Annotated in this window: 43 protein-coding genes, 3 tRNA genes and 1 other RNA gene; 20 read left to right on the forward strand and 27 right to left on the reverse strand. The window is 59.6% G+C overall.

What is annotated here, in order from left to right; all coding sequences use genetic code 11:
* Positions 1-208 precede the first annotated feature (208 nt).
* Entirely contained in the window at positions 209-724 is a 516-nt protein-coding gene (locus HMPREF3098_RS04405; RefSeq protein WP_035113319.1) for a hypothetical protein, read from the forward strand.
* Positions 725-1,304: 580 nt separating this feature from the next.
* Here the strand turns inward: HMPREF3098_RS04405 and HMPREF3098_RS11265 are convergent.
* Positions 1,305-1,694 (reverse strand): DDE-type integrase/transposase/recombinase, encoded by a 390-nt coding sequence (locus HMPREF3098_RS11265; RefSeq protein WP_141739664.1) that lies wholly within the window; start codon positions 1,692-1,694, stop codon positions 1,305-1,307.
* A gap of 42 nt (positions 1,695-1,736) precedes the next feature.
* Positions 1,737-2,063: an IS3 family transposase gene (locus tag HMPREF3098_RS12060; RefSeq protein WP_141739665.1), complete on the reverse strand. Its 327-nt coding sequence runs from the start codon at positions 2,061-2,063 to the stop codon at positions 1,737-1,739.
* 397 nt (positions 2,064-2,460) lie between these two features.
* Between HMPREF3098_RS12060 and HMPREF3098_RS11970 the strand changes: the two genes are divergently transcribed.
* On the forward strand, positions 2,461-2,592 hold the full coding sequence (locus HMPREF3098_RS11970; RefSeq protein WP_256364844.1) for a hypothetical protein: 132 nt from the start codon (positions 2,461-2,463) through the stop codon (positions 2,590-2,592).
* Positions 2,593-2,770: 178 nt separating this feature from the next.
* Here HMPREF3098_RS11970 and HMPREF3098_RS04420 read toward each other — a convergent pair.
* Positions 2,771-2,843: transfer RNA gene (locus HMPREF3098_RS04420), tRNA-Asn, on the reverse strand.
* A gap of 240 nt (positions 2,844-3,083) precedes the next feature.
* Here HMPREF3098_RS04420 and HMPREF3098_RS04425 point away from each other — a divergent pair.
* Both HMPREF3098_RS04425 and HMPREF3098_RS04430 read left to right on the forward strand, forming a co-directional pair.
* Positions 3,084-3,157 (forward strand) — tRNA-Ile (locus HMPREF3098_RS04425).
* Between the two features lie 194 nt (positions 3,158-3,351).
* On the forward strand, positions 3,352-4,611 hold the full coding sequence (locus HMPREF3098_RS04430) for a magnesium and cobalt transport protein CorA (protein ID WP_141739666.1): 1,260 nt from the start codon (positions 3,352-3,354) through the stop codon (positions 4,609-4,611).
* Here the strand turns inward: HMPREF3098_RS04430 and HMPREF3098_RS04435 are convergent.
* Positions 4,589-5,458 (reverse strand): serine hydrolase domain-containing protein, encoded by an 870-nt coding sequence (locus tag HMPREF3098_RS04435; protein WP_070434153.1) that lies wholly within the window; start codon positions 5,456-5,458, stop codon positions 4,589-4,591. The two genes, HMPREF3098_RS04430 and HMPREF3098_RS04435, sit on opposite strands and share 23 nt — an antisense overlap.
* On the reverse strand, positions 5,451-5,840 hold the full coding sequence (locus HMPREF3098_RS04440) for an acyl carrier protein (RefSeq protein WP_070434154.1): 390 nt from the start codon (positions 5,838-5,840) through the stop codon (positions 5,451-5,453). The genes HMPREF3098_RS04435 and HMPREF3098_RS04440 overlap by 8 nt, the downstream gene beginning before the upstream one ends.
* 80 nt (positions 5,841-5,920) lie before the next feature.
* Between HMPREF3098_RS04440 and HMPREF3098_RS04445 the strand changes: the two genes are divergently transcribed.
* The gene (locus tag HMPREF3098_RS04445) at positions 5,921-6,949 is read left to right on the forward strand and encodes an alpha/beta fold hydrolase (RefSeq protein ID WP_141739667.1); all 1,029 of its coding nucleotides are present in this window, start codon (positions 5,921-5,923) and stop codon (positions 6,947-6,949) included.
* On the opposite strand, the gene aceE is transcribed toward HMPREF3098_RS04445, so the two are convergent.
* Positions 6,946-9,699 carry a pyruvate dehydrogenase (acetyl-transferring), homodimeric type gene (gene aceE / locus HMPREF3098_RS04450; RefSeq protein ID WP_070434156.1) on the reverse strand — a complete coding sequence of 918 codons (2,754 nt, stop codon included), beginning with the start codon at positions 9,697-9,699 and terminating at the stop codon, positions 6,946-6,948. The two genes, HMPREF3098_RS04445 and aceE, sit on opposite strands and share 4 nt — an antisense overlap.
* A 347-nt stretch (positions 9,700-10,046) precedes the next feature.
* Between aceE and HMPREF3098_RS04455 the strand changes: the two genes are divergently transcribed.
* The 3 genes from HMPREF3098_RS04455 to HMPREF3098_RS04465 all read left to right on the forward strand — a co-directional run bounded on the left by HMPREF3098_RS04455 (position 10,047) and on the right by HMPREF3098_RS04465 (position 11,675).
* The gene (locus HMPREF3098_RS04455) at positions 10,047-10,463 is read left to right on the forward strand and encodes a DUF3052 domain-containing protein (RefSeq protein ID WP_070434179.1); all 417 of its coding nucleotides are present in this window, start codon (positions 10,047-10,049) and stop codon (positions 10,461-10,463) included.
* A gap of 83 nt (positions 10,464-10,546) precedes the next feature.
* A tRNA-Val gene (locus HMPREF3098_RS04460) sits at positions 10,547-10,619 on the forward strand.
* Between the two features lie 93 nt (positions 10,620-10,712).
* A complete protein-coding gene (locus HMPREF3098_RS04465; protein ID WP_168155990.1) occupies positions 10,713-11,675 on the forward strand; it encodes an SURF1 family cytochrome oxidase biogenesis protein in 963 nt (320 codons plus the stop codon).
* Here the strand turns inward: HMPREF3098_RS04465 and HMPREF3098_RS04470 are convergent.
* Positions 11,672-12,166, reverse strand: coding sequence for a low molecular weight protein-tyrosine-phosphatase (locus HMPREF3098_RS04470; RefSeq protein WP_070434157.1), 495 nt, complete (start codon positions 12,164-12,166; stop codon positions 11,672-11,674). The two genes, HMPREF3098_RS04465 and HMPREF3098_RS04470, sit on opposite strands and share 4 nt — an antisense overlap.
* A 14-nt stretch (positions 12,167-12,180) precedes the next feature.
* Positions 12,181-12,849: an HAD hydrolase-like protein gene (locus tag HMPREF3098_RS04475; RefSeq protein ID WP_070434158.1), complete on the reverse strand. Its 669-nt coding sequence runs from the start codon at positions 12,847-12,849 to the stop codon at positions 12,181-12,183.
* A gap of 91 nt (positions 12,850-12,940) precedes the next feature.
* Between HMPREF3098_RS04475 and HMPREF3098_RS04480 the strand changes: the two genes are divergently transcribed.
* The 6 genes from HMPREF3098_RS04480 to HMPREF3098_RS11275 all read left to right on the forward strand — a co-directional run bounded on the left by HMPREF3098_RS04480 (position 12,941) and on the right by HMPREF3098_RS11275 (position 18,249).
* Entirely contained in the window at positions 12,941-14,107 is a 1,167-nt protein-coding gene (locus tag HMPREF3098_RS04480; RefSeq protein WP_070434159.1) for a Nif3-like dinuclear metal center hexameric protein, read from the forward strand.
* Positions 14,104-14,820: a zinc ribbon domain-containing protein gene (locus HMPREF3098_RS04485; RefSeq protein ID WP_070434160.1), complete on the forward strand. Its 717-nt coding sequence runs from the start codon at positions 14,104-14,106 to the stop codon at positions 14,818-14,820. Before HMPREF3098_RS04480 ends, HMPREF3098_RS04485 begins: the two co-directional genes overlap by 4 nt.
* Positions 14,821-14,877: 57 nt before the next feature.
* The gene (locus HMPREF3098_RS04490) at positions 14,878-16,038 is read left to right on the forward strand and encodes a bifunctional RNase H/acid phosphatase (protein ID WP_070434161.1); all 1,161 of its coding nucleotides are present in this window, start codon (positions 14,878-14,880) and stop codon (positions 16,036-16,038) included.
* Positions 16,039-16,051: 13 nt separating this feature from the next.
* Positions 16,052-16,494: RNase P RNA component class A (rnpB, locus tag HMPREF3098_RS04495), an RNA gene on the forward strand.
* A gap of 69 nt (positions 16,495-16,563) precedes the next feature.
* A complete protein-coding gene (locus HMPREF3098_RS04500) occupies positions 16,564-18,027 on the forward strand; it encodes an RNB domain-containing ribonuclease (RefSeq protein WP_070434162.1) in 1,464 nt (487 codons plus the stop codon).
* Between the two features lie 48 nt (positions 18,028-18,075).
* On the forward strand, positions 18,076-18,249 hold the full coding sequence (locus HMPREF3098_RS11275) for an SPOR domain-containing protein (protein WP_141739669.1): 174 nt from the start codon (positions 18,076-18,078) through the stop codon (positions 18,247-18,249).
* A gap of 9 nt (positions 18,250-18,258) precedes the next feature.
* Here HMPREF3098_RS11275 and panB read toward each other — a convergent pair whose 3' ends face one another.
* Positions 18,259-19,095, reverse strand: coding sequence for a 3-methyl-2-oxobutanoate hydroxymethyltransferase (gene panB / locus HMPREF3098_RS04505; protein ID WP_070434181.1), 837 nt, complete (start codon positions 19,093-19,095; stop codon positions 18,259-18,261).
* A 59-nt stretch (positions 19,096-19,154) separates the two neighbouring features.
* Here panB and HMPREF3098_RS04510 point away from each other — a divergent pair, with 59 nt between their 5' ends.
* The 3 genes from HMPREF3098_RS04510 to HMPREF3098_RS04520 are packed head-to-tail and all read left to right on the forward strand — an operon-like array spanning position 19,155 to position 24,375.
* Complete coding sequence (locus HMPREF3098_RS04510; protein WP_070434163.1) at positions 19,155-20,492, forward strand: glutamine synthetase family protein; 1,338 nt, start codon at positions 19,155-19,157, stop codon at positions 20,490-20,492.
* Between the two features lie 42 nt (positions 20,493-20,534).
* Complete coding sequence (locus HMPREF3098_RS04515; RefSeq protein WP_070434164.1) at positions 20,535-23,705, forward strand: bifunctional [glutamine synthetase] adenylyltransferase/[glutamine synthetase]-adenylyl-L-tyrosine phosphorylase; 3,171 nt, start codon at positions 20,535-20,537, stop codon at positions 23,703-23,705.
* A 34-nt stretch (positions 23,706-23,739) separates the two neighbouring features.
* Complete coding sequence (locus HMPREF3098_RS04520) at positions 23,740-24,375, forward strand: hypothetical protein (protein ID WP_083284093.1); 636 nt, start codon at positions 23,740-23,742, stop codon at positions 24,373-24,375.
* Between the two features lie 15 nt (positions 24,376-24,390).
* Here HMPREF3098_RS04520 and HMPREF3098_RS04525 read toward each other — a convergent pair whose 3' ends face one another.
* The 6 genes from HMPREF3098_RS04525 to HMPREF3098_RS04550 all read right to left on the reverse strand — a co-directional run bounded on the left by HMPREF3098_RS04525 (position 24,391) and on the right by HMPREF3098_RS04550 (position 32,068).
* Positions 24,391-25,206: a sortase family protein gene (locus HMPREF3098_RS04525; protein ID WP_070434166.1), complete on the reverse strand. Its 816-nt coding sequence runs from the start codon at positions 25,204-25,206 to the stop codon at positions 24,391-24,393.
* Positions 25,207-25,257: 51 nt separating this feature from the next.
* Positions 25,258-26,493, reverse strand: a complete 1,236-nt coding sequence (locus tag HMPREF3098_RS04530; protein WP_070434167.1) for a glycosyltransferase 87 family protein — start codon at positions 26,491-26,493, stop codon at positions 25,258-25,260.
* A complete protein-coding gene (locus HMPREF3098_RS04535) occupies positions 26,483-27,679 on the reverse strand; it encodes an aminotransferase class I/II-fold pyridoxal phosphate-dependent enzyme (protein WP_070434182.1) in 1,197 nt (398 codons plus the stop codon). Before HMPREF3098_RS04535 ends, HMPREF3098_RS04530 begins: the two co-directional genes overlap by 11 nt.
* Positions 27,680-28,054: 375 nt before the next feature.
* On the reverse strand, positions 28,055-29,059 hold the full coding sequence (gene bioB / locus HMPREF3098_RS04540; RefSeq protein WP_070434183.1) for a biotin synthase BioB: 1,005 nt from the start codon (positions 29,057-29,059) through the stop codon (positions 28,055-28,057).
* A 96-nt stretch (positions 29,060-29,155) separates the two neighbouring features.
* Positions 29,156-31,288 (reverse strand): YhgE/Pip family protein, encoded by a 2,133-nt coding sequence (locus HMPREF3098_RS04545; RefSeq protein ID WP_070434168.1) that lies wholly within the window; start codon positions 31,286-31,288, stop codon positions 29,156-29,158.
* Between the two features lie 3 nt (positions 31,289-31,291).
* Entirely contained in the window at positions 31,292-32,068 is a 777-nt protein-coding gene (locus HMPREF3098_RS04550) for an ATP-binding cassette domain-containing protein (RefSeq protein WP_070434169.1), read from the reverse strand.
* Positions 32,069-32,321: 253 nt separating this feature from the next.
* On the opposite strand from HMPREF3098_RS04550, the gene thrC reads away from it, so the two are divergent.
* Positions 32,322-33,791, forward strand: coding sequence for a threonine synthase (gene thrC / locus HMPREF3098_RS04555; protein ID WP_070434170.1), 1,470 nt, complete (start codon positions 32,322-32,324; stop codon positions 33,789-33,791).
* A gap of 89 nt (positions 33,792-33,880) precedes the next feature.
* Here the strand turns inward: thrC and HMPREF3098_RS04560 are convergent, their stop codons facing one another.
* Together HMPREF3098_RS04560 and HMPREF3098_RS04565 are read right to left on the reverse strand one after the other, a co-directional pair.
* The gene (locus tag HMPREF3098_RS04560) at positions 33,881-36,205 is read right to left on the reverse strand and encodes a choice-of-anchor M domain-containing protein (protein ID WP_070434171.1); all 2,325 of its coding nucleotides are present in this window, start codon (positions 36,203-36,205) and stop codon (positions 33,881-33,883) included.
* Positions 36,206-36,301: 96 nt separating this feature from the next.
* Positions 36,302-37,777, reverse strand: a complete 1,476-nt coding sequence (locus tag HMPREF3098_RS04565; protein ID WP_235700672.1) for an MFS transporter — start codon at positions 37,775-37,777, stop codon at positions 36,302-36,304.
* A 178-nt stretch (positions 37,778-37,955) separates the two neighbouring features.
* On the opposite strand from HMPREF3098_RS04565, the gene HMPREF3098_RS04570 reads away from it, so the two are divergent.
* The gene (locus HMPREF3098_RS04570) at positions 37,956-39,242 is read left to right on the forward strand and encodes an NRAMP family divalent metal transporter (RefSeq protein WP_035113334.1); all 1,287 of its coding nucleotides are present in this window, start codon (positions 37,956-37,958) and stop codon (positions 39,240-39,242) included.
* A gap of 173 nt (positions 39,243-39,415) precedes the next feature.
* Here HMPREF3098_RS04570 and HMPREF3098_RS04575 read toward each other — a convergent pair whose 3' ends face one another.
* The 5 genes from HMPREF3098_RS04575 to glnA form a co-directional block, all read right to left on the reverse strand.
* On the reverse strand, positions 39,416-41,215 hold the full coding sequence (locus HMPREF3098_RS04575) for an acetyl/propionyl/methylcrotonyl-CoA carboxylase subunit alpha (protein WP_070434172.1): 1,800 nt from the start codon (positions 41,213-41,215) through the stop codon (positions 39,416-39,418).
* 16 nt (positions 41,216-41,231) lie between these two features.
* Positions 41,232-42,854 (reverse strand): 5-oxoprolinase subunit B/C family protein, encoded by a 1,623-nt coding sequence (locus HMPREF3098_RS04580; RefSeq protein WP_246815846.1) that lies wholly within the window; start codon positions 42,852-42,854, stop codon positions 41,232-41,234.
* Complete coding sequence (locus HMPREF3098_RS04585) at positions 42,851-43,609, reverse strand: LamB/YcsF family protein (protein WP_070434173.1); 759 nt, start codon at positions 43,607-43,609, stop codon at positions 42,851-42,853. Before HMPREF3098_RS04585 ends, HMPREF3098_RS04580 begins: the two co-directional genes overlap by 4 nt.
* A gap of 151 nt (positions 43,610-43,760) precedes the next feature.
* Positions 43,761-45,617: an FAD-dependent oxidoreductase gene (locus HMPREF3098_RS04590; protein ID WP_083284097.1), complete on the reverse strand. Its 1,857-nt coding sequence runs from the start codon at positions 45,615-45,617 to the stop codon at positions 43,761-43,763.
* A 512-nt stretch (positions 45,618-46,129) separates the two neighbouring features.
* A complete protein-coding gene (gene glnA / locus HMPREF3098_RS04595) occupies positions 46,130-47,566 on the reverse strand; it encodes a type I glutamate--ammonia ligase (protein ID WP_035113335.1) in 1,437 nt (478 codons plus the stop codon).
* Between the two features lie 342 nt (positions 47,567-47,908).
* On the opposite strand from glnA, the gene HMPREF3098_RS04600 reads away from it, so the two are divergent.
* Positions 47,909-48,385 carry an RDD family protein gene (locus tag HMPREF3098_RS04600; RefSeq protein WP_035113336.1) on the forward strand — a complete coding sequence of 159 codons (477 nt, stop codon included), beginning with the start codon at positions 47,909-47,911 and terminating at the stop codon, positions 48,383-48,385.
* Between the two features lie 235 nt (positions 48,386-48,620).
* Here the strand turns inward: HMPREF3098_RS04600 and HMPREF3098_RS04605 are convergent, their stop codons facing one another.
* From HMPREF3098_RS04605 to sucB, 5 genes are all read right to left on the reverse strand, one after another.
* Positions 48,621-49,256: a LysE family translocator gene (locus HMPREF3098_RS04605; protein WP_035113337.1), complete on the reverse strand. Its 636-nt coding sequence runs from the start codon at positions 49,254-49,256 to the stop codon at positions 48,621-48,623.
* A 267-nt stretch (positions 49,257-49,523) separates the two neighbouring features.
* Positions 49,524-50,297 (reverse strand): DUF4191 domain-containing protein, encoded by a 774-nt coding sequence (locus HMPREF3098_RS04610; RefSeq protein WP_035113338.1) that lies wholly within the window; start codon positions 50,295-50,297, stop codon positions 49,524-49,526.
* Between the two features lie 204 nt (positions 50,298-50,501).
* On the reverse strand, positions 50,502-51,548 hold the full coding sequence (gene lipA / locus HMPREF3098_RS04615) for a lipoyl synthase (protein ID WP_070434174.1): 1,047 nt from the start codon (positions 51,546-51,548) through the stop codon (positions 50,502-50,504).
* A gap of 71 nt (positions 51,549-51,619) precedes the next feature.
* Positions 51,620-52,330: a lipoyl(octanoyl) transferase LipB gene (gene lipB, locus HMPREF3098_RS04620; RefSeq protein WP_035113340.1), complete on the reverse strand. Its 711-nt coding sequence runs from the start codon at positions 52,328-52,330 to the stop codon at positions 51,620-51,622.
* A 342-nt stretch (positions 52,331-52,672) separates the two neighbouring features.
* A partial coding sequence (gene sucB, locus HMPREF3098_RS11825; protein ID WP_141739670.1) for a 2-oxoglutarate dehydrogenase, E2 component, dihydrolipoamide succinyltransferase occupies positions 52,673-53,916 on the reverse strand: 1,244 nt, incomplete at its 5' end.

The following is a 53,916-nucleotide window of genomic DNA, read 5'->3' on the forward strand; positions in this document are numbered from 1 at the left end:
CTGATGTTTCTTCGGAGACATAGTTGTCATAATGTTTCATCCTTCAGACTATGTGGTGGAACCCCACACTCAAACCATCTGACACTCTCACGTAAACACGTAGACGTAAGAAAACTGAACTGATAGCCTCCCAAATGGGTACGGTCCACGACCGGACAAAACCAAGCCACCGAGGTTTCAGACCTTCAGGCAGGAGACAACACAACCCATGTTAAGAGCACGCCAAATCGCAGCAGTAGGACTCGCTCTAGCCCTACCATTCACCAGCACCCACACTGCAAATGCAGCAGAAGCCCCAGTACACGCCACCGCCAAAGAGCGTCAGCTTCTCGAAGCACCAAAAGACCAACGCCTAGCCCCACAAGCAGAAGACGTTGAGCAAGCACTAAAGCTCATCGACTCCATCCCAGATGAAGTCCTGCAAAAAGGCGACAAAGCAACACAACAATGGATCGCCGAGCATCAAGCAACAGCCACACGAGCAAGCGTCGCTGGATGCACGACAGCCATCGCTTTCTTCATAGGCACTAACGCCGTAAGTCTCGGAAAAATCGTTAAAATCAAGCGCCTAATTAAGGATCTAGGCGGCCTCAAGGAAGCAGTACAAATCATGTGGGGAGCCAGCTTCTCCTACGAAAAAATGCAAGCCGCTGGTGGTACCCTCGCAGCCCTCGCTGGAGAGTTCTTCGGGGTCACAAGCATCCGTAACGAATGCTTCCAATAAAACAAGTCATCGAAGGTTAAGGAAATGTTCGAAAAAGGACTCGTAATAACCGGAGGAACAGCACTACTAGTAGCTGCAATATTTTGGGGAATCGATGGGAAACCCCTCATCGCTTCCGGATGCGCCCTCGCAGCCCTAGTCGTCTTCTGGTGCTGGAAATACACACCACAAAACGACAACCGAAAGCCAACTACAGCAAATAACCCCACTCCTCAAGAAGTCCCTCAATACCGCAAAGACAACCCTGGCATTTCAATAACCCACGCAGTCAGATTCCTCAAAGGCCAAAACTAGCTAAACCACAAACAGGAAACCCCAGCCTGCAAGACACAGCAGCTGGGGTTCTCTTACCCAATAAAACCAAAATTGGAGAACCACCCTCACCCCATACACTGAAGTGTCTCGGGTTTTGTTCCTAGGTTTGTGCCTTGATTTCCATTATTTCTTGGGAAGGGTTGCGACTCCAAAACTCTGATTCAACATTCGCCGGCGCCCGGTAGCTCAGGCTCTGGTGGAGCCTTGATTCGTTCCACTAGGTCACCCACTCAGACGTGGCAATCTCGACATCAACCACGTCGGTCTACAACCTGGTATGAATCAGTTCGTTGTTGTAGGAACCGTTGACGTTTTCAGCCAGTGTATTGTCATAACAGTCACCAGCAGTGCCGGTCGACGCGATAGTTCCATGCTCAGCAAGACGCTCATTGTAGATAATGCTCACATATTGCGAGCCGTGATCCGAGTGGTGAACTAGACCGGTGGTCTTCTTGGCGCACACAATGGGCTGATTGAGTGCTTGCAACGGCAACGCTTCGGTGCGCATCGAATCAGACAACGCCCAGCCGACGATCCTACGGGAGAACACATCAGTCACGAAGGTGGCGTACACGAACCCTTTTCTGGTGCGCACATAGGTAATGTCTGCCACCCATAGCCGATTTGGCCCACAGGCTCGATACGCACGACCCACTAAGTCGGGGCGAGTGTTGGGGTCCCTTGGGCTTTTGTGTCGTCATGGGAGACCGGCTTTTACCTTTGTGCCAGACACACCTGCAAGGCGCATCAGACGCGCGGTCTGTTCATGTCCAATGTCGATTCCTTCACGGCGCAGCGCGTGCCACATTGTGCGAATTCCGTAGACACCGTAGTTTTGTTTATGAATTTCGGTCATGCGCTCTACTAGGGTGGCGTCGCGAAGGCTATGGACACTTATTCCCCGAGTCTTAGATTGGCGGTACCCACGATAGGTAAGGAAACCGCCAACACGGTGGGTGTTTAACGTCGTGCAGATGAACTCGACGGTGAAATGATTCCGGTGTTTATCGATGAGCTGGATCATTTCTTAACGTTGTGGGTCGAGTTCCGTGGCGAAAAAAGTTGACGCGGCCTTTAGCAGCTCGTTGGTGTCGCGAAGTTCTTGATTCTCACGCCGAAGCTTGGCTACCTCTGCCACGAGGTTTTCGGGCAACGGCTCGGCAATACGACCGTCGCGGCGAGCAGTTTGTGTCCACTGCCGAGCTGTCTGCCATGAGACGCTCAGCTTCGGCGCCACTGCCCTGGCAGGCGGCCTGCATCGACATGTTCTCGGCCAGGATGTGGTCCTCCACCAAGCGAACGACGCGGCCCTTCGCATCCTGATCAAATTTTCTTGGCGTGTTCCAGATTTTCACATCTACTCAGACAGAACAAAACCTGGGACACTTCACTCTTGTGCGTCCGCTACGTGAGTTTGAGGAATGGATGCGCACCGGGGCGAAGCCCCCGCCACCGCCGTTGCCGAAGGCGCAGACGATTCAGCGGATCGTGGACGAGAATGCGCGGAATCCTCCGAACCAGTGAAACTACGAATGACCCCCGTCATGGGTTGAGCTTATGCTCCCTGTGGTGGGGGTCTTTTTTGCGTCTCGGGTGACAACAACGTGACGACATTTTGACGACAATAGGCGCTAAAACAGGCTAAAACACACTGAAACCCAACACCCGTGCAGAACACGAAAAACCCCGCCCTACCAGCTATTTAGCCTGATAAGACGGGGTGTGCGATTGCTCCCCCAACTGGGCTCGAACCAGTGACCCTTCGATTAACAGTCGAATGCTCTGCCAACTGAGCTATGGGGGAATATGTTTCTGTACTCAGCGCCGGTGCGCTGTGCAACGAGTCCATACTCTATATTGCTTTTGGTTGAACTTACAAATCGCCACGTCAGACGGATGATTCCTAGGTTTGTGAAGGCGAGGAAATTCAAAGGCAAGGGGGTAGATCTCAAGAGGATAGGGTTGTAAGGAGGGTTGTAAGGAGGGATGGAAGGAGGGGGTAGATTTCAGAGGGGATTGGCAATGTGGTTGAATCTTGATTGCTGGGGCTATAGCTCAGTCGGTTAGAGCCGCGGACTCATAATCCGCTGGTCGCGGGTTCGAGCCCCGCTAGCCCCACAATTTACATTTCCCCAGTTCGTTTACGAGCTGGGGTTTTGCTGTCTCTAGGCCGGGGTAGCTCCATAGTGCCTCCGCGCGGTAAAGTGAATTGTTTGATGAGGGGTCGCGCTCGCGCCTGCGCGAGTGGCCCCAATGTGCGCAGGGTGAAGCTTTCGGGTGTCATCTGTTCGATCCGGATAAGGAGCTCAAGTATGACGAATAACCGAGCCAACGACCCGCGTCGGGATAGTCGAGCAGCCCGTTTGCGCAAGCTTGATCGCCCCCTTGCTTCTAATGGGAGTGCGCGCAGGGACGATGCGGCGTCGATGAAAAAGACGGCCACTACAAAAACAACAGCCCTCGGCGACGGCGCAGGAATCCCCAGCCGGCGTCCCACAGTGCCCGGTGCCCGCAAAGTGAGCCTGTCGCGCCTCACCCGGTCAGCGAAGAAGCCCAAGGCCGGTCTCACAGTACCCGTGCAGCGCGCCGTCGATCACTGTCGCGTGATTATCGATGGTGAGGCCAAGCCAGGGGAGTACACCATGCTGGCGGCTCGGCGAGAGGTGGAAGAACTAGGGCAGGGATTCGTATGGCTGAGCCTCAATCAACCAGATGAGTTTCAGATGGATCGTGTGGCGGAAGAATTCGACATACATCCACTGATCGTCGAGGACGTCATTGTGGCCCACCAACGACCCAAGATTGAACGCTACGATGACCAACTGTTCTTCGTCGTGCGCGACGTGCACTACGTAGAGGAAGAGCAAGTCACCAACACCCGCGAAATCATTAGCACGGGTGAGGTTCAGATGATCATCGGCCACGACTTCATCGTGACCATCCGCCACAACTCGGAACCCATCGAACCGTTGCAGCACCTCGCCAACGAACCCGAATTGCGCGACATGGGCCCCATTGCGCTGGCCTGGAAAGTCGCCGACCTCATGGTTGATGAGTACGCCCGCATTGCGCAGTTGTTAAGCGAGGAAGTCGATCTGCTGGAGGAAGAAGTCTTCACCCCAGGCCGCCCCATCGATATTGAGCACATTTACATGTATAAACGGGAAATCGTGGAAATGCGCCACGCCACAGAGCCGTTACTGCCCGCCCTCAAGGCGCTGTCCACTGATCACAAGGACAAAGTCAACAAGCTACTGCGAAGCTACTTCCGCGATGTGCTGGACCACGCGATCACCGCAACCCAGCGCGTAGAGGGTTTCGATTCACGCCTGACCTCGCTGATTGATGCATCCGTGGCAAAGATCACCCTGCAGCAAAACCAAGATATGCGCACCATCTCGGCTGTGGTTGGAATGGCGGCCGTCCCCACGCTCATCGCCGGCATTTACGGCATGAACTTTGACAATATGCCGGAGCTGCACATGCAATACGGCTACCCCGTCACGCTCCTGGTCATTTTGTTGGCTGTGCTCCTGATGTACGCCTGGTTTAAGAAGAACCACTGGCTGTAGCCGCCCAGATGCCCCCGTTGAAACCGTCCCACCGCTGCTTGGCCCAGTCTCCAAACGCGGTATCGGTCAGGACCACCGCAGCGCGGTTCGTGGGCCGGTGTACCCATAAGAACGTGCCGGACTGACCGAAGTGCCCCGCTACATCCGTGGGCATGTCAGCGCTCAGCCAGTGGGGGGACTTCTGGCCGTGTAGCTCAAACCCTAAACCCCACGGGCACGGAATTTGGCGCCCGTAGCCAGGGACCACTCCCGTCAGTTTGTCGTAGTGGACGGCGAGGGCCTCGCTGAGTGTGTGCTCGCTGAGCAAGGTGGGCGTCAAGAATTCACCGGCAAGCGCGGTCATGGAACGCAGATCGGAGCTGAAACCGTGCCCCGCGCTGCCTTCAACCAGGATGGAGATCCCGAGGGGTTCGCAGATGGCCTGAGCCACATACGTCGCAAAGGGGATCTCGGTGGCACGCTCTAGGTACTCGGCGAGGATCTCGTAACCCGCGGAGGAATAGATGCGGCGATCGTGGGCCGGTTTTTCCTGTGCGTGTTCTTTGAAACCCACGCCAGAGGCATGCGCCAGTAGGTCACGGATTGTCGGTGGGGCATTGCCCTCAAGCGTTTCCACCAGATCCGCATCCACGCGGTCGTCCAGTTCGAACGCGCCTTCTTCCACGGCGATGAGGAGCGCGTAGGCGGTCACTAGTTTGCTCACGCTGGCTAGCGCAAACGTGTCGGTTTCGGAGCAGTTGCGTACCTCGGTGGTGGTGTCACCGTCGTGGATCACCGCGGCGGCGGCTTTGCCCACCGGCCAGTCGTGGATCTCGCGCAGGCGGTCGGCCAACGCAGTGTCAGTCACGCTGCTCACCCTTCTCGCTCTGCTTTCGCTCCACCAGTTCCACCAGATCGCCTACCGTGGAGGCCTGCATAATGTCGTCTTCCTCAATTCGCACGCCAAACTTTTCCTCCAGGCGCACCGCGGTATCCACCTTGGACAGCGAGTCCACATTAAGGTCCTCATCCAACCTCGCGTTACTGTTCATCTCTTCGCGCTCGATACCTGTCGTCGCCTCCAGAATGCGGGTCACTTCGCCCAGCACCTTGCCATTCTCCAGCTGGTCGTGGTGGTTTTCTTTTGCCGACGCCACGCTGGACCCAGTCACGTTTCCCCCTAGGCTCTGGGCGAGCTTCCGTTTGGTGTCCTCAGAAATTCCGCTGGTGGAGCCCTCGGCAGTAGACATGCATTCTCCTTATAACCCGGTTCGGGTGCATTAGAGTATTTGAGTCAAAGATGTGCCGTTTATCTTAGCAAGGAGCAACCGTGCCGCAGGTATCCAAAACTCGTGGAGTAATGCGAGTGGTCAGGGCGTGGTGGCGTCGGTTCAAAAAACGGATGCGCAGCGCGGCCGACGAGGTGCCGGGGTTAACCAACGTCGACCACGTGCGATGGTTGTGCGCTGACGATGGGGCGAGGTTGCGGGTATTTGAGGTCGAGGGGCAGGCTGCCGGCGCCGAGGGCGGGGTGAACGTGATTTATGCGCATGGGTTCACCCTCAGTGCGCAATCATGGTGCTTCCAAGTTCAGGCGCTGCGCGGTGAGCACACGATTGCCACGCAGTTGATACCGGACTTACGTGGGCACGCCGGTAGCGCCGGGGGACATGAGGCCCACCAGGAGCAGGTGATGCTGGGGACCGACTTAACGGCGCGGGACTTGGTTCTGATGATTCGTCAGCTGGCTCCTCGGGGGCCGTTGGTGCTGGTGGGGCATTCGCTTGGGGTGATGACTGTGTTGGGGGCGCTGCGGCACATGACGCCAGCGGAACGCGACCGCGTGCAGGGGATCGTTGTCGCCAACGGTGCTATCGACCCCTTTGCGGCGCGCGGAGTGACTCGTATGCTGCGAGCGCTGCCCGTGCGAGCCATGCGCGCGGCCGGGCACCACACGCCCGCGTTTGCCGAAGGGGTCAAAGAGCGGGTTGAGTGGCTGATCAAACCGGTTATTGCAGCGGCGGTGTACTACGGATCCCTAGAGCAAGGGAAATCCGCGCGCTATGACGTAGTAGATTTTCACGCACGCGAGATCGAAAGCGTGCCGATGCGCACGATCCTGGGTTACTTGGATGACCTCACTAGCCACGACGAACGCGATAGTGTGCCCTACCTGCGCACGATCCCCGGGGTCATCCTGGCAGGGTGCAACGACACGGTGGCCACGCCCGAGCAATCATGGATCATGGCAGAACTATGGCCGGCTGCGGAATTGCGTGAATTCGACGAAGCCGGCCACATGTTGCCCGTGGAGCGCCCGGAGGATGTGAATCGGGCGATCAGGGCCTGTTTGGGTTAGACCGCGGTGGGGTCATCTATCTGCAAGCGCTTGGCGGCTTCGCTGACCACTGAACGCTCGATCTTGCCTTCGCGAGCGAGACCGAGGAGGACGGCGACTGTGACGGACGCGGCGTCGATATTGAAGTATCGACGTGCGGCCTCGCGAGTGTCCGAGAAGCCGAATCCATCGGCCCCCAGTACCACGTACTCGCCGGGAACCCATTTGCGAATCTGCTCGGGAACACCGGTGGTGAAATCGGACACAGCGACGAACGGGCCCGTGGCATCTTGCAGAGTTTGCTGCAAGAACGGCACGCGGGGCTCTGCGGCGGGATCGCGAAGCTCTGCCAGCTCGGCTGCGTGGCCGTCACGCGCGAGTTCATTCCAACTGGTCACGGAATACACGTTGACGTTGACATCGTAGTCGGCCAGCATTTGCTTGGCCTCGATGGCGGCCGACATACCCACGCCCGAGGCCAGGATATTCGCGGTGAACTGCAGCTTTTCGGCCTCGCCAGAATCCGCCAGGCGGTCCGCAGGGGAGTACAAATAGATCCCCTTGAGCAGGCCGTCGACGTCTAAGTCCTCTGGCGCCGCAGGCTGATGCATCGGCTCGTTGTAGACGGTGAGGTAGTAAATGACGTTCTCGCCGCGCCCTTCGCCGTACATCCGATCGATTCCCTCGCGTGCGATGTAAGCGATCTCGTAGGCAAAGGCAGGGTCGTAGGAGACCACGGCTGGGTTCGTCGCCGCCAGCAGCGGGGAGTGCCCGTCCATGTGTTGCAGGCCCTCACCAGTCAGCGTGGTGCGACCGGCGGTGGCGCCGATGAGGAAACCACGGGCCATTTGATCGCCAGCTGCCCAGATGGAATCACCCGTGCGCTGAAAACCGAACATAGAGTAGAAGAGGTACAGCGGAATCATTGCCTCGCCGTGAGTGGCATAAGACGTGCCGGCAGCGATGAACGATGCCATCGAACCGGCTTCGTTGATGCCCTCGTGCAGGATTTGGCCCTCCGTGGATTCGCGGTAGGAGAGCATCAAGTCGTGATCCACCGGGGTGTAGTTCTGGCCGTGCGGGTTGTAAATCTTCAGCGTGGGGAACCAGGAATCCAATCCGAACGTGCGGGCCTCGTCGGGGATGATGGGTACCAGGCGCTTTTTGATCTCGTCGTCGCGCATCAGGTCCTTGAAGATGCGCACCAAGGCCATGGTGGTGGCGACCTCTTGTTTGCCTGAACCCTTGAGCGCGGATTTCAATGTTTCTACGCCGGGTACCTGCAGCGGCTTGTACGCCTCTCGGCGCTCGGGGAGGAACCCGCCCAGCTCTTTACGCCGATTGAGCATGTATTTGACTTCGTCCGAATCCGGTCCTGGGTTGTAGTAAGGGGGCAGGTACGGATCCTTCTCCAGCTCCTCATCGGTGATCGGCACACCCTGTTTGTCGCGGAAGAGTTTGAGGTCGTCGAGTGTGAGTTTCTTCATCTGGTGGGTGGCGTTTCGACCCTCGAAGTTGTGGCCCAGACCATACCCCTTGATGGTGTGCGCCAAGATGACCGTTGGTTGGTCCTTGGTTTCCAGTGCTTTCTTGTAGGCGGCGTAGATCTTACGGTAGTCATGACCGCCACGGCGTAGGTTCCAGATTTCCTCATCCGTCATGTCCTCGACCAGCTTGGCTGCGCGTGGATCGCGGTTGAAGAAGTACTCGCGCACGTAAGCGCCGTCATTGGCCTTGAACGTCTGGAAATCGCCGTCGGGGGTCTTGTTCATTAGGTCGACCAGCACACCGTCGGTGTCTTTCTCCAGGAGTGCATCCCATTCGCGCCCCCAGACAACTTTGATGACATTCCATCCTGCGCCGCGGAAGAAACTCTCCAGCTCCTGAATGATCTTCGTGTTACCGCGAACCGGGCCGTCCAAACGCTGCAGGTTGCAGTTGATCACGAACGTGAGGTTGTCCAGATTATTCAACGCGGCGAACTGGATGAGGCCGCGCGATTCTGGCTCGTCCATCTCGCCGTCGCCGAGGAAGGCCCAGACGTGCTGGTCGGAAGTGTCCTTGAGCCCACGACCGTGGAGGTATTTGTTGAAGCGTGCCTGGTAGATCGCATCCATTGGGCCCAAGCCCATGGACACGGTCGGGAATTCCCAGAACTTCGGCATGCCGTGTGGGTGTGGGTAGGAAGGCAGGCCGTGCCCTGGCCGAGACGCTTCTTGGCGGAACCCGTCCAGATCCTCTTCATTCAAGCGGCCTTCCAAGTAGGCGCGGGCGTACATGCCTGGGGAGGCGTGGCCTTGGAAGAACACGTGGTCGCCCCCGCCCGGGTGGTCCTTCCCGCGGAAGAAGTGGTTCAACCCCACCTCGTATAGTGGGGCAGCGCCGGCGTAGGTCGAAATGTGCCCGCCCACACCGATGCCTGGGCGTTGCGCGCGGTGCACCATGATCGCGGCATTCCAGCGGATCCAGCGCCGGTAACGCTTTTCCATCTCTTCGTCGCCCGGGAAGTCCGGCTCCATCGTGGTGGGGATGGTGTTGACGTAGTCGGTGGACAGGAGGGGTGGCAGCGCCACTCGCTTGGCCGTTGCGCGCTCCAGTAGACGCAGCATGAGGTAGCGGCCACGTTCCGGTCCCGCTTCCTCCAGCAGGCCGTCCAGCGAATCCATCCACTCTTGGGTTTCTTCGGGGTCGTGGTCTTTTAAGTACGACGCCACGCCGTCCCTGATTAGGGTGAAGTTACTGTCACGGGATTTCTGCTCGTCATCGGCCATGTTGCAGCCCTCCTTGTAGGAATCGGTCGGCACTGGGTCGGGGTGGCCCGGTGCCCGCAGTACACACCTTCCGAACTTACAACTAAAAACCGAGACGTGTCTTGGGTGGATATAGAGGTATAACCAGATCAGTTGGGATCACGCCGATTTTGGGCATGCTGGAACATTCCCGGTGCAAATGTCCCCGATTGTGTTAATTTCAATGGAAGTGGTTGCCATGGGCGTGGCCGTGTTCGATGAACGTGGTGGCGTCGGTAACCAAAAGAACAAAAAGTAGTGCAACGAAGGAAAGGTAATAAACCACTGTGGGTAACGCCCCTGGATCAGCCGTCGACAAGGCGGATGCCATGGACCAAGGTCAGGCAGGCCACGACTGGGCGGCTGTGTTGAGTATTTCGTCCGATGACGTCGTTCAGGAACTCGGATGGGATGAGGATTGCGACTCGTCCATCAGTGAGGGAGTTGAAGACGCTTTGGGGGAGGCGCTGCTGGATTTCGACACCGATGAGGTGGTGGACGTTGTGCTGCTGTGGTGGCGCGCGGACGACGGTGACCTTGTGGATGGGCTCGTGGATGCAACGCGCAACCTCAGTGATGACGGTCGTATCTGGTTGCTCACACCCGCGCCAGGTAAAAGTGGTGCGCTCGAGCCCGCAGACGTAGCCGAATCCGCGCAGTTGGCTGGCATGGTTCAGACCAAATCTGATCGTTTTGGAAACTGGCAAGGCGCATGTCTTGTTAACCGCGGTTACAAAAAGCAGTAGCGTTGAGGAAGGCCTCGAAAAAGCCTTTCTGACCAGCGGTTTGGTTAAGTGCGTAGGTATCGTGTTAGGGTAATACCTGCTTCGCGCCTTTAGCTCAGCTGGAAGAGCAGCTGGTTTACACCCAGCAGGTCGGCGGTTCGAACCCGTCAGGGCGCACAATGATGAAGAAACCCCATCGGTACACTATGTGGCCGGTGGGGTTCGTTTTCGTCTGAACGCGGTATTGCAGGTGCGCATAGAGTGGAACAGGTGAACCAAGTGGCAGCGACAGATGGTAAAAGCACCCAGCGGGCAGGGTGGAAAGTGTTTCTCACTCCTAGTTGGATTGCCATTGCGATTCTAGTGTTGATGTTCACCTATTTCGCGTTTTCATTCCTTGCGCCGTGGCAATTGGGGAAGGGTGAGCGTAAGAGCGAAACTAATCATCGACTGCAGGCGGCCTTAGAGCACGATCCAGTTCCCGCCGGAGAAGTACTACCCGACCAAGGCCCCGTGGGCACTGACAAGGAGTGGACACACGTATCCCTCCAGGGGCAGTTCGAACCCGCCAAGGAGGTGTTGCTCCACAATCGGCCTGTGGATTCCAATCCCGCTTTCCAGCTGCTCACTCCGTTTAAGACCACAGACGGGCTGACGGTCTTAGTGAACCGCGGGTGGATCCCCCCAGCCGAGGGCGTGAAAGCCGTCGATATTCCAGCGCCGCCGACGGGGCAACGTACTGTCACCGGCTTCGTTCGACTGGGTGAAGGCAGTACCTCTGATGTGGTAAATGCTGACGGTGTACCACAAACTCAGGTGATCAACACGAGCACCATCGGCAAGGCGCAAGGAATCGAACTAGCCCACGATTACGTGCAATTGGATGCTGAAAGCTTGAATGCCATGAATGAGGCAACAGGGAATGAGGCAACAGGTAGCGGGGACAACAAGCCTCGGCCCATTCCGCTACCGCAGTTGGATAATGGCCCGCACCTGTCTTACGGCATTCAGTGGATCGCGTTTGGCATCCTTGCGCCCATTGGGTTGGCTTGGGCGATTCGCAACGAATGGCGCGAACGTAAATTGGAAGAAAAGGATCGGGCAGCCGCGGTTGCACCGGAAACCGCCGAGCCAAACCAATTGGTCGATCGATATGGCCGCCAGCGCACGCACCTCGGAGATAGGTCGGGCTTTGGCGGGCGTAGTAAAAACAAGGGTGGCGAGCGCTTCTAGGCGCCAGCTTCCACCTGCTTGCGAACGAAATTGGTGATGCCAGGCAACGCGTTGTTGATTTCAAAGGCAGTGGTGGCAAACCCGCTCTCGGGGCCATAATATGGGTCATCTACTTCTGGGGCGTTGTGGTCATCGATCTCCCCGGTATGGCTGGCCGGATCGAATGCGCGGAATAGATAGATCTTGTGCGGATCCACACCGTTATCGATCAGTCCGCTGACGTGCCCATGATCCATCGCCAGGAACATGTCGGCATCCGCGTGTTCCGGACCGAATTGCGCGGCCACATGGGCAGTGCCATCATAACCATCCTGCTTGAGCTGTGCCACAGCGCGCCGGTCGGCACCGTCACCGACGTGCCAACCGCCCAGTCCGCATGAGTTCAAATCCACGGCATCGGCTAGACCTGCTTGCTCTAGGGCGGAGCGCAACATGACTTCGCCCATGGGGGATCGGCATATATTTCCCGTACACACAACAGAAATCTTCATATTTAAAACACTACCTAGCGCGCCAGGTCCGCCAATTGCTCAGGCGTGGCCACCACGAAATCGGCCTGCGCGCGCTCCTCATCGCTGCCGTATCCCCACTCCACGAGGGCAACGGGGATACCGTAGTGACGTGCCCCCTCGATATCGTGAATGCGGTCGCCCACCATGAGTAACTGCTGCGGGGCGGGCATCGCCCATCCCTGCTCGCGGCTGAGCTTCTGTAGTTCCTGCAGCGCAAACTCGACGACCTCGGCCTTCGCCCGGCGCGAGCCATCATCGCTGGCGGTGGCGATCACATCGAAATACTCGAGCATTCCAAAGTGTTGCAGTAGGCGAACCGCGGAGGACTCCGACTTGCTGGTTGCCGTACTCAAAACGTAACCAGCAGCTTTCCACTGTGCCAGCAGTTTCTTCATGCCGGGAAACTCTGCGGCCTGTTTCCACCCGACGGTCCGTTGGTGTACGAGATACGAATCCAACGTGGCGTCGAGTAAAGAGCCCTCTAACCCTAGCGACCGCATGGTCTCCACCATCGGCGGACCGGGAATGCGGCGAATAAAGTCCTCGCTCGGAGCCGGAATGCCGTTGTCCGCGAGGGCGTGCAGAAAACTGGCGCGGATACCGGGGTAGGAATCGGTGAGTGTACCGTCGACGTCAATAAGCAGAACTTTTGGATCCTTCACGCTGTCAAGTGTGCATGACGGGGCCGTCGCGGTGTCTGTGTTCTCGCTAGGGTGGGGGTGGAACAAGCTATGGGAAAGGACTATCCACCAGATGACCCCGCAGAAGAATCCAGGCAACACCACCGTTGCCGACGTGGTTTCGGCCATGGACCAGGCATACCCGCCGCACTTGGCCGAGGATTGGGACCGGGTCGGCCTGATCTGCGGGGATCCGGAGGCAGCGGTTGATCGTGTGGCGTTCGCGTTGGATTGTACTGATGCGGTTGCCCAGCGCGCGATCGACAGCGGCGCGCAGATGCTGGTTGTCCACCACCCATTGCTGCTGCGCGGGGTGAATTCCGTGGCAGCCAACACCCCCAAAGGGCGCGTGATTCACCAGCTGCTCACCAACGGGATCGCACTGTTTGCTGCGCACACCAATGCGGATTCCGCCCGCCCGGGTGTGAATGACAAACTGGCCGAGCTGCTGGGCGTGCACCCCGGCCGTCCGCTGCGCCCCATCGAAGAGCCACTGGATAAGTGGGGTTTCACGGTACCTATTACCGACGCCCCCACGGTCAAAGCCGCCGTTTTTGCAGCAGGGGCTGGCAATGTGGGCGAGTACGAGAAGGCGTGTTTTGAGTATCCGGTCACCGGGCAGTTCGCTCCGACAGATAGCGCCAATCCACATATCGGCCGCGCCGGGGGCGGGTTGGAGACCGTGGAGGAATTGCGTGTGGAGTTCGTAGCACCCCGGCGGATTCGGGAAAAGGTGCGGCGGGCGTTGCTCGATGTACACCCATATGAAGAGGTAGCCTATGACGTTGTAGATTCCCACACTGGCCCAGCGGATCAGGGTATTGGCCGTGTAGGCGAATTGGATACTCCTATGACTTTGCACGAATTCACCGTGCGGGTGGCCGAGCGCCTGCCGCAGACCAGGTGGGGTGTGCGCGCAGCTGGCGACCCGGGCACGATGATCCGCACCGTGGCCGTGGCAAGTGGAGCGGGGGATAGCTTCCTCACCCAGGTTGCGGGAATGGACGTGGATTGCTTCGTGACGAGCGACCTGCGCCATCACCCTGTGGATGAGCATTTGCGGATGGGTGGCTGCCCGGTAATTGATACTGCACACTGGGCATCGGAGTTTCCGTGGTGTGAGCAGGCTGCCGACGTTGTAGAGAGGGAAACGAACGTCACCACTACTGTCATCGATATCCGCACTGATCCATGGACAGTGCATGTGGGAGGAAGCTGGAATGAGAGGAATCCGGGATGAAGTGCACAGCTAAAGACCGAGAAGCGCTGCTGATTCTGGCCCGAGATTCGGAGAAGGAATCTATCTTGGAGGCGCGATTGGACTCGCTGCCTGAGCGCCACCGGGTGGACGAGCTGGAAGCAGAGCTGCGTGAACAGCGGGAACGCGAGGTGCGCACTCGGGCGAACCATCGAGAACACCGTGCTAGCGAGCACCGGCTGCGGCAAGACATAGCGAAGCTGCGCGCGCGGGCGAAGGCGAATACGGATGCCTTGAGTGCGGAGACCGACCCAGAAAAGCGGAAAGACCTTAAGCATGACCTGCGCAGCACTAGGGTGCGCCTTGATGCCTTGGAGAATCAATTGGGGCGCGTGGAGCGCGTGGCGGAGTGTTTCAGCCATGAGGACAACGTAGAAGCCGGCCCCGATATTGCACAGGCCCGCGAAGAGCTGCAACGAGCGGAAAATGCGGTTAAGGCCGACTTGGACGCCGTGCGTGCCAGGATCGCGCGGGCCAAAAGCGACTTAGCGCCCCAGGTCTTGGCAGCTTATGAGAGCCAGTTGGAAGAACACGGTGTGGGCGTGGCTGAACTCAAGGGGGTGACCTGCCAAGGGTGCTTCATGGAGCTGGACCCCATGAGCATGAAGGAATTCCGCACGACGGGCCTCGATCATTTACTGCGCTGCCCCGAGTGCAATGTGTTTTTGGTTCAGCCCACGGAGAAAACTTCCTAACCCGGCGCGGTAGTCTTTCCCAATAGTTATTTCGTTCACGAAAGGGGTACCTTCACCATGCGATTACGTTTGGAATGCGACGGCGGATCACGCGGAAATCCCGGGGTCGCGGGGGCGGGGAGTTCCATCGTGGATGCCGCCAGTGCGGTTCGCGGGAACAAGCAAGAACTTGCGGCGCGGTGGGAATACTTCGCCAAGGCAACAAACAACTTCGCGGAGTATTATGGTCTGCTCAATGGCTTGGCCTTGGCGACCGAGGTGGCGTCGAAAAAAGGGGTGAAACCCGGTGACGTGGAACTCGATGTGTTTATGGATTCCAAGCTGATCGTCGAGCAGATGAGTGGGCGCTGGAAAGTCAAGCACCCTGATTTGAAGCCTCTGGCTGCCAAAGCACAGCAGCTGGGTGCCGACTTTGCGGCGGTGAATTACACGTGGGTTCCGCGCGCGCAGAATAAACGCGCTGATGAATTGGCCAATCGCGCGATGGACGACGGCGAAGGTGGAGAGTGGTTCCAAGATATGACGGACAAATCTTCCCCTAGCGCTGAGCCCACCTCCAGTCCGGCGCCCACCTCCAGTTGGCACGGAGGTCGTCGTCCAGCCCGCTTTTTGCTGCTACGCCACGGGCAGACCCAGATGAGTGTGGATGGACAGTATTCCGGACTTTCTGATCCGGAGTTGACAGACATGGGGCAGTGGCAGGCAGAACAGGCTGCGCGGTTCCTCGCTAGCCGCGGTGGCGTTGCCGCTATCGTGAGTTCGCCGCTGCAGCGCGCTAAGCAGACGGCGTTGACCGCGGCATCGGCCTTAGGCATGGATGAGGAAGCTGTGGAAGTCGATGAGCGTTTGATTGAAATGGACTTCGGACATTGGGAGGGGCGCCGGTTTAGCGAAGTGAGAGACGACCACCCGGAAGAACAAGCGGAGTGTTTCGCCGATTGCACCAAGGCACCCCACGGGGGGGAAAGCCCGGAGCAGGTGTACCGCCGGGTGAGTGAGCTGATCGACGAGCTGACCGGGGAGTACGCAGGGAAGAACGTCCTGCTGGTCAGCCACGTCACGCCCATTAAATCCGTGCTGCGTTACGCCATGAATGCCGGGGGTGAGGTCTACCGGACCGTGCACCTTGATCTGGCCAGTTTGTCCATCGCCGAATTCTATGGCGGCGCAGCAACATTGGTGCGGGCAGTCAACGATACGCACTATTTGGTGGGGTAGGGTTAACTTCTGTCGAGACAGCCGGGTGATCGCGGCGCGTGGAACCAGCCGTTTAGTGCGGAAAGGCCAGGCGCGGAGGAAAGTCCGGACTCCATAGGGCGCGGTGGTTGCTAACGGCAACCCGGGGTGACCCGCGGGCTAGTGCCACAGAAAACAAACCGCCTGGCGCCTTCGGGCGTGCGGGTAAGGGTGAAAAGGTGCGGTAAGAGCGCACCAGCACCTCAGGTGACTGGGGTGGCTTGGTAAACCCCACCGGGAGCAAGGTCAAGTGTTTGCACTGCAGTCTTCGGGTTGATAGTGCGAGCGAGTTCGAGGGCGGCCCGCCCGTGTGATGAATAGGTAGACCGCTTGAGGCCACCAGCGATGGTCGGCACAGATGGATGATCGCCTCGTCCACGTCTTCCCCTCGGGGAGGGGGTGGATAGACAGAATCCGGCTCATAGGCTGTCTCGACCTACAACGTGTTTTTTTAAGACCAGCTGGGCGCGCCTTCACGCCGGCGCTGAGTGTGCCATTGTGGTGAGCATGAAACTTTTTGCCGCCGCACTTAACTTCAGTGATATTCGCCACGAGTTCTCCTTGCCGGATGACTTCCCCGAGGCGGTCCGCCAGGCTGCTGCTGAGGCCGGCGATCGATTGCCGGAGGGACGGCAGGATATGCGTGACGTGCCCTTTGTGACCATTGATCCAGCCGGATCCATGGACTTGGACCAGGCGGTACACATCGAGCCTGCGGAAGGGGTAGCAGCGCAAACCGCAGCGTGGCGGGTACGCTATGCCATCGCGGACGTGGCTGCATTCGTCGAACCAGGCGGGGTGGTGGAAGCCGAATCCCTGCGGCGTGGTCAAACCATCTACGTACCCGATGGGCCGGTCCGCTTGCATCCGGAAGAATTATCGGAAAACAGTGCATCGTTGCTGCCGAACCAAGACCGTCCTGCAGTGGTGTGGGACATGCTGGTGACCGCTGAGGGCGAGGTTGAGAACTTCACCGTGCGGCGATGCCTGGTGCGTTCCGTGGCCCGGTTCGATTACAACGGGGTGGAAGAGGATTTGCGCGCCGGGAAGCTGCACCCCTCGATCGCCCTGTTACCGGATGTGGGACGGTCCCGGCAGGGCTCCGATCTGCGCCGCCAAGCGATCAACCTGCGGGTGCCCAGCATCTCGGTGGAAAACGCTGAAGACACAGAAGCAGGTGCATTCCACCTGAGTATTGACCCGCGTCAGTCGATGAATGATTACAACGCCGAGCTTTCCCTAATGGCGGGTATGTGTGCGGGACGCATGATGGTGGAAGCTGGTGTGGGAATTCTAAGAACACTGCCCCCAGCCGACGAGAAGTCTCTGGCGAAGTTCGATACCGCGGCGGCAGCTTTGGGATACGAACGTGGGGATCGCTCCGTAGGGGAGTTGTTGGCGGAAGTGGACGCTTCTACGCCACAGGGAATGGCTTTAATGCGCGACGCCCAAAGCTTGCTCCGCGGTGCGAGTTACCAGGCGCTGGGTAGTGGCGAAAACGAGGAAGCCGCGATCCACTCGGGAATTGGTGGGCACTACGCACACGTGACTGCGCCGCTACGCCGGTTGGTGGATCGCTTTGCAACCGAAGTGTGCTTGGCTATCGCGGAGGGCAGGGAAGTGCCCGACTGGGTGCGTTCACGCATTCCGGAGGTGCTAGAGACGATGAAGTCCAGCGGGGCATTGGCATCCCAGGTGGATAAGGCCTGCCTCAAGCTCACGGAGGCCGTGGTGTTGCACCCCTGGGTCGGACAGGATTTCACCGCAGTGGTGTTGCATGCTTCGTCTGCGCAGGACAACAGCGATCGGTCGGCGACCTCCACGGTTTTCGTGGAAAACCCTCCGGTGATCGCGCCTTGCCGTGGTAACGGCGCTGACGGAGCTCCAGAAGAAGCCGCAACGGTCAGGGTCACGCTGGTGACGGCGGACGTGGACAGCCGGGAAATTCTGTTCACATGGCCGGCCGATTAAATCGGCCGCGCCGACGTGCCCGCCCGTGTTGTGGTATCAACGGGAACCATGACTGATAAGTGGTACTACGATACAAAAACCGGTGAAGTTCTCCAAGGCAAGACCGATTCTTGGTCCAACCGCATGGGCCCCTACGACACCCAGGCGGAAGCCGCCGCTGCCCTTGAAACTGCGCGCAAGAACACCGCTGCGCAGGATGCTTACGACGAAGAGGACGACTAGTAGTCGGCCTTAGAAGCAGTGTTCCTCGGCCGGGAACGTCCCCTCGGCCACTTCGCGCTTGTATTCGCTGGCCGCGTGCGTGAGGTCCTGGCCCACCTGCGCCCACTGTTTCGCGAATTTCGGGCGGTGCCCATTGGCTGGCAGTGCAGCTAGGTCATGCCACACGAGGACCTGGCCATCGCAGTCTGGGCCAGCGCCGATACCGATGGTTGGAATTGGGCACTCGTCAGTGATGTCCTTGGCGACATCCGCGGGCACCATTTCCATGACCACCATGTCGGCGCCGGCTTTGACGACGGCCTTCATGTCTTCCATCAGAGCTTGGGCGCCAGCCCCACGGCCTTGTACCTTGAAACCACTCAGTTGGTTGACTGACTGTGGGGTGAAACCGATGTGCGCGCACACCGGAATGCCCGCTTGCGTAATGGCTTCAATACGGCTGGCCATGCGTACCCCACCTTCGAGTTTCACAGCATGGGCACCTGAGCGGTGCATCATCTCGGCCGCGCTCTTTACTGCTTGTTCGTCCGAGGCCTCGTACGTTCCGAATGGCAGGTCGGCAACCACAAATGCATTACCAGAACCTCGCACGACTGCTGCTGCGAGGTAGCACATCTCGTCCATGCTGACACTCTGTGTAGCCCCGTACCCATAAACCACATTGGCGGCCGAGTCACCAACGAGTAAGAGCTCGATGCCGGCGTCGACAAAAGAAACGGTGGTGGAATAGTCATAGGCCGTCAGCATGGCGAATTTCTTGCCCTCGGCCTTGTAACGGTGGAAGTCGGAAATACGCAGTTGCTTGGTGGGGACCAAGTAACCGTTCGAACGTTCAAGGTTAGCCATGCCTGCAGATTGTGCCATAGCCACCGGCATTGTCCGATCAGTGCCCTACAATGGGCTGCATGAATCGCCAACAGGAATATGTCCTCAGCACGCTGGAAGAACGCGACATTCGTTTCGTTCGATTGTGGTTCACCGACATTCAGGGTTACCTCAAGTCTGTGGCGGTGGTTCCGGCGGAGCTCGAGGGGGCGTTTGAAGAGGGAATCGGGTTCGACGGGTCAGCGATCGAGGGATTCTCTCGCATCGCCGAATCGGATAACATCGCTCGCCCCGACCCATCCACCTTCCAAATCATGCCGTTTCCGGACTCGCCGGAGGGGCAGTTGTCCGCCCGCATGTTCTGCGACATCGTCATGCCAGATGGGCAACCGTCGTGGGCCGACCCCCGCCAGGTGCTGCGGCGCCAAATGAAGAAGGCCGCCGACCAGGGCTTTACCTGCTACGTTCACCCAGAAATTGAGTTTTTCCTGTTGAAGCAGAACTCAACCACCGAACATCCCGTGCCCGCGGACATGGGGGGATACTTCGACCAAGCTGTGTCTCAGGAAGCACCGGGGTTCCGCTCGCAGGCCATGAGTACCTTGGAGCGCATGGGGATCTCCGTGGAATTCTCCCACCACGAAACCGCGCCCGGCCAGCAGGAGATCGACCTGCGGTATGCCGATGCTCTGTCCATGGCCGATAACGTGATGACCTTCCGGTACCTCATCAAGCAGGTTGCGCGTCGCAACGGAGTGCGGGCAACTTTCATGCCCAAGCCCTTCGCCGAGTACGCCGGGTCCGCCATGCACACGCACATGTCCCTATTCGAGGGCGAAGAAAACGCGTTCCATGATCCCGATGATGAATTGCGCCTGTCCACCACCGCCAAATCTTTTATCGCGGGCATTTTGCATCACGCTTCGGAGCTCAGCGCGGTGACTAACCAGTGGGTCAACAGCTACAAGCGCATTACCTCGGGCGACGAGGCCCCGCGCGCTGCAGCGTGGGGCGCGTCCAACCGCTCGGCGCTCATCCGCCTGCCGATGTATACGCAGAACAAGGCGGCCTCTCGTCGGGTGGAAATCCGCAGCCCAGATAGCGCGTGCAACCCGTATTTGGTGTACACAGTGTTGCTGGCCGCGGGGCTTAAGGGGATCAAGGAGGGGTACGAGCTCCCCAACCCTGCGGAAGAGGACGTCTCGCACATGACGCGCCGGGAGCGCATCGCCGCCGGGTACGCCGATCTGCCCAGTGACCTCAACCAGGCACTCCGTGAAATGGAGCGTTCGGAATTGGTGGCCGATGCTCTGGGCGAGCACGTCTTCGAATTCTTCCTGCGCAATAAGTGGCGCGAATGGCACGAGTACCAATCCCAAATCACCCCATGGGAGCTAGAGCACAATCTGCCCTTTTAAGCCCCACCCACGTTTGGTCCGTTAGAGGAGTTGACCCCAGCAATGCATCGCCCGAAAACCTCACGCTCCGACGTTCCCTCTGCGCGTCAATTGGGCTTGAACCATCCCCGTGCCGCCGAGGACCTGGCGGAACTCGGGTGGGATCACCCAGACAAAACACCGCTGCTGTGGGGCCTAGCCACTGCGGGCGATCCGGACTTGGCGTTGAACAACGTGATCCGGTTGGTTCACGCGCTCAACGAGGCCGAGGAAGAAGGTGCAGACCTCTCGTGGCACCCACCGGCCTGTACCGGCGGGGGTGTGGCGCAGATGCCGCAGGCGCATTCTATTACCGACGCCACCACGGCCTCCCTCATGACCGCCCTGGAGGGGGACCAGGTTTTCCGCAGTCGACTGCTGGGACTGTTCGGCGCTTCCACTATGTTGGGTGACCACATTGTGGCCCACCCAACGACATGGCCTGAGCTGGCCCTCGAGATGCCTTCGGGTGACGACATGATGGAGATTATGTTGCGTTCGGTGGAAGCTCTGCCGGTGGACAGCGGGGCGTCGGAAAGAAAAAGGGTATACCGCTCTGGGCTGCAAGGGGCTGAGGCTGATAAGGCCATGCGGCAGGCCTACCGCAGTTTGTTGGCGCGGGTGGCAGCCATAGATTGTGCGGGGACGTTTGTGCTGCGCACCACGCGGGGTTCGGATGAGGAGAAACTTCCGTTCGAGCGCTTGGGGAGAGCGCTGGCGGATGCGGCCGATGCAGCATTGACCGCGGCACTGGCTGTAGCGTGTAGCTCAGTCTACGGTGGGCCCGATGACGAGGAGCCCCAGCCACCCGCAGATCTGGCGGTTATCGCGATGGGTAAGTGCGGGGCACAGGAGCTGAATTATATTTCCGACGTAGACGTGGTGTTTGTTGCGGAACCCGCCGATGCCCGGGCAACGCGCTGGGCGGGAGAGTTCGTCAACATCGGCACGCGCGTGTTTTTTGAGGTGGATGCCGCTTTGCGCCCTGAGGGAAAACAGGGGGCGTTGGTCCGTACGCTGGATTCGCACCTCACGTACTACGACCGATGGGCGAAAACGTGGGAGTTCCAAGCCTTGCTGAAGGCTCGACCCATGACTGGCGATTTGGAACTGGGGCAGAAGTACATCGAGGGGATCGCTCCGAAGGTGTGGGCTTCGTCTGAGCGCGAAGACTTTGTCCCCGATGTACAGGCGATGCGCCGGCGAGTCATCGACAATGTGCCAGAAGATATTCGCAACCGGGAGTTAAAACTGGGACCCGGGGGGCTGCGCGACGTGGAGTTTGCGGTTCAGCTGTTGCAATTAGTTCACGGCCGCACCGATGAATCACTGCGCGTGCGTTCTACCGTGCGGGCGCTACATGCCTTGATCCAAGCCGGTTATATTGGTCGTGAAGATGGGGCCAACCTCATAGAGAATTACGAGTTCATGCGGTTGCTGGAGCACCGCTTACAGTTGCAGCGCCTCAAGCGCACGCACACGCTGCCGGCGGAAGATGATGTGAAGCCGTTGCGGTGGCTCGCTAGGGCTGCTGGATTTCGGGCAGACGCCACAGATAATGCAGTGGGGGTACTCCAAGCAGAGGTCAAGCGCACCTCCAAGCAGATTCAGCAATTACATGCGAAGCTGTTCTACCGACCGCTTCTGTCCTCCGTGGTGGCGATGAGCGCCGATGCGGTGCGCCTCAGCCCGGATGCGGCCAAACGGCAGCTGGCATTTTTGGGTTATGCGTACCCAGACCGCGCGTTTGAGCACCTCACGGCCTTGGCTAGCGGCAGTACCCGCAAGCACAAGTTGCAGGCGATTATTTTGCCCACGCTGCTGGAATGGCTCGGGGGCACCGTTGATCCCGATTCGGGCTTATTGAACTACCGCAAACTCAGTGAGAAGGCGGAGGACCGCAGTTGGTTCCTGCGCTTGCTGCGTGATGAGAACATCGTGGGCAAACGACTGATGTACATCTTGGGGACCTCGCCTTATGCGGCGGAATTGTTGTTGAACTCTCTCGATTCCATCAAGTTGCTGTCCGATGGTGCTAGCGGTCCAAAATTCTTGGCGCAGGAACCCGAGGTTGTGACCAATTCGCTCGTGGCTGCGGTCGCCCGGCAGCGCGATCCCGAGCGTGCAATTGGTATCGCCCGCAGCTTACGGCGCGCGGAGTTGGCACGTGTGGCTAGCGCCGACCTGCTGGGATTCATGGACGTGGAGCAGGTGTGCCGCTCGCTGTCTCTGGTATGGGACGCGGTGCTGGAGGCCTCATTGGCTGCTGAAATCCGCTGGTGGGCCGATGAACACGCGCAGAACCCGCCGGCGAGAATTTCCGTCATTGGAATGGGCCGGTTGGGCGGTGCAGAACTGGGATACGGCTCCGATGCCGATGTGATGTTTGTGACCGAGCCAGAAGACGGTGTGGAGGACAACGAAGCCGTGAAGTGGGCGACCATGATTTGTGAGTCGGTGCGGGCCCGGTTGGGCAAACCTTCCCAAGATCCCCCGTTGGAAGTAGATATTGACTTGCGACCAGAGGGAAAACAAGGCGCGGTCGTTCGCACGATGGAATCCTATCGGCGCTATTACTCCGAATGGGGCGAGGTATGGGAAATGCAGGCCTTGTTGCGGGCCACGTGGATCGCGGGCGATAAGGACTTGGGCATTAAGTTCCTGCGCATGATCGATGAGTTCCGTTATCCCGACGGTGGCGCGGATCGGCAGACGGTGGCGGAAGTTCGTCGGATGAAAGCTCGCGTGGATTCCGAGCGCCTACCGCGCGGTGCGGACCGCAATACGCACACGAAGCTGGGCCGGGGTGCGTTGACCGATGTGGAGTGGACCGTTCAGTTGCTGCAAATGGAACACGGATACAAATCCCGCCTGTTGCACAACACCTCCACATTGGAATCCCTCCGCGAATTGGCGGCCATGGAATTCATCAGTGAGGCCGATGCGCTCACCTTGCGCGAAGCGTGGATCTGTGCCACCAACGCGCGCAATGCGATCGTCTTAGTACGTGGTAAGCGCAAGGACCAGCTACCCGGTCCCAGTGAAGGCCTTCGGCACGTGGCGGCCGCCGCTCATTGGGCGCCGGAGCAAGCCCAGGAGTTCCTGGATGATTACCTCAAGAAAACCCGTAAGTCTCGTCGCGTGGTGGACCGGGTCTTCTGGGGTGAGGACGTGGGGCTGGAGTTCGCGGACTAGCGCCACGAGCCGGGGTTAGGGTATGCTAACCCGCATGCACGTTCCCCACACCGTCACGGATTACCGCGATGTCCAACCGATGGTCGAATCGACCACAGACATGGTCGCGGCTGCGCTACAGCGCTCTCCGGTGTGGGAACGTATGCGCACGGCGAGTCTGCCACTGCACGCCCGTGCGGCTTATTTGGAACAGCACTGGGAAGGGCTCAAAGTTCTTAACGACGCCCTCGAGACCGCCGGCTGCGCCACTCAACTGGCGTGTGCGCTCCGCGACTACGCCGATGCCTTGGGAACTGCGCTGGACCGCGCGCATGCCACGGCCAAGTGGCGCGAGCACCACGTGACCATGCCCAGCATGCTGGAGTTTCGTCGGCGCGTGGCGCAGTTGGTGGAGGCTCGCAACGCCGTGGGTATTGCCGCCCATGCGGTTGTTCGCCTCGCCGCAGCGGGGGCGTGCCCGATGCACGGTCACCCGCACATCTCACCGTGCCCCGCGGTGACCGTGGTGGCGACGGAAGAAGATGAGGAAGCGTTTGCCGAGGAGCTATCGGCTGCCACGCTCATGGTTCTCGCCCACGGTTCGGATGTATGCCGGAGCTATCCCGTGGATCACGACCGGGATGCTTCCTGCGCGCTGACTGCGGCGAAGATTCGCAATGCCCTGCGCTAAGAGTCGGCTTTGTGATCAGGCCAGCGTGCCCTCAACGATCACGTTGTAACCCAAGTCCTGTACACCCGAGACTGCGCATGCGATGAGGATGATCCGCCCCGGTCGATGCTGCGCCATCACATCGGGATCCACGATTGCCTCATTCTTATCGACCAGCCAACTGTTTGTCACCCGCCATGTGCGGGCATGTCCGCTGTGATCCCGCATGGTGATGCGTGAGCCATTCAGTGTTCCTGTGGCGTACCGTTTTACCGGTTTATTGTCCGTGCCATTGATCATCCGTGGTGGCTTGTTCAGGTCGACGGCCGCTGTGACGGTTTCACTGATGGGATTGAATACTAGGGGTGCGGAACCCCACGCGTGCCCCAGGACGTAGACGGTTCCTTGCCGAGCGCGTTGCGGGGACACTCCCAAGCCATCGACCCAGCGGACCATTGTGGCTTGGGGGCCGGCGGGATTGAGAGGAAGCTGGTATGGCATCACGTCGTACGTCGCACCATGAATAGCAGCAGGCCCGGTCATGCTGAAAGCACCGGCTCCATGTGGAGCAGCACCAGCATTATTGGTGGCCTGTGCGGAGCGGGTCCGGTTCTTTTGATCTTTCTTAGCGTTGTCCCGGTCGCTTTCGCCTTTGTCCTGTTTGTGGTGTTTTTCCTTAGTCGTCGTCGACCGGTCTTTTTCGCTTTCCGTTGTGGTCGGCCCAGTGCTGGCCTGCATATCGGGCTGCCGTAGGGAGGTGGAAAAAATCATTGCCGCGGTGAACAGTGCAATCAGCAGCACTGTGAGCAACACAGTGAACTTTCGACGTGATGTGGGTAGTGGTTGTGGCATGACCCTTATCTTAAAAGAATCCGAGTAAAGGCCAAGAGTTTTCGAGCAGGTCTAGGGTGCTGGCGTTGTAGTGGGGGAGCGTGAGGCGTCGGTAAAAAATAGCCAACCGACGGCTCCGGCCACGCCCAACAGCACAACATTGCGGGCCACCAAGATCAGCGCAGCAAGCGGCGAGGGGCCCTCGGTGAGCTGCGTGTAGGTAGCGGGGTACACCAGCAGAGTAAGGAACGTCGCTACCAAAAGCAGTACCGAAACGCGCCATACCGCCCGCGTGTAATGGGTCGCTAGCAACACCGCGACCAATGGGCCCAGCCAGATGAGGTATTGCGGGGACAACACTTTGTTGCCCACGATGAGAAGCATGATGAGAACGGCGCTGAGCCGCAACACATATGCGCCGGACCAGTCATCTTTAAGAAACCGCCAGCCAGCGAAACCGATGGCTACAAGCAGGACCATGACGGTCAGGGCGTTGGCGATAGCTATGCCAACTTCTACACCGGGGCCGGAGATCTCATAGGACTTGCTGGCGGCGTACTCAATCTGCCAAGTCGACGGGCGCAGCGCGGCGGCCAAGATGAATGGGGTGGCGGCCAAGGATTCGATCTGCAGGCCACGTACGTCCTGGTAGGACAGGGGAGAGGTCAATCGCGCAGGGCCGGACAGCACGACCGTGACCAGGCCCAATGTCACCAAGGACAGCGCGAACCAGATTAAGCGCACCCACGTGCCGCGGGATTTCCAGTGACCCACGAATGTCGCGGCCAGCACACCTGGCCAGAGTTTCGACATGGTGGCGAGTCCCAACAGGAATGCCGCCACCCGCGGGCGCGTGGCGCACCACAGGGCGGCCACGGCCACCAGCACACCGGGGACGAGGTCTAGGCGGGTAAGAATCACCGGATAGGCAGCGCACGTGAATAACAACCAGAAGGTCGCGGGCCAGTGCTCGCGCCCCTCCGGGCGGGGATGGTGCTGGGATAACTGCAGGATAAGGTAGGTGAACAGTCCAGAGACTAGGGCCATCGTCGCCACGAACGCCACCCGGAAGAATGCCGGGTCGTCCGGAGTGAGGACATCGACGATGCGCAACGGCCACGTGCCGGCGTCGGGGTATTCCTGCAGCGCGGCTGGGCCCCCTTTGAAGTAAATGTCCCGGTGTAGATACTGCCAAGGGTGCAGACCCTTGTAGTAGTACGTGACATCTTCCGAGGTCTTGCCCCGTAGGGCCAGCACGGCAATGATCGCGTGGACCAAGCCCCAGGCTGCCCAAAACTTAGCTTTCATTCTTTGCTCCCAGCCAGTCGCACAGTCGGGTCATCGCCTCGTGCAGGGTATCCGGGGCTTTGCAGAACGTCCAGCGCACCAGCGTTTCCGTGGCGCGCTGACCGGCTTCTGTATGGGTGAAAGCGCTGATGGGGATGGCGGCGACTCCCGCCAGTTCCGGCAGAGCCTTGCACCAGGATTCCGCGTTGTGATGCCCATTCGTTTTATCAGCGCGAATCAGGGGTGCGATATCGCTGACCAGGAAGTATGTGCCCTGTGCGCGGTAGACGTCCATGCCTAGTTCGCGCAGGTTCTGTGCGAGCTCGTCGCGGCGTTCGCGCAGTGCGCTACACCAGGAATCCGACCACTCGTCGGCGTTGTTGAGTGCCCATGTGATGGCAGGTTGGAACGGGGTGGCGCCGGTGAACGTGAGGTATTGCTTGATCGCCTCTAATTGTGCGATCAAGTGAGCCGGTCCCATCGCCCAGCCGATTTTCCAGCCGGTGACGTTAAATAGCTTGCCGGCACTGGTCACGCTCACCGTGCGTTCCCGCATCCCAGGCAGAGTTGCCAGAGGAATGTGTGCGGCGGCTTGGTCGGGAGAATCCGAGGTATCTGGATCGGGGAAGACGAGCCGTTCGTAGACCTCATCAGTAAGCACGATGAGGTCGTGCTGGATCGCCAAGTCTGCAATGAACTGCAGATCACTGCTACTCGCCACATACCCGGTGGGGTTGTGCGGAGTGTTCAGAATTAGCATCCGCGTTCGTTGGGTGACGGCGCCGGCAATGGCCTCCCTGTCCAGCTCCCAATCCCGGCTGGATTCCACCTTGCGCAGCGGAACTGCGCGCATCTCCGCCCCGGCTAAGGCAATGGCCGCTGGGTAGGAATCGTATGCCGGTTCGAGGACGATGACTTCATTGCCTGGGGAGGTGAGAGCCAAGATGGTGGAGGCCAGCGCTTCAGTGGCGCCCACCGTGATTGCGATGTCCGTTTCCGGATCTAGCTGATGACCGTAGCGCTTCGCGCGGTCAACCGCGATGGCTTCCCGCAAGCTGGCCATGCCCCGGGCTGGGCCGTATTGGTTGCACGTGTTTGCGCCGATGATGCCGTCGGCAGCGATGCGGCGCATCTCTTCCGGCCCATCTTCATCGGGCGCCCCTTGCCCTAAATTGATGGCGTTGTGCTGGGCGGCCAGCGCGCCCATTACTGTGAAGATCGAGGTGGCCGGGGCGGCGTGGTCCTCCTGCGGGTTTTCCAGCGGATCCTCGAGAAGAGCTTTTTCACGGTCACGCTGCGCGGCCGCGTAGATATCGTCTGCGGTGAACTCGCCATGCCGTGAGCATTCCGCACTCCAACCCATGGGGCTTACTTGGACTTTCATACGACGACCGCACAATCCGCAGTACCGCGGGGGCTCCAAGCCCGCCAGCGCGCCTCGCGAGGGTGCAGGCAGGGCACCGCGGCGGGGGGACAGCGTGGCGTCGAGGGATGAAAGAGGCTGGCCGGAGTGCATGTCAAAGGCCAGTGGCTCGCCTAAGAGTACGGCCTGGGCAAGGGAGTTGGGCGCAGATTCCATGAGCTACAGAGTAGCGTTGAGCGCCTTGATGGGAAGCTGCAGCTTGCCCAACATGTCGATGTCCTGTTCTGCGGGGCGGCCCAGGGTGGTGAGGTAGTTGCCCACGATGACCGCGTTGATGCCGCCGAGCATGCCTTTTTCTGCACCGAAATCGCCCAAGGTCAGCTCGCGACCACCGGCAAAGCGCAGGATGGTTTTGGGCAGCGCCAAACGGAACGCGCCGATGGTGCGGAATGCATCGTTGACGGGCATGGGTTCGATGTTGGCGAAGGGGGTGCCGGGGCGGGGATCGAAGAAATTGAGGGGGACCTCGGTGGGATCCAGTTCCTGCAGATCCATGGCGAACTCTGCGCGCTGCTCGAGCGATTCGCCCATGCCCACGATGCCGCCACAGCACACTTCCATGCCCGCATCGCGAACCATGGTCAGTGTGCTGATGCGCTCTTCCCAGGTGTGGGTGGTCACCACTTCGGGGAAGTAGCTGCGGGAGGTTTCCAAGTTGTGGTTGTAGCGGTGTACACCGGCTGCGGCCAAGCGATCGACCTGTTCCTGGGTGAGGATCCCGACGGAGGCTGCCACATTGATATCAACTTCGCGCTGAATCGCGTCTACCGCCTTTTCCAGCTGCTGCATGAGGTCCTCGGTGGGGCCCTTAACGGCGGCGACGATGCAGAATTCCGTCGCACCCGTCTTCTGGGTCTGCTTCGCAGCCTCGATCAGTTGGGCTATATCCAGCTGTACATTGCGGACGGGGGATTCGAACAGACCAGACTGAGCGCAGAAGTGGCAGTCTTCGGGGCAGCCGCCGGTCTTGAGGCTGATGATGCCTTCGACTTCCACGTCTTCGCCACACCAGGCTAGGCGTACTTCGTGAGCAAGGGCCAGCAGTTCATCGATGTGCTCGTCTTCGAGCTTGAGAACCTCGAGGGTCTCATCGAAGTTCAACCCGATGCCCTGGTCTAGTACTTTGTCCCGCGCGATGGAAAGAATTTCTGGGGTGGTGGTCACAGCGAACACGTCCTCTCGCTAGTTAAACACTGTTCAATATGTTGCTTTTCACCACGATAGCAGTTGCTTCCCGTGCGCAGGCCGGCACCGTGCACATTAAGCCGGCAGAGGTGGATGCAGGCGCTTCATCGTCCACGTGCGCTGCCTGCGCGCACTAATCGTGGTGAGCAACAGGGCACCCAAGCCAATGAACGTCAGCAGCACAATGGCAGTAATCAATCGCTCATCGTAGAAGCCATATGTGATCTGCCGGAAGCCGTTGACCGCATACGTCATCGGGTTGAACGGGTGGATCCACTGGTAGAACTTGTCCTGCGTTTCCACGGGGTATAAGCCGCCGGAGGAGACCATCTGCAGCATGAGGAAGGCTAGCGCCAGTACCTTGCCTGGCCCGGATCCGAAGATGGCGATGAACATCTGGTTGATTGCCATGTAGACGGCCGAGACCAACATCGCGAACCCGAAAAGACCCAGAAGGTTATCCGGCTTCAGGCCCACTGCCCAAACCGTGACCGCCACCATAATCAGCGCTTGGCCCATACCGATGAGGAACGCTGGCAAGTATCCGGCCAAGGTGGCTCGCCATGCGTGCACGCCCGAGTTCACAGTGCGTGCCTGCAGCGGGCGCAGCGTGACGAACACAATGATGCCACCGATGTACAGCGCCAAGCTGAAGAAGAATGGTGCCAAACCGCCACCGAAGGTTTGCTGCCCCGAGTCGTTGAAGCTATCGAGCTCTACGGGGCCACCGATCGTGGAGGCAGCCTGCATCCGCCGGCCCGAATCCCACTTGGGCACCTGTTGGGAGCCCTCGGTGAGTTTGTCGTGAAGTTGGTTGGCTCCATCGTCTAGCTTCTTGGTGCCATCGACAGCCTGGGAGGTTCCGTCTTTCAATCGATTAGCACCGTCCAGTAGCTTCACGTTGCCGTCATCGAGTTCCCTGATGCCGTCGCGCAGCTTCACGGAACCGTCGTGGGCAGTGCCTAGGTTGTCGCGCAGCTTGATTGCACCGTCGTTGATCTGGTCCACGCCGTTTTTCAGCTGGGTGAACTGCGCCGGCAGGCCGGCAATTTTATTGACGCCACTGCGCACGGGGGCGTTGGGATTATTGAGCTGGTAGTTCGCGTTGGCGCTACCATCCGCCAGTTCATCGATTTTGTTCTTAACCACCGACTGCGGTCCCAAGCCCTGGGTTTCCAGACCACGGGCCACATTGTCCAGTTGAACCGCGGCTTGCGTGGCCGCAGGAATATTCAGCGCACGCAAATCCTGGGCCTGTTTACGCAGGTTGCGAGCTTGTGCTGCTTGGTTTTGCGATGCTTTGGAGGCCTCGGCACGCAGGGTTTGCGCGTGCCCATCGAGGACCTTCACATCCGTGCCGAGGGTATCGGTGGCCTGCGCTAGCTTGTCGAGGTTGCCCTTTTGGGCGTCGATCTGCTTGCTGGCCTCACCCACTCGAGAGGCCAGTTGGCCGGTGCCATCGGTGAGTTGCCGTGATCCGTCGGAGAGTTTGCTGAGGCCGTCTTCCAGTTGCACGCTGCCATCTCGCAGCTTGGAGGATCCGTCTTTCGCCTTGCCCAAACCGTCTTGCAGCTGGCCGGCACCATCGTTGAGCTTCTGGGAACCATCCTTGAGCTGTCCGGCACCGTTGGCTAGCTGTCCTGCGCCAATGGCAGCGCGCTCAAGGCCACTTCCGGCATCCATTACGCCCACCAAAACCTTGTCCACAGCCTGCGCACTGATCTTGTCACTCACCACGTTGAGTACCTCGCGCATGACGTTTTGGCCGATGACCGTGGAAAGGTATCCGTTGGCATCGTTATAAGTGCTGATGAGGTGAGCTTTTTCCGGGTTTGCACTCGTGGGGGAACCGACTGCTTGGCTGAAGTTCTCCGGCAGTTCGAGGGAGAAGTAGTACTTGCCGTTGGCCACGCCCTTCTGTGCGTCCTCGGCATCGGTGACGATCCAGTGGATCCGGTCGTTATCTTCCAGTCCCTGCATCACTTGGTCTCCGGCACGGAGTTCTTTGCCTTGGACCTTTGTGCCTTTGTCGCTATTGACGAGCGCCACGGGCACCTGGTCGATCTTGTTGAAAGGGTCCCAAAAAGCCGCAAGGTACAGTGCGGAGTACAGCAGCGGCATCAGGCATAGGAAAATCACGGCGACGCGCGTGAGTCGGTTACGTTTGAGACGGAGGAATTCCGAATTCAGTTTCAATCCCGCGAGCATGGATTATTCCTTTCTTTCCGACGCCGCCACGCTGCTACCGTTCGCGTCATGGTCGGGGGAGTGGTGATCGGTGGAGGGGAGGCCGGTGTGCGTGGGAGTGAAGTGGCCAGCATTTGTGTTGAGTTCGATGACGGCCCGGGGATGAACGCAGTCGTCGATGGGATTGACGGAGTTGACGACGACGGTCATGTGCTGGGACAGGTCTTCCAACCTGCGCAGTAGGAAAATGCGATCGGCGAAGCGGTGAACTTGCTCCAAGTCGTCCATGATAAGCATGTCGATCTCGTGGCCGTGTGCTGGTTTGAGGGCGAGGGCTACGCGGAGTAGCAACTTGTCCAGGGCGGGTAACTGCGAGATGTAGCTGTCGAGTGGCGGTAGATCGCGTTCGCCGTAGAGGTCCTGACAGTAGTATCGCAGGTCTTCTTCAGTGGCGCGACGGAAGAATTGCCACCATGGGCGCTCCCATGAGCGATTCTCATTGAGGACATCGCGAACCGTCACGGAACGTTCTAGCAGATCGATCTGCTCGATTCCGGCCACGGCAACGCGCTTTTGGATACGTGCGCGTTTTGTTTCGCCTACAACGGTGAGTTCACCGCCGGTGGGCTTCATTCGACCGGCGAGGACGAGGGCTAGTGCTGTGCGCCCCGATCCGCCCGCGCCGGTCAGATTGGTCAGTCCCCCTGCGGGGATGGTGCAGTTAAGTGGTCCAAAAACCCGGCCTTCATCACCGATGAGGGAGAGGTCTTGGGCAACTACTGCGGGGGTCTCTTCGATCATCGTGGACCTTCCGTGTGGGAATGCGAGGGACTGCTGGCCCCGCCCCACAGCAAAGTAGTTATAAAAATGTCGTAAATTTGATCTGCAATAAGGGTACGCCTTCGCGATGCGTGGGTCGAATCCGGAGTGTCGTTCCTTGCGGGCCTACGTCGGATGCAATTGGAGAATACATTGCCCACCTAACAATGTGGTGTTGCAACATTTCCGCGGGTCACGGCCTATGAAAATGAAGCACCAATTAATATGAACAACCGTGGACTTCATTTCAACGCGCGATGCAGCTAGAACCCCGGTAGCGTTCACCGACATCCTTTTGTCAGGTTTGGCGCCAGATGGTGGTTTGTACCTTCCAGCGGAATACCCGCAATTGACCGATGAGATACTCACGCAGTGGCGAGAATTACTGCAGGCGGGGAACACCACGGAGCGGACCTCTTACGCTGCCTTGGCAGCGGAGATTCTCAAACTCTTCGTCGACGATATTCCCCCACAAGATCTGGAGGCCATTGCCGCGCGTGCGTACACCACGGACAAGTTCTCCTCCGCGGATATCGTACCCTTGACCACCCTAGAAGACGGAATCCTGCTGGGTCACCTGTCCGAAGGGCCTACCGCCGCATTTAAAGACATGGCTATGCAGTTGCTGGGCGAGCTGTTCGAATACGAGCTGGCACGCCGCGGGGAGACCCTCAATATTTTAGGTGCGACCAGTGGTGATACCGGAAGCTCCGCGGAGTACGCCATGCGCGGTCGCGATGGCATCCGCGTATTCATGCTCACCCCTGCCGGTCGCATGACACCATTTCAGCAAGCCCAGATGTTCAGCCTGGATGACCCGAATATCTTCAACATCGCCCTCGATGGAGTTTTCGACGACTGCCAAGACATCGTCAAGGAAGTCAGCTCGGATGCTAATTTCAAGCGCGACAATCGCATTGGAGCGGTGAACTCCATCAACTGGGCGCGCCTCATGGCGCAGATTGTGTACTACGTGGCCTGCTGGCTGCGCGCGACGGACTCCAATGATCAGAAGGTCAGCTTCTCCGTACCCACTGGCAATTTCGGAGACATCTGTGCAGGTCACATCGCCCGCCAAATGGGGCTGCCCATTGATCGCCTGATCGTCGCCACCAATGAAAACGACGTGCTGGACGAGTTCTTCCGTACGGGTGATTACACGGTCCGGTCGGCGGCACAAACGCACGCCACATCAAGTCCGTCGATGGATATCAGCCGGGCGTCGAACTTTGAAAGGTTCATCTTCGACCTGCTGGGACGAGATGCCAAGCGCACCGCCGACCTGTTCGGGGTACAGGTTAAACAGGGTGGCTTTAGCTTGGCCCAAGATCCGGTGTTCGCAGCCGCCGCGGAGCGTTATGGCTTCCTTTCTGCTTCCTCGACGCACGCCGATCGGGTGGCTTGTATTGCCGACGCCGCCACGCGGTTGAAGACGTTTATCGATCCGCACACCGCCGATGGTGTGAACGCTGCGCGTGCCGTCCGTGACCAGGTGGATACTCCCATCGTGGTGTTGGAGACAGCGCTGCCCGTGAAATTCTCCGAGACGATCGTGGAGGCCACAGGAAAGGAACCGCAGGTACCCGCGCGTTTCGCAGACATCATGAACGGCGGACGGCATGTGAAGGATTTGCCGAATGATGCCACCGTGGTGAAACAGTACATCCTCGATTCCATCGCCCAGACTAAAGAAATCGAGAACTAACTGGGGAGTTCCCAGTCGGTTCTCGATTGGTCGATCGGTTTAGTCGGTCGGTGGGGTTCAGCTGTGTAACAGAACCGGCGTGGATCCCACTAGCGGATGAACTTGGAAATCATCGGCCACAGCGCCAAGCCAAGACCGCCGAGGGCACCGAGGGCGATCAACACCCAGCCCCAGGACGGAACCTGGCTGGAACCGCTGGGCTGTGCCGGTGGCTTGGGGTTGTTGGGGTTACCGTTGCCACCGTTGTCGCCGTTGTTGCCGTTATCAGCTGAGCCCTTCGTTCCCTTGACATCAAAGGTGATGAACTCCCACGGCGTGGGCTGAGACAGCTCGGCTGGTGAGCCGGACTTTGGTACCGCGCGTACCTTGACGGTGTACTTCCCCGGAGCGGTGAACACCCAGTTGATGTGGGAGTGACCTGGATCGGGGTACGTGAAGGTCTTGGTGTTGTCTGCGATGAAGTGCGGGGTTCTGTCTAAGCTGCTGGTCTTGAAGGCAAACCACTGTGCACCGGCAGGGCTCGTGCCAGGGGCAATTTCGAAGTCCACTCCCTTGGGGAACGTGGAACGATCGAGGTGCTCGGTCGAGAAACCGGGCCACACCAAATACTTGTTCTGGCTTTCTGGCAGCAACCAGTATTGCTCGCCGGGTTTACCCAGGAAATCCCACGCGGAACCCTCCGTGGCCTTGCCCTTGCGCACCTTTCGAGCTTGCTCCCGGACCTCCAAGGTCACGGCCTTGGGGTCGCGCACCACGGAGGTGGTGGAGTGTTGACGAGTGTCATCGCCAATGGTTACTCGCAGTCCGTCTTTGGTGAGCGCTGGGGCAATGTCCACGTGGCCCTGCGACAGGGTGACGGGGGTTTTGTTCGGAACCGCTGCGGAATCCTCCGCCTTGGGCTCTTCGGCCGGGGCTGATGGGGCCGCGGATTGTGCGTTGCCCAGTTGGGCGGTGCCGTTGAGTGCGTATGGGGCGTTAGCCTTAGAATCCACCTTCACGGTTGTTGCACCTGGCTTCACCCAGGATTGTGGCACAACAGTTAAGCGCCACTCTAGGTCTTTACCTGCGCAATCGGCATCGTATTCACCCGTGCGGTCGGCCGGGGTGGAAACGAAATCCACTTCACAGCTCGGCGCGTGGGAACCGGGACGGTACAATCCGCCCACAACGTGCAGCGATAGGGAATCATCCTTTGGTTTAACCGTCAGGGAATCGAACTCGTCAAATGCGGATCCCTGCTTGTTGGAGATGTGCACATCATTGGATGTGGGCCGGTAGTCGTTGCGCGCCAGGGTAGGGCTGGCTGGACGGGTTGGGGCTGTGGGGAAGGTGCCAGCCTTGGTCGTTTCACCCGTGGTTGCAGCACCCATTGCGTCGTAGCTTAGAGGCGCGGACACCCAGGGTTTGCTTACGGATTGTGCGCTGGGGACGTACACAACTTGGTAGCTGGATGTGCCTGCTCCCAGCATTTCCTCCCATTCCGCCATACCGGCCTTGACCGGTACTTCCGCCAAGTAGTGACCGTCGATGTAGAACACGGCAGTCCCGTTATCGCCAGCATTTCCGGTGGCGAACGTCAACGTGCTCATGTGCTCACGCTGGGCCGGGGCGATGGAGAGCTTCGCACCGGTGGCGGTCTGAGAGCCGTGGGAGGCAGCGGCGTCGAAAGCCTTCTTGACATCCCCGATGTTCTTAGATGATGGTTTGGTGCCACCGACCTGCCACGTTACCGTTTGCGCAGGGCTTTGGATTAGCTTGCCGTCTTTACCTCGGGCCGACGCCGACATTTTCATCACGTACCGACCTGGCTTGGTGAACGTGGTGTCATTGTGGCTGTGGTCACCCGCGGTTAACCAGATGGAGCGGTTGGCCTTGCGCACGCTGCTGAGAAGGTTCGCCACGGGGAAGCCTTCGCCGCCACGGGAGAACGTCATATCACCGGGACCTTGGAAATCCACCAAGTCCAGCTGGAAGCTACCATCGCGGAACCGCTCTACCGGGATGTTCGTATCTGCACCAAAACCTTGCCACAGCATGTTCTTCAGATCGGCTGGGACAGCCTGAGCCCAGAACAAAGGTTGTCCGGGCTTGCCCAGAATCTCTTCACCGGGTTCATCGGTCACGAGGCGAATGAACTGCTGTTGTTCGGACTTGTTCCTGCCGCGCTGTAGGTAGTAGTGCGGCAGCCAAGATACGGTCTCATCCACCGGAGAAGTATCACCGTAGCTGGACTTCAGGGTGAAGTTGTTCTGACCCTTATCCCAGAATGCCTTTGGGGAATCAACGTGGCCCTCGGACATGACGATTTTCTGGTCATCGGGGCCCGCAACGGCGGTGAGATGCTGGCCCGCAGGTGTGGACAGTGCGATCGCGACGGCTAGCACGCGACGCGGCCAGCGAGAGCTATGAGGCATTAATCAATCTCCTTATCGATAATTGTTATCGAATGCAAGATTAAGGGAAACTGGCGATTAAATGACAACTCATTTCAATAACGGGGGTAAGTGGGGTTAGTTGGGGTGACTGCGACGCTGTCGTAGATCGATACCACCAACCACAAACGCAGCTAGGCACACCGCCATGATCGCGCCATAACCCGCAGCAATACCTGCAGCTGGGGGGTTAGAAGCCATCACTGCGAAGGTGATTGCGGTGACCACCGTCAAGCCCACGGAGGTACCGATGCGCTGGCCAGTTTGCAATACCGCCCCAGACGAGCCGGCATAGGAGAGCGGAACATCGGCCAACGTAAGTGTCTGGTTAGGACTAATAACAGCACCTTGTCCCGCGCCAACGAGGGTCAAAGAGAGCACCAAGAACCATTCGGAGATGCCCCAGCGATCGACAGCCAAGACGATGCCGATGGTTAGCCCGAGCCCAATCAACACCATCACCATGCCAGCCATGACGATGGGCCGGCCCTTTGTAGTGACGTGTTTGCCGGCCCAGTTCGCCGAAAATGCGCTGGATATTGCGGCTGGAATGCCCACGACGCTGGCTACGAGTGCGGAGTGGCCTAGGACGTTCTGGAAATAAAGTGCCAACAGCACCCAGATGCTGGTGATTCCTGCAAACCAAAGGGCTGCCAGCAAGGCGCCATTGCGGAAGCTGGTGTGTGTGAAGATATCCAGATTCACCATGGGAGAATGCCCGGCATTTTCAACTCGACGTTCCCACTTCACCCACGCCAAAACCAAAATTATACCAATGGGCAGCAGGACCCAGACTGCGGGCGAAACTGCTGATTCTGCAAAAGGAATAAGCACTGCCAAAACGGCCGCACCCAAAAGTAGTGCACCCAGGGGGTCAAAAGATTTAATAGTGCGCCTCAGGCCGATGGGGTTGCCTGTGTGTGGATCGCGCACCCTAGCCAGCAGAGGGCGGGGGAACCACCGCAACCCTAGGATCACCGCGAGGATTCCGAAAGGTAGATTAACAAGGAATGTTAGGCGCCAGCCCAAGTCGGGGCCGCCCAGTTTGATGAGCAAACCACCCAGGACGGGGCCGACGGCCACGGCAATTCCCACGGTGGACCCGAAATAACCAAAAGCCCGGCCGCGCTCCTTGCCTTGGAAATACTGCTGAATCATGCCCACACCCTGCGGGTTGAGAAGGCCGGCCCCCACGCCTTGGGCGAATCGTGCAGCGTTCAGGGCGTCGGCATGGGGAGCAAAACCGGCGGCCATGGAACACGTGGTGTACACGATGATGCCCACCAAGAACATGCCCCCGCGCCCGAGTAAATCACCGGCGCGCCCCGCGGCGACCAGAACCACGCCAAAGGTCAACGCATAACCCGAAAGCACCCACTGGATCGCCGAGTTGTCGGCGCTCAAACCGGCCTTGATTGATGGTAAAGCCACGTTGACAATGGACACACTGATCAACGACATAAAGATCGCCGCGAGTACCACACTGAGGATCTTCCAACGATCTGGGTCTTGACCTACGGGGTATGTGGGGGTGTTCGCCTCGGACGTTTTCATCATTCCAGTATGGGCAGGTCCGAATAAGGTTTCAACTCAACTGGACTGCCCTTTCACCGAAAGATCAAGGCGCCGCGAAGGTCCGCGTCAAACTGCGTTGTGCTTGCGGATATTCAGCGTTTAGTATTAACCGAACATTTTTGAAGGCCTCACCTTTCTCTCACAGTAGGAGGAGAATATGGAGAATAACAGTTCTCCGGCGCGCCCCGTGTCCAACGACTCGCACCAGGTCGACGGGCAGGCAACCACCGCTGAGCAGACCCCCACTGCCAATGTGAAGGCGGCGGCGGGCCGCGCTTCCATCCTGGGCGCTATGTTCCTCATGGCTACCAGCGCGATCGGTCCGGGCTTTTTGACCCAGACATCCGTCTTCACCGTGAAGATGGGCGCTGCGTTCGCCTTCGCGATCGTGTTGTCGATCATTGTGGACATCGCCATTCAGCTGAACGTGTGGCGCGTATTGGCCGTGTCCGGCAAGCGCGCAAACGAACTGGGTAATACCGTTGTCCCATACCTCGGCTGGTTCCTCGGCGCGTTGGTTTTCATCGGAGGCCTCGTATTCAACATTGGTAACATCGCCGGTGCGGGCTTGGGCATGAATGCCATGTTCGGCATCGATGCCAAAATCGGTGGCTTGATTTCCGCCGTCATTGCCATTTTGATTTTCTCGTCCAAGAAAGCCGGAATGGCTCTTGACCGCTTGGTTGTTCTGCTGGGCGCTGTCATGATTCTGCTGATGCTGTACGTGGCAATCACTGCGCACCCGCCGGTCGGTGAGGCCCTTAAGCAGTCCGTCATGCCGGAAAAGGTCGACTTTTTGGTTATCACCACCCTCATTGGTGGCACCGTGGGCGGTTACATCACCTTCGCCGGCGCGCACCGCATGATTGATAGTGGACATGTGGGGCCAGAAGCCGTCAAGGACATCACTCGTGCTTCCGTCCTGGGCATCGTCATTACCGGTATCCTCCGCGTACTGCTGTTCCTAGCCATCCTGGGCGTGGTTGCAACCGGTGTAACCCTGGCCCAGCAGAACACAGCCGCGGATGCGTTCCGCCACGCAGCCGGTGACATCGGCTTACGTGCGTTTGGTGTGGTCCTGTGGTCTGCCGCTCTGACCTCCGTCATTGGTGCGGCTTATACCTCCATCACATTCGTGACCAAGCAAACCACCAACGTGAAGTACCGCAATATCGCCACTGCCGTATTCATCTTGGTGTGTACGGTTATCTACTTGGTGCTCAACCAGACTCCGCAGGGCCTGTTGGTTTTCGCTGGCGCGTTCAACGGACTGATCCTGCCGGTCGGTTTCGCCCTTGTACTGTGGGTTGCTGCGAAGCGCAAGGACTTGCTGCACGGGTATCAGTACCCTAAGTGGCTGCTGGTCATCGGTGCAGCGGCATGGTTGCTGACCATCTTCATGGGCGTGAAGTCCCTCACCGGCCTGTCGGCACTGTGGGGTTAGCCTTTGTATTGGGCTAGCCTCCTAGTCTGTGCGCTAGGTGCTGGAAGCACGCATTTTTAATTCTTTATCATTCGACGCCCCACTGGGATCCTTGAGCTAGGGAATCCGTGGGGCGTCGGTGTGTGTGGCACAGGTGTGTGAGGGACAGGTGTGTGGCACAGGTGCGTGAGGGATTAGTCCTCGATCACGGCCAGCACTGTTCCGCGGTCTACCTTCTCGCCAGCTTGGACCTTGATGCTTACGCGACCGGTGGAGTTGGCGGTAATCGTGGATTCCATCTTCATCGCTTCGATGACGGCGATTGCGTCGCCCTTCTCCACGAAAGAGCCGTCGATGACTTTCCACGCCACCACGGAACCGGCGTAAGGGGAGGTCACTCCGCCTGCGACGTCTCCAGAGTCCCCTGTGGACCCCGGGGAACCGGCCGCGCCAGCACCAGCGGCGCCACCGGCACCCGCGGCGCCCGCGCTACCAGCCCCGCCCAGCAGGCCAATTGGAATGCCGATGCGGTGCAGTTCGCCGTCGATTTCCACCACGAGGGTCTGGCGCTCAGTGTAGGTGTCTTCGATGTCCACGCCGTGGCCCAAGGTGATGCCGGTGCCTGGCTTGTATTCCTTGTCCACCCAGTCGGTGTATACACCCAGCTGGCCGTCTGCGGCGGTCAGTGCTGGGTTACCAATCATATCGCGGTGGAATGGGATGACAGTGCGCACTCCGGCGATGTCAAACTCCGCCAGCGCACTGGCGGCGCGGCGCAGTGCGATTTCGCGGGTTGGGCCCCACACGATCAGCTTAGCCAGCAGGGAATCGTAGAAACCGGGGATCTCCGATCCGGAGCGTACACCGGAATCCACGCGTACGCCGGGGCCGGTGGGGGCCTCGAACTTGGTGACTACACCGGGGCTGGGGACGAATCCGTGAGCTACGTCTTCGGCGTTGATGCGGAACTCGAAAGCGTGACCGCTGGACTGCGGATCGCCCTGGAAAGACAGCGGCAGGCCAGCGGCGATGCGGAACTGTTCGGCAATGATGTCCACGCTGGTCACAGCTTCCGTGACGGGGTGCTCCACCTGCACGCGGGTGTTGACCTCGAGGAAGGACACGGTGCCGTCCTCGGACACGATGAATTCAACCGTGCCGGCGCCACGGTACCCAGCGGTGCGGCAGATGCGACGGGCGCCTTCGACGATGGAGGAACGCTGGGTCTCGGTGAGGAATGGCGCCGGAGCTTCCTCGATTAGCTTTTGGAAACGGCGCTGGGTGGAGCAGTCGCGGGTGCCGATCACGGCGACGTTGCCGTGATCGTCGGCCAAGACCTGCGCTTCCACGTGGCGGGGGCGCATGAGGAACTTCTCCACGTAGCACTCGGGGCGCCCGAAGGCCTCTTTAGCCTCGCGACCCGCAGAGACGAAGGCATCCTCGATGTCTTCCATGCGTTCCACGACTTTCAGGCCGCGGCCGCCGCCACCGAATGCTGCCTTGATGGCGATGGGCATGCCGTGTTCTTCGGCGAACTCGCGCGCCTCTTGCCAGTCGTGGATGGGGTGGGAAGTACCGGGCGCTAGAGGTGCGCCGGCTTCGGTGGCCAGCTTGCGAGCGGAGACCTTGTCACCCAGCTGATCGATGGAATCTGGGGTGGGGCCAATCCACGTCAGGCCGGCAGCTTCCACGTCGCGCGCGAAGCTGGAGTTCTCCGAGAGAAAACCGTAGCCAGGATGCACGCAATCGGCACCTGCGCGGGCTGCGATGTCCAGCAGGGCGGGCACGTTCATGTAGGTCTCGGCAGAGGTGTTGCCGGGCAGGGCGTAGGCCTCGTCGGCGACGAGGGTGTGCAGCGCGCCGGCGTCGGCCTCAGAGTAAACGGCGATGGAGCGAATGCCCAGATCCCGAGCTACACGGGCGATGCGCACGGCGATTTCGCCACGGTTGGCAATCAGAACGCTGTGCAGGTTGAGGGTTGAATCGTTGGTCATGGTGAAAGTGTTGTCCTTATCCTTGCAGCGGCTGGAGGGTATCTGGGTCAACGGCGATGAAATTAATCAGGGCCTCGGGCGGAAGTTGGGCGAGAATGTCGAGGTCTTCGTGCACAACTGTGGCGATGACTGGGTAACCACCGGTGACCGCGTGATCGCGTAGGAACACCACTGGTAGGCCATTGGTCGGCACCTGGATGCTGCCCGCGACGATGCCTTCACTGGGCAGCTCGCCGGTGGTGGTTCGCTCGATGGGCACACCGTCGAGGCGCAGTCCAATGCGGTTCGACGCCGCCGTGACCACCCATTGTTGCGCTTCCAGTGGGGCCACGCCGTCGGCGAACCAGCTGTCCCGAGGGCCGGGAACCACGCGGATATCCACGCGGTGCTTGCGGTTGACCAGCAGCGGGTTTAACCGGGAGTTATCCACGAACGTGGTTGGCGCGAATTGGCTGCGCAATACGCGACCGGCCTGCAGCGGTTGCGGGCCTAATCCCGACAATAGGTCGGCGGAGGCAGAACCCAGGGTGAGTGGCTCGATAACGCCGCCACGAATCGCTAGGTAGGACCGCATGCCGACTGTGGCGGGTTGTACCTCGAGGGTTTTGCCCGCCGGTAGCATTACGGGCATGGCTAGGGGGATGGGGCGGTTACCGATGCGGGCCGGGGCTTCGGCACCCGTGAGGGCAACCACGGAATCGGCCAGGGCGGTGATCTGCATGCCACCGATGTTTTCCAGCACGGCAGCCGTGGCTTCGTTACCCACGGCGGCATTGGCTGCGCGGGCCGAGGCCTCATCGGCGGCGCCGGACGTGGTCACGCCCAGCCCGCCGTTGCCGGCGCGACCGAGGTCCTGAATTAACGTCTGCATACCGGCCTCGTCCACGCGTAGCATTGGCCGAGATCGTGGCAGGTCAGTGGCTCCTGCCTCGGCTTGCTCGGGGCGCTCTTCGAGGGTCTCCACGGCACGGTAATGCACGCGATCGCCGGGGGCGATGAGTGCTGGATTGTCCTTCGCGCTATCCCACATCGGATCGGTTGTGGTGCCGATGAGCTGCCAGCCACCGGGGGACTGGCGTGGGTACACTGCGCTGAACTCCCCAGCTAATCCAACCGCACCCGCGGGCACCGAGGTGCGCGGGGTGGCTTTACGCGGCATGTCCAACGTCTGGGGGGAACCGTCTTCTGGCACGCAGTAGGTGAACCCCGGAGCGAATCCGCCGAACGCACCTACGAAGGTGGTGGAGGTGTGCCAGTCGATGAGTTCGTCGACGGTCATGCCTGCGGCCTCGGCGGCCTCCTGTAGATCCTCGCCGTCATAGCACACGTTGATCGTGATGTCGCGTGGCGTGGCCTGAGTGGCGCTGGCGGGCGAAAAGTTCGCCAGCTTGGTCGCGGCATCTTTGGCTGAGCGTGGCGAATCCAAGACCACCAACACGGTGCGAGCTGCGGCGATGCAGTCGATTTGGCCGTGTAGCGGGGATGCCACGAGCGCCGAGTGCCACGCCATGACGGTGGTGAGGTCCGGCACGTCAACGAGGATTGCACGGGTACCCACGCGGTGAATTACGGGTTCTGTGGTTCCAGGTGTGGTGGCCTTCGTTGTTTGGCCTTGCTGTGTCACTTCTTCTTGGTTCATAGAACGCTCTTAAACTCGACGCCCTCCGCTGCCAGCTGCTCGCGCACTGCGCGGGTCATCTGTAGTGCGCCGGGGGAATCACCGTGGACACACACGGATTCGGCGTCTACCTGCACGGTAGAACCGTCCGTGGCGGTGATAGCACCCGATTGGGCGATCTGGCGAACTTGATCGACAACCTGGTCTACGCTGTGCAGCACCGCGTTCGGCTCCCGCCGGGATACCAAGGTTCCGTCGGGGTTGTATGCGCGGTCGGCGAATGCCTCGCGGATCACGCGCAGGCCGGCGGCCTGCGCCTTGTCGATGGCCACGCCACCGGGGAGCAGCATCACGGCCAGGTCAGTGGAGAACGCCTTGATTCCATCGATGACGGCTTGGGCTTGAATCTCGTGGTGAACGATCGTGTTGTACAGCGCGCCGTGGGGCTTGACGTACCGCACGGTGGCCCCATGAGCGCGTGCTAGGGCATCGAGCGCGCCAATTTGGTACAGCACCTCATCTGCGAGCTCGCCGGGGGCATAATCCATGAAGCGACGACCGAAGCCCGCGGAGTCGCGGTAGCCCACGTGGGCTCCCACGGTCACGCCCGCGGTGGCCGCAGCTTTAACGGTCTTGGCGATATCGTGCGGATCACCAGCGTGGAAGCCGCAAGCGACATTCGCGCTGGTAATCAGCTCAATCATGGCAGCATCATCCGCGACGGGGTTACCCGCGGTGGTTTCGCCGAGGTCCGCATTGAAGTCAATGGTGGTCATCAACGCCTCTCGTTGGGGTTCGGTGGCATATATGTTCCAGATTTTACCGAAATCCCATGCGGGCCCCCGAATGGCGGCGGCACTCCACCCCTATTGTTGAACGAAGTGGGGGAGCAGGAGGGCGTCGAGATAAAGAAAAAGAGGCGATGGTCTAGCGAGTCGCGTGGCCGAAGCTCCAGGTGAGGTAACCGCCGTCCAAGTTGGCGACTTCAACGTTGTGAGCGCGCAGCAACTGGGTGGCAACGTTACCGCGCAACCCCACCTGGCACTGCGCGATGACTTTGGTGCCGGAGGGGATCTCCGCGATGCGATCGCGAAGCTCGTCGACCGGAATGTTGACGGCGCCTGGGATGGCACCGGCGGCGAACTCGCCAGCGGTGCGGACATCCATGACCAGCCAGCCATCCTGTTGGAGCTGTTCGACCTGGTGCCACTGCACCGACTGTTGCCCGTTGCGACGGTTGTCCACGATGAAACCAGCCAGGTTGACCGGGTCCTTGGCGGAGCCGACCTGTGGGGAATATGCCAGCTCCAGATCGGCCAACTGCCAGGCCTTGAGGCCTGCGTGCATGGCGGTGGCGATGACGTCGATGCGCTTATCCGCACCGTTTTCGCCGATGACCTGCGCACCCAGGATGCGGTAATCGTCGGTGCGGTAGATCAGCTTCATGTGCAAGGCGGTGGCGCCGGGGTAGTAGCCCGCGTGGTTCAAGGGGTGCAGGTGGACCACATCGAAGGGGCCGTCGCCGCCCAGTTCGGCGACCGTGCGCTTCTCGTTCCACCCCACGGCGGTGGCGGTGAGGCCGAACAATTGGACCACGGACGTGCCCTTGGTGGGGGCTGTGGCCATGCCATCCCCGGCGCGGCCCGTGATGATGTCCGCGACCAGGCGACCGTGGCGGTTGGCGGTTTGAGCAAGAGGGATCATTGTGTCCGCGCCGGTGTGGGTGTCTTTCTTCAAGGCCGCATCACCGAGGGCGAAGATGTGCGGATCGCTGGTGCGCAGTTGCTCGTCGACGACGATGCCGCCGCGCTCGCCGACGGTCAGGCCGGCCAGGCGGGCCAATTGGTCATTCGGGCGCACACCGACGGCGGAGATAACGATGTCCGCGGGTAGTTCCGTGCCCTGGGCAGTGCAGACGTGTGTTTCCGTGATGGTGTTGACCTGTTGGTCGGTGAGGACGTGCACGTTATTGCCCTCCAGGTGCTGTTGAACCACGCTGGCCATTTCGGGATCCAGCGGGGCCATGATCTGCGGGTTTGCCTCGATGACTGTGGTATTGATGCCGCGGTGAGCGAAGTTCTCCGCGACTTCGAGGCCGATGAAGCCGCCGCCGATGATGACGGCGGTGGACGGTTGGGTTTCCGCAAGGGCCGTCGTGATCGTGTCCGTATCTTCCACCGTGCGCAGGGTGTAGGCGCGCTCTATGCCAGGGATAGGTGGCACGAACGGGGACGCGCCGGGGGAGAGCACGAGGTAGTCATAGGTGAGGGTGTATTCGGTGTTGGTTGCTGCACCGTTTTCAGTACCGTTTTCTGCGCCGTTGCCGGGGCCACGTTCCGTGCCTGTGCTGGGGTACTGTCCTGCGCCGTCGACTGGGTATTGTCCTTCGCCGTCGCCGGGGCCTTGAACGCGAACGGTTTTGGCCTCCCGGTCGATGGCCACGGCCGTGGAATTCACCCGCACATCGATATTGAAACGAGTCTTGAGCGATTCCGGGGTCTGCAGCAGCAGTGCATCGCGGTCTTCGATGACCTGGCCCAAGTAATAGGGCCACCCGCAGTTGGCGAAGGAAACGTGGCCGGAGGATTCCAACACGGTGATCTGCATGTTTTCGTCCATGCGGCGCAGGCGGGCGGCGGTGGACATACCGCCGGCCACGCCCCCGATGATGACGGTGTGCTGGGGGGTGGTGTGCTGTGGGTTGGTGGGCTGGGTGTGCGTGGGTTGCTGGTTCCCGGTGGGTCGGGTTTGAACGGGCTCGTTATTGGCGGCCTGCTGGTTCATGATGTGGGCTCGTTTCTGGTGAATCGGATGGGGGTTATTTGTGACCAAACAGGCTCGCGAAGATGCCTCCGGAATTGCTGTCAGAGCGCTCACAGGTGCACCACTGTCCGGCGGGAACGGTTGCCTTTACCTGAGCAACGTGTTGGCCACAGCCGGCCCAGGTGGTCTTGCCGCACTTCTTGCATTCAATGGGACGACACATGGTGAGGATTCCTTTCGTAGGAGGACGAGGGCGGAGTTTATCCCTAACGCGGTTAACGATACCCCTAGGGGTATCCGTAGGGCAAGTGTGCGCCCAGGGTAAGGCGCCCACCCATTGGGGGCTTGCGCGAGCGGGGCAAGGGGGTCGGGTAAAAAAGAACCCCGGCCGAGGCTGATTCGGCCTCGGGAGGGGGAGATGCGGAGGCGAGGGAGGGAGGCGAGGGGCGGAAATTGCAAAACCCACGGCAACCGCAAAGGCTACCGTGGGTTCAGCGTGCGAGCGTGCATGCGAGGGGGAGCGCCCCAACCAACTAGCAGTCGAAGTACATCTCGAACTCCTGCGGCGTTGGGCGCAGGCGCGTTGGCATGATCTCGTTGTCAACCTTGTAGTTGATGTAGGTCTCGATCAGATCCTCGGTGAACACTCCACCTTCGGTGAGGAACTCGTTGTCCTCTTCCAGAGCCTTGAGTGCAGCTTCCAGGGAAGTCGGAGCCTGTGGAATGCCCTTAGCTTCCTCCGGTGGCAGTTCGTACAGGTCCTTATCCACCGGCGCGTGTGGCTCGATGCGGTTCTTGATGCCGTCCAGGCCGGCCATCATCATCGCTGCGAAGCCGAGGTATGGGTTACCGGATGGGTCCGGAGCGCGGAACTCGATGCGCTTGGCCTTCGGGTTGGAACCGGTGATCGGGATGCGGATCGCGGCGGAACGGTTGCGCTGTGAGTACACGAGGTTGATTGGGGCCTCGAAGCCCGGAACCAGACGGTGGTAGGAGTTCAGCGTTGGGTTGGTGAAGGCCAACACAGCGCCCGCGTGCTCCAGGATGCCACCGATGTAGTAGCGCGCCAGGTCGGACAGGCCCGCGTAGCCGTTTTCGTCAAAGAACAGTGGCTTGCCGTCCTTCCACAGGGACTGGTGGGCGTGCATGCCGGAACCGTTGTCGCCAGCCAGTGGCTTAGGCATGAAGGTGGCTACCTTGCCGTTGTTCCACGCGGTGTTCTTCACGATGTATTTGAAAGACTGCAGGTCGTCGGCTGCGTGCAGCAACGTGTTGAACTTGTAGTTGATTTCCTGCTGGCCACCGGTGCCCACCTCGTGGTGGAAACGCTCTAGCTCAAAACCGGATTCCGCCAAGTTCAGCGCCATCTGATCGCGCAGTTCTTGGGTCTGGTCGTATGGAGCGACAGGGAAGTAGCCGCCCTTCATGCGGGTCTTGTTACCGCGGTTCAGGGAACCGTCTAGGTCGAACTCCTCGCCACGGTTCCACCAACCTTCGCTGGAGTCCACTTCGAAGAAGGCGTTGTTGGTGTCCACGGAGTAACGCGCGGAATCGAACAGGTAGAACTCGGCTTCAGCGCCGAAGAAACAGGTGTCCGCGATGCCAGTGGAAGTCAGGTACTCCTGTGCTTTGCGGGCCACGTTGCGTGGGTCGCGGCTGAAAGGCTCGCGGGTGAATGGGTCGTGGACGAAGAACTTCATGTTCAACGTCTTTGCGGTGCGGAAGGGGTCGATCTTCGCGGTGGCGAGATCCGGCAGCAGGTTCATGTCAGACTCTTCGATGGTGGTGAAACCACGGACGGAGGAACCGTCGAAAGCCAGACCCTCCTCTGCTGCTTCCTCGTCGAATGCGCTGGCCGGGATGGTGAAGTGCTGTTCGGTGCCCGGTACGTCGGTAAAACGAACGTCGACGAATTCCACATCGTTGTCCTTGATGTACTTCACAACATCAGCGGGAGTCTCAAAAGCCACTGTTAATCTTCTTCCGTTCTGTGCAGTTGCAAAACTTGCGTTCGATCTGCCTGGTTGTCCGCGGATTCTTCGCGGTACCGGCAACGTGCAAAAACCAGTGTAGACAAACTGTGTTGCTCGCCTGTCACCTTAGTGTTTCCGCGTTGTTAACTCTTTTGTCGATTCCTCCGGGCCACCAATCACGTTGCCTGCGGAGCGCCGTTGTTTTCTTTGTGTCGACGCCTCCCTCTGCCCGCGAACGGTCACCGCCGGGAATTACGTATATAAGCATACGCACATATGCCGGGGGTTCGTGTCGGTTTTAGTGCTTTTCGTTGGGAGGGGGATAGTCTAGGAACCATTATGAGCGAGAAAAGATCTTGGCTGGAAGGCCCGCAACTTCCCGGCGAAAATGACGCCACTGGGCAGGTAAGCACGTACCCCGGAGAATCGTTCGGCATCCCCAAGGAGGGGCCGGGGTCGCTGGCGACGTTATTTCCTCGCATGGCCGCGTTGCTCATCGACTGGTTCGTGTGCATGGGCTTGGCGTGGTTGATCACTCTGCAAACTGACGTGCTGGGGCACTACTCCACGCTGACGTGGCTGTTGTTCCTGGTGTGGCGCACGGTCTCTGTGTGGTTGTTCGCGCAATCCCCTGGACATGCTGTCGTTGGCATCGGGGTGGGGCGTATCGACAAGCCCAACGAGCGTGTGGGATTCATTCGTGCATTCGTTCGTACCTTCTTCACGCTCTTCCTGTTCCCGCCGATTATTCAGGACACCGACGGTCGCGGCATGCACGACCGCGCCACGGGCACGGCAGTGGTGCGGGTGCGTTAACCACACGGGCACAGCCACCCGCCTCAGGATCCTCTCACTGGCCATTCGCTGGCCTCCGTTGTTCGCGAAGCAGAACGAGATGACCTAAGACGCGCGGTTTTTCGTCGTTTCGTTCTGCTTTTCGGGGCATTAGGGGATCTGCCCATGAGTAAACGCGCGGTTTTGGTCGTTTCGTTCTGCCTTTCGGACATTGGGAGAGGCCGCACACAAAGCGCGGTCATACCGAGACCCGGGTCTAACCCGAAAACGTCCGCGCCAGCAAGACCGTGGCGAAGATGACAAACAGGGTTGCGGAGATCGCGTCGATAATGGGGCCTGCTCCAAGCAACTTCCGGCGTACCCGAGCGGTCGACACGACAAACGCCACGAATCCAAATCCCAAAGCTGCCTCGACCACCAGTAAAGCTCCAAGAATGACGCTCCAATACCACGGAGTACCAGCCGGTAGGGCCGGAGCGATGATCGCGGTGAGATACAGGACGATCTTCGGATTGGATAGATTTGTCATCAGGCCCTGCCGGTAGCTGACTGAGAGGGTCCCGAGGATCTCCGCCATATCGATATCCTGCACCGGTTGATTCCACTGCTGCTTGGCCACACGGGCCAACCCAAAGGCCATGTATAGCAGGTAGGCTGCACCGGCCAGTTGGATGAGCGTGAGTAATCCCGGGTGCCGCGTGAGCAGAATTGCTGCACCGGCAATTGTGAGGGCGATCCAGAATGTGGCGCCGGTTACGATTCCTGCCACCGCGGCAAGAGCATGGGGGCGGGATTTGGCGCTCATGCGCAAAACCAATAACAAGTCGGGACCTGGGGTGAACACCCCAAGAGCATTGAGTACCAGGATGGTACCGAGCAATTCAATGCTCATGATTCAGTGATCTCTGCAGCGGGACTCATAAAAATGCTCTCGTGGATTGGCTACTGGAGCTGGCTTCTTCGGTAAGGGCCTTGGGCGATTGGCTACTGGAGCTGGCTTCATCGGTCAATGCTCGCGTGGATTGGCTACGGGGCCCGCCCTAACCTCCTGGAGGCCCCTAGCGAATCGCCATTGGATTGGGGCTAACGGCCAAGAGGACCGGCTTAACTCCTAGAGGCCCGGCATAACACCGTTGGGGCCGGACTCGTCAACCCAGTCCTAGCCCTTCTTGCCACGCTCTGCAGCGCGACGTGCACGGCGGTTCATACCCGCAACCTTGGCGCCCTTAGGCAGGGGACCCTTGGGCAACGCGCTCTGTGGAGAGTTCAACTTAGAGATGGATTCCACACGGCTGTTGAGGGCCTCAACCTCGTTCTTCTTGATGTTACGAGGCATGCGCATCATGTGGTTCTGCAATTTCTTGACCGGAACCTGGCCTTCACCGTCACCCACGATGACTTCGTAAATGGGGGTCTTGCCCACGATACGGGCCAGCTTCTTCTTCTCCTGGGCCATCATTGGCTTCAAGCGGTGAGGGGCACCCTCACCCACCAGCACCACACCAGGGGTTCCAACCACGCGGTGAACAGCATCCATGTGCGTGTTCGATGCAATGCCGGGTTCCGTAATCCACTTCATGCCTACGCCATCGCGCATATTCTGCAGCGCCCAAGCCGCGGCACCCGTTTCACCCTCAATTTGGTCATACACACCAGACTGCAGGCGACGGGAGAAAACCACCATGGCCAGCACAGCACCCAGCAAAATACCCAGAATGAGGTTCAGCCACCACCAGCCGAACACAATGCTGAGAAGCAGTAAGACGACGATCGGCACGAGGAACGCCACCAGCATCAACGGTACAAGTTTCTTATCCCGTTCGCGCTGGATCTTGAAGGCCTGCCACATCTGGGAGTACTGCTGCTTGCGCTGAGCCTTCTTCGCAGCCTTAGCTGCCTTTTGATTTTCCTTTTCGCGGATGTCCTTCGCCATGCTTCATAGGATAGAACATCGTTGCGACAACCGATAAACACCCCGGCTTCGGCTGAGCTCGGGGAAGTCGGGGAGGCGTCAATATAAAAAGAAAAGGCGCCAAGCGGCCCCTGCAAAAACCGGAAGCTAGCACCAACCGGAAGCTGGCGAACCCAAGCGGCAAAAGCACGCAGAAGAGCAGCCGCCGAGCCCGCCCATACAGCCCTAGCGCGTGGCAGACACCGGGGTTTCCTCGGACGCACCATACTTGTCCAGCAGCGTGGAGGCCTCTTGCGAGGTGGTGCCTTCCAGCTTGTCGGCGAGGTGCTTCAAGTTCTGGGGAAGTTCCTCTCCGCGAGCGGCCTTGGCCTGCGCGTACAGGCGCCCAGCGCGGTAGGAAGAGCGTACCAACGGGCCGGACATGACGGCCTTGATGCCCAAGTCGTATGCAGCCTCGGAGTGCTCCATGAATTCCTCCGGCTTCACCCAACGTTCAATGGGGTGGTGTAGCGGGGATGGGCGCAGGTATTGGGTGATCGTCAGAATGTCCGTTCCAGCATCCACTAGGTCCTTGATGGCATCTTGAACTTCTTCCTTCGTCTCGCCCATGCCTAGGATCAGGTTGGACTTCGTCACGAGGCCACGGTTGTGGGCGCGGTTGATGACCTCCAGGGAACGGTCGTACTTGAATGCCGGGCGGATGCGCTTGAAGATGCGCGGCACGGTCTCCAGGTTGTGGGCGAACACCTCGGGCTCGGCATCGAAGACAATGTCCAGCAGTTCTGGCTTGTTGGAGAAATCTGGGGTGAGGTTTTCTACGCCCGTATTGGGGTTAAGCTCGTGGATTTGGCGCACGACCTCGGCGTATAGCCAAGCACCTTCGTCGTCCAAGTCATCGCGAGTCACACCAGTGATGGTCGCGTAGCGCAGGCCCATCTCCTGAATGTTCTCGGCCACGCGACGTGGCTCATCGCGATCTAGGGGAGAGGGGCGACCGGACTTGATCTGGCAGAAGTCACAGCGTCGGGAGCAGGTATCGCCACCGATAAGGAAGGTCGCCTCGCGGTCCTCCCAGCATTCGTGGATGTTAGGGCAGCCGGCTTCTTGGCACACTGTGTGCAGAGATGCACCCGAGACGCGGTTTTTCATATCCCGGTACTCGGGGCCCATCTTTGCGCTAGTGCGGATCCAGCGTGGCTTGGACTCAATGGGTGTCTGAGAATTCTTCGCCTCAATGCGGAGCATGCGGCGTCCGTCTGCGGTCACAGTCATGGCGTCCACCCTACGCGCCTTTAAAAACGGTTGCTAACCCCGGGTTTGAGGAATGCACGCTATGGCCACGACTAACCCAATTCGTGCTCTTCTACCTGCAAATCCCCGTTCATGGCATCCACAATGTGTCGCGCCAAGATGTCCTTGGCCTCAGCCACGGTCACGTCGCGTCCCAGCTCGGCCGTCAGGGTGGTCACACCCGCATCCGCTAGGCCACACGGGACGATGTGGTCGTAGTACTCCATCGTGTTATCGCAGTTCAGGCTAACACCGTGCATCGTCACACCGCGCGTCACGCGAATGCCGATGGCGGCGATCTTACGTGCCGGCTTCAGCTCGCCGTCGACCAGCCCCGCGGGCAGCCACACTCCGGAACGCCCCTCGATGCGCCCCACGCCCTGCAGCCCAAGCTCGTTGCAGGTAGCAATGAGGGCCTCTTCCAGGCGGCGGACGTAATCCACAACATCCACCGGGTCATCCAGTTGAATGATCGGGTACGCCACTAACTGCCCAGGGCCGTGCCACGTGATCCTGCCACCGCGGTCGATATCCACCACGGGCAGCCCGTTGGTGGGCCGGTCGGAATCCTCGGTACGCTTGCCGGCGGTGTATGTGGGAGGGTGTTCTAGCAGCAGGAGGGTATCCGTAATCTCACCCTCAGCGCGTTGCTTGGCCAGCCCCGCCTGCCGGTCCCATGTGGTTTGGTATTCCACGAACCCCAAATCTTGAATATCGATCGAAGAATCTGGAGACCTTCTGATACTGCCCTTTTGGTAACCCATGCGTCACATAGTACGCCTGTGCATCGTCGTAGCCCCTCGCCCTGTGCCTTTTAGTTGCGGGCTTCGCGGTTGTTTTTTTATCCGACGCCGCCCGCCGTCGCTTCCCTTCACAACTCAAAAACCCCGGTGCTGCGGTCTGCGTTCTGCTTCGGCGCCGACTGCTGACTCTCAGCGTCAAAAACCCCGGTGCTGCGGTTTGAGTGCAGCACCGGGGTTTGGTCCCGCTGTCCGTGTTGTCGAAACGCGGGAAATGCGGGAAACGCGGGAGCTGGTGGGGCCAAGCGAGAACTAGGTGATGAACATAGTTCGTGCCGGGCGGGGGAGCCCCGCCAGAACTTCAGACTAGAGCTCTAGGTCGGCCTCGAAGTCGCCGTTTTCCAGACGATCGCGAACGGTGGACATGAAGCGTCCTGCATCCGCGCCGTCGATGACCTGGTGATCGTAGGTCATTGGCAGCAGAACCATCGAGCGGATACCAATGGACTCGCCACCGTCCTCGGACAGGACGACCGGGCGACGAACGATAACGCCGGTACCGACCATTGCGGCCTGCGGTGGAACCAGGATCGGGGTATCGGTCAATGCGCCTTCGGAACCGATGTTGGTGATGGTAAAGGTGCCACCGGCCAGATCCTGCGGCTTGAGCTTGTTGTTGCGCGCGCGGTCAGCAATGTCAACGATAGCCTTTGCCAGTTCTGGCAGGCTCATGTCCTGTGCATTGTGGATCACTGGGCTCAGCAGGCCAGCAGGAGTATCCACTGCAATGCCCAGATTAACCTGGCCGTGGTAGGTCATTTCCTTGGTCTGTGCGTTGTAGGACGCGTTGACGTTCGGGTGGGAAACCAGGGCCTCGACCATTGCCTTGGCGAAGAATGGCAGGTAGGTCAGGTTCACACCGTGCTTCTTCGCGAAGCTTTCCTTGACCTGCTTGCGCAGTTCTGCCACGTGGGTCATGTCGACTTCATGTACCTGAGTCAGCTGAGCAGCCGCATGCAGGGATTCGAGGGTCTTCTTCGCCGTGATTTCGCGGATGCGGCTGACCTTCTGGGTGGTGCCACGGAGATCCTGCTTGGACAGATCCACACGGTGAGTGGAAGCACGTGGGCCAGCAGGGGACTGCTCGTCGGAGGAGGATGCCGTAGCAGCGCCACCACCGTTGGCAGCAGCAAGAACGTCCTGCTTACGGATACGGCCACCAACGCCGGTGCCCTCAATCTTGGACAAGTCAACGTCGTGCTTTTCAGCCAGCTTGCGAACCAGAGGGGTTACGTAAGGCAGGTTGCCCTCGGCTGGTTCGGACTGGGACTCGTTGGACTGGGTTGCCCCGGACTGGGACTTGCTGGGCTCGTTCTTCTTGGAAGAGTCGCCTTCAGACGCGGTGTTGTCCTTGTCATCGCTAGTGGAAACACCCTTATCCTCGGCGCGCTCAGCTGGCTTCTCAGCGGCAGCTTCCTTGGCCTCGGCATCCTTATCCGACTTTGCGTCCTCCTCGGGCTCGTCAGATTTGTTGTCAGCCTTGTTCTTGTCTTCGCTGCTGTCGGACTTTTTGTCCGACTTGGAAGGCTTGGCGGAGCCGTCACCCACGC

Origin of the sequence: Corynebacterium sp. HMSC28B08 (genome assembly GCF_001806865.1) — a bacterium.
GTDB classification, from domain to species: domain Bacteria; phylum Actinomycetota; class Actinomycetes; order Mycobacteriales; family Mycobacteriaceae; genus Corynebacterium; species Corynebacterium auriscanis.

Coding starts and splice junctions, on each gene's coding strand:
- HMPREF3098_RS11275 (WP_141739669.1), top strand. CDS start 18,076: ATGACTGATAAGTGGTACTACGATACAAAAACCGGTGAAGTTCTCCAA.
- HMPREF3098_RS11970 (WP_256364844.1), top strand. CDS start 2,461: ATGGATGCGCACCGGGGCGAAGCCCCCGCCACCGCCGTTGCCGAAGGC.
- HMPREF3098_RS04430 (WP_141739666.1), top strand. CDS start 3,352: ATGACGAATAACCGAGCCAACGACCCGCGTCGGGATAGTCGAGCAGCC.
- HMPREF3098_RS04520 (WP_083284093.1), top strand. CDS start 23,740: ATGCACGTTCCCCACACCGTCACGGATTACCGCGATGTCCAACCGATG.
- HMPREF3098_RS04560 (WP_070434171.1), bottom strand. CDS start 36,205: ATGCCTCATAGCTCTCGCTGGCCGCGTCGCGTGCTAGCCGTCGCGATC.
- HMPREF3098_RS04515 (WP_070434164.1), top strand. CDS start 20,535: ATGCATCGCCCGAAAACCTCACGCTCCGACGTTCCCTCTGCGCGTCAA.
- lipA (WP_070434174.1), bottom strand. CDS start 51,548: ATGACTGTGACCGCAGACGGACGCCGCATGCTCCGCATTGAGGCGAAG.
- HMPREF3098_RS04510 (WP_070434163.1), top strand. CDS start 19,155: ATGAATCGCCAACAGGAATATGTCCTCAGCACGCTGGAAGAACGCGAC.
- HMPREF3098_RS04535 (WP_070434182.1), bottom strand. CDS start 27,679: ATGGGCGCGCTGGCCGCCCAGCACAACGCCATCAATTTAGGGCAAGGG.
- HMPREF3098_RS04490 (WP_070434161.1), top strand. CDS start 14,878: ATGCGATTACGTTTGGAATGCGACGGCGGATCACGCGGAAATCCCGGG.
- lipB (WP_035113340.1), bottom strand. CDS start 52,330: ATGGGTTACCAAAAGGGCAGTATCAGAAGGTCTCCAGATTCTTCGATC.
- HMPREF3098_RS04470 (WP_070434157.1), bottom strand. CDS start 12,166: ATGAAGATTTCTGTTGTGTGTACGGGAAATATATGCCGATCCCCCATG.
- HMPREF3098_RS04545 (WP_070434168.1), bottom strand. CDS start 31,288: ATGCTCGCGGGATTGAAACTGAATTCGGAATTCCTCCGTCTCAAACGT.
- HMPREF3098_RS04605 (WP_035113337.1), bottom strand. CDS start 49,256: ATGAGCATTGAATTGCTCGGTACCATCCTGGTACTCAATGCTCTTGGG.
- HMPREF3098_RS04550 (WP_070434169.1), bottom strand. CDS start 32,068: ATGATCGAAGAGACCCCCGCAGTAGTTGCCCAAGACCTCTCCCTCATC.
- HMPREF3098_RS04530 (WP_070434167.1), bottom strand. CDS start 26,493: ATGAAAGCTAAGTTTTGGGCAGCCTGGGGCTTGGTCCACGCGATCATT.
- HMPREF3098_RS12060 (WP_141739665.1), bottom strand. CDS start 2,063: ATGATCCAGCTCATCGATAAACACCGGAATCATTTCACCGTCGAGTTC.
- aceE (WP_070434156.1), bottom strand. CDS start 9,699: ATGGCCGATGACGAGCAGAAATCCCGTGACAGTAACTTCACCCTAATC.
- HMPREF3098_RS04485 (WP_070434160.1), top strand. CDS start 14,104: ATGAAGTGCACAGCTAAAGACCGAGAAGCGCTGCTGATTCTGGCCCGA.
- HMPREF3098_RS04600 (WP_035113336.1), top strand. CDS start 47,909: ATGAGCGAGAAAAGATCTTGGCTGGAAGGCCCGCAACTTCCCGGCGAA.
- HMPREF3098_RS04455 (WP_070434179.1), top strand. CDS start 10,047: ATGGACCAAGGTCAGGCAGGCCACGACTGGGCGGCTGTGTTGAGTATT.
- HMPREF3098_RS04580 (WP_246815846.1), bottom strand. CDS start 42,854: ATGAACCAAGAAGAAGTGACACAGCAAGGCCAAACAACGAAGGCCACC.
- HMPREF3098_RS04525 (WP_070434166.1), bottom strand. CDS start 25,206: ATGCCACAACCACTACCCACATCACGTCGAAAGTTCACTGTGTTGCTC.
- HMPREF3098_RS04405 (WP_035113319.1), top strand. CDS start 209: ATGTTAAGAGCACGCCAAATCGCAGCAGTAGGACTCGCTCTAGCCCTA.
- HMPREF3098_RS04500 (WP_070434162.1), top strand. CDS start 16,564: ATGAAACTTTTTGCCGCCGCACTTAACTTCAGTGATATTCGCCACGAG.
- HMPREF3098_RS04585 (WP_070434173.1), bottom strand. CDS start 43,609: ATGACCACCATTGACTTCAATGCGGACCTCGGCGAAACCACCGCGGGT.
- HMPREF3098_RS04440 (WP_070434154.1), bottom strand. CDS start 5,840: ATGTCTACTGCCGAGGGCTCCACCAGCGGAATTTCTGAGGACACCAAA.
- HMPREF3098_RS04590 (WP_083284097.1), bottom strand. CDS start 45,617: ATGAACCAGCAGGCCGCCAATAACGAGCCCGTTCAAACCCGACCCACC.
- HMPREF3098_RS04610 (WP_035113338.1), bottom strand. CDS start 50,297: ATGGCGAAGGACATCCGCGAAAAGGAAAATCAAAAGGCAGCTAAGGCT.
- HMPREF3098_RS04565 (WP_235700672.1), bottom strand. CDS start 37,777: ATGAAAACGTCCGAGGCGAACACCCCCACATACCCCGTAGGTCAAGAC.
- HMPREF3098_RS04570 (WP_035113334.1), top strand. CDS start 37,956: ATGGAGAATAACAGTTCTCCGGCGCGCCCCGTGTCCAACGACTCGCAC.
- HMPREF3098_RS04480 (WP_070434159.1), top strand. CDS start 12,941: ATGACCCCGCAGAAGAATCCAGGCAACACCACCGTTGCCGACGTGGTT.
- panB (WP_070434181.1), bottom strand. CDS start 19,095: ATGGCTAACCTTGAACGTTCGAACGGTTACTTGGTCCCCACCAAGCAA.
- HMPREF3098_RS04575 (WP_070434172.1), bottom strand. CDS start 41,215: ATGACCAACGATTCAACCCTCAACCTGCACAGCGTTCTGATTGCCAAC.